The 43,726-nt window shown below is 75.9% G+C and carries 2 protein-coding genes and 1 pseudogene; all 3 read right to left on the reverse strand.

Annotated features, from left to right (window positions below):
- Nucleotides 1–13,662, reverse strand: a 13,662-nt coding sequence (locus Voc01_RS53855; protein ID WP_275423841.1) for a type I polyketide synthase, incomplete at its 3' end; no start/stop codon positions are given.
- Nucleotides 13,663–13,666: 4 nt separating this feature from the next.
- Nucleotides 13,667–36,364 carry a type I polyketide synthase gene (locus tag Voc01_RS53860; protein WP_445009840.1) on the reverse strand — a complete coding sequence of 7,566 codons (22,698 nt, stop codon included), beginning with the start codon at nt 36,362–36,364 and terminating at the stop codon, nt 13,667–13,669.
- A pseudogene (locus tag Voc01_RS55085) lies at nt 36,358–43,635 on the reverse strand (type I polyketide synthase); the annotation flags it as partial. The gene Voc01_RS53860 and the pseudogene Voc01_RS55085, both read right to left, overlap by 7 nt.
- Between the last annotated feature and the right edge of the window lie 91 nt (nt 43,636–43,726).

Below are 43,726 nucleotides of genomic sequence, written 5' to 3' on the forward strand. Positions count from 1 at the left end.
CGGGGAGATCCCGAAGAACGCGGGGTCGAACTGGGCGGCGTCGTACAGGAATCCGCCCTGCCGGGCGTAGCCGTCGACCGCGTTGCCGATGTGCTCCCAGCCCCGGTCGGTCGGGAACCCGGCGACCGCGTCGACGCCCTCGGAGACCAGCTGCCACAGGTCCTCGGGCGACTGGACGCCGCCCGGGTAGCGGCAGGCCATGCCGACGATCGCCACCGGCTCGTCGGAGGCGGCCACCGTCCTCGGCGCCGAGGTGACCACCGACGCGCCGAGCAGCTCGTCGCGCAGGTGCGCGGCCAGCACGGTGGCGTTCGGGTAGTCGAAGACGAGCGTGGAGGGCAGCCGCAGCCCGGTCGCCGTCTGCAACCGGTTGCGCAGCTCGACCGCGGTCAGCGAGTCGAAGCCCAGCTCCCGGAACGCCCGGTCGGCGCCGACGTCGCGGGGCGAGTCGTGCTCGAGGACGGCCGCGGCCTCGGTGCGGACGAGGTCCAGCAGGATCCTGAGCGCCTCGTCGGTGGAGGCCTCGCGGAGCCGGCCGGTCAGCGGGCCGGTGTCGGCCGGCTGCGGCGCGGCGCCGCGCAGCGCCTCGACCACTCCCGGGACGCCGGACAGCAGCGGGCTCGGGCGGTGCAGACAGAACGCCGGCGCGAACCGGTCCCAGTCGACGTCGGCGACCACGACGCAGCCGTCACCGGACCCGACCGCGCGGGCGAGTGCCGGCACGGTGAGGCTCGACGGCATCGCCCGCAGCCCGCGGCGGGCCAGTTCCCGCCGCACGCCCTCGTCGGTGGCCATGCCGCTGTCGGCCCACGGCCCCCACGCGATCGCCGTTCCCGCGAGACCCCGCGCGCGGCGGGTCTCCACCAGCGCGTCCAGATAGGCGTTGCCGGCCGCGTACGCACCCTGCGAACCGCTGCCCCACACACCGGAGATCGACGAGAACACCACGAACGCGTCCAGCGTGCCGGTCAGCTCGTCCAGGTGCTTCGCGCCCTCGACCTTCGCCGCGGTCACCGCGGCCAGCTCCTCCACCGACAGGTCCGCCAGCGGTGTGTCCACCGCGACCCCCGCCGAATGCACCACCGCCGTCAGATCCGGCACCGACGCCACCAGCGCCGCCACCGCGTCACGGTCGGCGATGTCGCACGCCACCACCTCGGCGTCCAACTCGCCGGCGAGGTCGGCCGCACCGGGCGCGTCCAGCCCACGCCGCGACACCAGCACCAACCGCTCCGCACCGTTGGCCGCCAGCCACCGCGCCACCTCGGCACCCAGCCCACCGGTACCACCGGTCACCAGCACCGTCCCGCGCGGCCGCCACCCGGCCGACGTGCCGGCCGACGGGGCGGGCACGAGCCGCCGCACGAACACGCCGGTGTCGCGGACCGCCACCTGGTCCTCGCCGGTGACGCCGGACAGCACCGCCGCCAGCCGACCACCGGCCCGGGTGTCGAGCACCGGCGGCAGGTCGACCAGCCCGCCCCAGCGGTGCGGGGACTCCAGAGCCGCCGTGCGACCCAGGCCCCACACCTGCGCCGAGGCCGGGTCGGTGAGCGCGTCGGAGCGGCCGGTCGACACCGCGCCGCGGGTCAGGCACCACAGCGGCGCCTCGACGCCCGCGTCGCCGAGCGCCCGGTACACCGCGAGCGTGCCCGCGACGTCGTGCAGGGACACCACGCCCTCGGCGGGCGCGTCCGCGGTCCGGTCGGCCAGGTCGACGACGTGCGCGCCGGCGGCGACCAGCGCCGCCGCCACGTCGGCGCCCGCACCGGGCGGCGCGGCCAGCAGCCACGTGCCCGGGAGCGTCGCCGGCGGCAGCTGCCCGTGGGGCTGCCAGGCGACCCGGTACCGCCAGGAGTCCACAGTGGACCGGTCGCGGCGGCCGCGCCGCCAGGTGGCGAGCGCCGGCAGCACGTCGCGCAGCATGTCGCCGTCGAGGTTCAGGGTGCCGGCGAGGGCCGTGAGGTCCCCGCGCTCGACGGCGGTCCAGAAGTCGCTGTCGGCGTCCCCGGCGTCGGGCCGCGCGAACAGCGGTCCGGTGATCTCCGGCCAGTAGCGCCGGTACTGGAACGCGTAGGTGGGCAGGTCGACCCGGCGGGCGCCGGCGAGCACGGCGGCCCAGTCGACGGCGACGCCGCGCAGGTACGCGCCGGCGAGCGCGGCCATCACCGCGGTCGGCTCGTCGCGGCCCCCGCGCAGTGCCGGCAGGAACTCGCCGGCCCCGACGCACGCCTGTCCCATCGCCGAGAGCACCCCGTCGGGGCCGAGCTCGACGTACGTGGTGACCCCGGCGGCTTCGAGCGCCGTCATGCCGTCGTGGAACCGCACCGCCTCGCGGACGTGGCGCACCCAGTACTCCGGCGTGGTCGGGTCGCCCTCCAGCGTCGACACGACCGGGATGGCCGGGTCCTCGTAGGACAGCCCGGAGGCGACCCGGAAGAACCCGTCGAGCATGTCGGCCATCAGCGGCGAGTGGAACGCGTGGCTCACCGTCAGCCGCTTCGCCTTGAACCCCCGGGTGACGGATAGGACGGTCTCCTCGTCACCGGACACGACCACCGACCGCGGCCCGTTCACCGCCGCGATGCTCACCTTCGCCTCCAGCCCGGAAAGCAGCGGCAGCACCTCCTCCTCGGACGCCTGCACGGAGACCATCGCCCCACCCGCCGGTAGGGCCTGCATCAGCCGCCCCCGGGCGGCGACCAGCGTCGCCGCGTCGGCCAGCGACAGGATCCCGGCCACGTGCGCGGCCGCCAGCTCACCGATGGAGTGACCCGCCAGGTAGTCCGGCCGCACGCCCCACGACTCCAGCAGGCGGAACAGCGCCACCTCCACCGCGAACAGGCCGGTCTGCGTGTACACCGTCTGCGAGAGAAGTTCGGCAGCGTTGTCGGAGGAGTCGCCGAACACGACGTCGCGGACCGGCCGGTCCAGGTGCGCGTCCAGGTGCGCGCAGACCCCGTCGAACGCCTCGGCGAACACCGGGTAGGCCTCGTACAGGCCGCGGCCCATGCCCGGCCGCTGCGACCCCTGGCCGGTGAACAGGAACGCGACCCGGCCGTCCTGGCGGTTGCCCCGCACGACGCCCGGCGCGCTACCGCCGGCCGCGAGCGCGGCCAGCCCGTCGAGCAGGTCGTCGCGGTCGGCGGCGAGGACGGCGGCGCGGCGCGGCAGCGGCGACCGGCCCGTCGCCGCGGCGAACGCGACGTCGGCGGCGGTCCACCCCGGCACCCGCGCGAGGTGTTCCCGCAGCCGCGCGGCCTGCTCGCGCAGCGCCTCGTCGGAGCCCGCGGAGACCACGACCGGCACCACACCGACGGGACCGGATGCCGGCGCCTCCGTCGACGCGGGCGGCTCCTCGATGATGGTGTGCGCGTTGGTGCCGCTCATGCCGAACGACGAGACGCCCGCCCGGCGCGGACGCCCGGTCTCCGGCCACGACCGCGCCTCGGTCAGCAGCTCGACCGCGCCGTACGACCAGTCGACGTGCGGCGACGGCTCCTCGGCGTGCAGCGTCTTCGGCAGCATGCCGTGGCGGATCGCCATGACCATCTTGATGATCCCGCCGACGCCGGCCGCCGACTGGGTGTGGCCGATGTTCGACTTCAACGACCCGAGCCACAACGGCTCGGTACGGTCCCGGCCGTACGTGGCCAGCAACGCCTGCGCCTCGATCGGGTCACCCAGCACGGTGCCGGTACCGTGCGCCTCCACGACATCGACGTCCACAGTGGACAGACCGGCGCCCGCCAGCGCCTGCCGGATGACCCGCTGCTGCGCCGGACCGTTCGGAGCGGTCAGACCGTTCGACGCGCCGTCCTGGTTCACCGCGCTGCCCCGCACGATCGCCAGGACGGGGTGCCCGTTGCGGCGCGCGTCGGACAGCTTCTCCACCAGGAGGACGCCGACCCCCTCGCCCCACCCGGTGCCGTCGGCACCGGCGCCGAACGCCTTGCACCGGCCGTCCGCGGCGAGCCCACCCTGCCGGTGGAACTCCACGAACGTGCCGGGCGTCGACATCACCGTCACGCCACCGGCCAGCGCCAGCTCGCACTCGCCCTGCCGCAGCGCCTGTACCGCCAGGTGCAGCGCGACAAGCGACGACGAACACGCCGTATCCACCGTGACCGCGGGACCTTCCAGACCGAACGTGTACGACACCCGTCCGGAGAACACGCTCGCCGCATTACCCGTCCCCACATGCCCCTGCAGCCGGCTGTCGCCGGAGCCCCACAGGAGGCCGCCGTAGTCCTGACTGTTCGTTCCGACGAACACACCCGTCTGCGAGCCGCGCACCGACGACGGCGCGATGCCCGCCCGTTCGAAGGCCTCCCACGACGTCTCCAGCAGCAGCCGCTGCTGCGGGTCCATCGCCAACGCCTCCCGCGGCGAGATCCCGAAGAACCCGGGGTCGAACGCCGCCGCGTCGTAGAGGAAGCCGCCCTGCCGGGCGTAGCCCTCCGTCTCGTTGTCGAGGAACTCCCAGCCGCGGTCGGACGGGAAGCCCGCCACCGCGTCCGTGCCCTCGGACACCAGGCGCCACAGGTCCTCCGGCGACCGCACGCCGCCCGGGTACCGGCACGCCATCCCCACGATCGCCACCGGCTCGTCCGACGCCGCCACCACGGTCGGCGCCGACGTCACCACCGACGCGCCGAGCAGCTCATCGCGCAGGTACGCGGCCAGCGCCGAGGCGTTCGGGTAGTCGAAGACGAGCGTCGAGGGCAGCCGCAGCCCGGTGACCGCCTGCAGCCGGTTGCGCAACTCCACCGCGGTCAGCGAGTCGAAACCCATGTCGCGGAACGCCCGGTCGGCCTCGACCTCGCCCGCCGACGCGTGCCCCAGCACCGAGGCGGCCTCCGCGCGCACCGTCTCCAGCAGCGAGCGCAACGCCTCCTCGGGGGATCCGAAACTCATGAGGCCGGCGCCGTCCGGGGCCGGCTCGGCGGCCAGCGCCCGCCGCACCTCGGGCAGGTCGCCGATCAGCGGGCGGGCCCGCTCCAGGCAGAACGCCGGCGCGAACCGCTCCCAGTCGACGTCGGCGACGGTCACGCACGTCTCGTCGCCGTCGAGGGCCCGCTGCAGGGCCGCGACGGCGAGGGCCGGCGCCATCGGGTTCAGCCCCCGGCGGCGCAGGTTCCGGGTGACGTCGGCGTCGGCGGCCATGCCGGCACCGGCCCACGGCCCCCACGAGACGGCCGTGGCCGCCAGCCCGCGGGCCCGGCGCGCCCCGGCGAGGGCGTCGAGGTAGGCGTTCGCGGCCGAGTAGGCGGCCTGCCCACCGCCGCCCCACACGCCGGAGATCGAGGAGAACACCACGAACGCGTCGAGGTCGCCGGTCAGCTCGTCCAGGTGCCGGGCGCCGTCGACCTTCGCCGACAGCACGGCGGCGAACTCCGCCGGCGTGGTCTCCGCGAGCGACCGTCCACTGTCGACACCGGCGGCGTGCACCACCGCGGTGACCGGGTCGGCTGCGAGCAGGCCCGCCACGGCGTCGCGGTCGGCGACGTCGCACGCGGCGACGGTCACCCGGACGCCGAGCGCGGTCAGGTCGGCGGTCAGGTCCGCGGCGCCGGGTGCGTCGGCACCGCGGCGGCTGGTCAGCACCAGGTGCTCGGCGCCGGCGCCGGCGAGCCACCGGGCCACCTCGGCGCCGAGCGCGCCGGTGCCACCGGTCACCAGGACCGTGCCGCGCGGCCGCCACGCGCCGGCGGCGGCCACCGACGGCGCGCGCTCCAGGCGGCGCACGAACACACCGGACGGCCGGACGGCGACCTGATCCTCGGACCCGGCCCCGCCCAGCACCGCGGCCAGGCGGGCGGCGGCGCGGCCGTCGAGGGACTCCGGAAGGTCGACGAGTCCTCCCCACCGGCCGGCATGCTCCAGCCCGACGACCCGCCCGAGGCCCCACACCGCGCCGCCGGCGGCGTCGGCGAGCGGGTCGGCGCGGCCGATCGACACGGCGCCGCGGGTGGCGATCCACAGCGGCGCGGCGACGTCCGCGTCACCGAGCGCCTGGACGAGGGTCACCGTCGCGGCCAGCGCCGCGCCGGGGTCGGTCACCGCGCCCAGGCTCAGCACCCCGTCGGCGGCGCCGCCGGCAAGCGCGGCCCGCAGCCGCTCGGCCACCGCGGTCCGGTCACCGCCGTCCGTGTGCAGCGGGACCACGTGGGCGCCGCCGGCGACGAGGGCCCCGACGACGTCGTCGACCGGGTCGACCGCGAGCCAGGTGGAGCCGGCCAGGGTTGCGGCGGGCAGGTCGCTGGCCGGCTTCCAGGTGACCCGGTACCGCCAGGTGTCCACAGTGGACTTCTCGCGCCGGTCACGGCGCCAGGTCGACAGCGCGGGCAGCACGTCGCCGAGCGCGTCCGGCTCGACCCGCAGCGTGCCGGCGACCGCGTCGGTGTCGCCGCGCTCCACCGCGGCCCAGAACTCGGCGGCGACCGGGTCGGCGGCGACCGGGCCGGCTCCGGCCGGCGCCGCGCCGACCGTGGCCGTCGCGGCGGCGGGCCAGAACCGCTGACGCTGGAACGGATAGGTCGGAATCTCGATCCGCCGGGCGCCGCGGAGGTCCCAGCCGACCGGAACACCGTGCGCGTACAGGGTCGCCACGGCGGTCGTCAGCGTGAGCGGGCCGGGGCGGCCGGACCGCATCGCCGCGGCGAACACCGCGGGACGCGTCACGCAGTCCTGCCCCATCGCCGACAGCACCCCGTCGGGCCCGAGCTCCAGGTACGTGGTGACCCCGGCCGCTTCGAGGGCCCGCATGCCGTCGTGGAACCGCACCGCGTCGCGGACGTGCCGCACCCAGTACCCCGGTTCGGTCACGTCACCGGAGGCCGCGATCGGAATCGTCGGCGCCCGGAACGCGAGCCCTTCCACGATCTCGCGGAACTCCCCCAGCATCGGCTCCATCAACGGCGAGTGGAACGCGTGGCTCACCGTGAGCCGCTTCGCCCTGAACCCGGCCGTCACGGCGAGGACGGCCTCCTCCTCACCGGAGACCACCACCGACCGCGGCCCGTTCACCGCGGCGATGCTCACGTTCCCCGTGAGCAGCGGCAGCACCTCCTCCTCGGTGGCGCGGACCGCGACCATCGCGCCGCCGGCGGGCAGCGCGGCCATCAGCCGGCCGCGCGCGGCGACCAGCGCGGCGGCGTCGGCCAGCGACAGCACCCCGGCGACGTGGGCGGCGGCGAGCTCCCCGACCGAGTGCCCGATGAGGTGGTCGGGTCGCACACCCCACCGCTCGACGAGCCGGAACGCGGCCACCTCGACCGCGAACAGCGCGGCCTGCGTGTAACCCGTGTCGTTCAAAGCCTCGGCAGCGTCATCGGAGGAGTCGGAGAACACCAGCTCGCGCAGCGGCCGGTCGAGGTGCACGTCGAGGTGGGCACATGCCTCGTCGAAGGCCTCCGCGTACGCGGGGTACGCCTCGTACAGGTCGCGGCCCATGCCGGGGCGCTGCGACCCCTGGCCGGTGAACAGGAACGCGAGCCGCCCCGTGCCCCGGACTCCGCGCACCACGTTCGGTGCCGGGGCGTCCGCGGCCACCGCGGCGAGACCCGCGCGCAGGTCGTCGACGCCGGCGGCGACGACGACCGCCCGGTGCTCCAGGTTCGACCGGGTGGCGGCCAACGTGTGGGCCAGGTCGAGCGGGTCGGTGTCGACGGCGCTCACGTGGGTCCCCAGCAGGGCCGCCTGCGCCCGCAGCGCGTCCGCACCGCGTCCCGACAGGACGAACGGCAGAGCCGGCGGCCCGACCACGGACTCGCGCTCGACGGCGGCCCCGGCGGCGACCTCGAGCGGCGCCTCTTCGATGATGGTGTGCGCGTTGGTGCCGCTCATGCCGAACGCGGAGACGCCGGCGCGGCGCGGCCGGCCGCCGGTCTCCCACGGGCGGGCCCCGGTGAGCAGCGAGACGGCGCCGGCGGTCCAGTCGATGTGCGGCGACGCCTCCTCGGCGTGCAGCGTCCTCGGCATGGTCCCGTGGTGGATGGCCATGACCATCTTGATGATCCCGGCCACGCCCGCGGCCGACTGGGTGTGGCCGATGTTCGACTTGAGCGACCCGAGCCACAGCGGCGTGTCCGCGGAGCGGTCCCGGCCGTAGGTGGCCAGCAGCGCCTGCGCCTCGATCGGGTCGCCCAGCACGGTTCCCGTGCCGTGCGCCTCCACCACGTCGACGTCCACAGTGGACAGCCCGGCGTTCGCCAGCGCCTGGCGGATGACACGCTGCTGCGCGGGTCCGTTCGGAGCGGTCAGACCGTTGGACGCGCCGTCCTGGTTCACCGCGGAGCCACGCACCACGGCGAGCACGGGGTGGCCGTTGCGGCGCGCGTCGGACAGCCGCTCGACGAGCAGCATGCCCACGCCCTCGCCCCAGCCGGTGCCGTCGGCGCCCGCGCCGAACGCCTTGCAGCGCCCGTCGGACGCGAGCCCGCGCTGCCGGCTGAACTCCACGAACGCGGCCGGCGTCGACATCACCGTGACGCCGGCCGCCAGCGCCAGGTCGCACTCGCCCTGCCGCAGCGCCTGCACGGCCAGGTGCAGCGCCACCAGCGACGACGAGCACGCCGTGTCGACGGTGACCGCCGGGCCCTCCAGCCCGAACGTGTACGACAGCCGGCCCGAGACCACGCTCGCCGAGTTGCCGGTGGCGAGGTGACCCTCGGCGTCGGTGCCCGACGCGACGAGCAGCGCGGCGTAGTCCTGGTTGTTCATGCCGACGAAGACGCCGGAACGGCTGCCCCGCACCGACTCGGCGGGAATGCCGGCCCGCTCGAACGCCTCCCACGCGGTCTCCAGAAGCAGCCGCTGCTGCGGGTCCATCGCGAGCGCCTCGCGCGGGGAGATGCCGAAGAAGCCGGGGTCGAAGTCGCCGGCGTCGGCGAGAAAGCCGCCCGCGCCGACGTAGCTGGTGCCGGTGGTCCCGCCGGTGTCCACAATGGACTCCAGGTCCCAGCCGCGGTCGGTGGGGAAGCCGCTGATCGCGTCGACGCCGCCGTCCACCAGCCGCCACAGGTCCTCGGGGCTGCTGACCCCGCCCGGGTAGCGGCAGCTCATCGCGACGATCGCGATCGGGTCGTCGTCATGGGAGACGGCGTTCCTCACCGCGACCGTCTGTTCGACCGTGCGCGCCGCCGCACCGCCGAGCTCCGGGCCGAGGTGCGCCGCCAGCGCCCGCGGCGTCGGGTGGTCGAAGACGAGCGTGGCCGGCAGCCGCAGGCCGGTGGCCGCGGTCAGGCTGTTGCGCAGCTCCACCGCGGTCAGCGAGTCGAAGCCGAGGTCGCGGAACGCGACGTCGGGCTCGACCCGGTCGGCGGTGGCGTGGCCGAGCACGGCGGCCGACCGCTCGCGGACCAGCTCCACGAGCGCGTGGTCGCGGTCGGCGCCGGACAGCCCGGCGAACCGGTCCGCCGCGGCGGCACCCGCCGCCGGTGCGGCCTCGCCATCGAGGACCCGGCGCACCTCGGGCAGGTCGGCGATCAGCGGACGCGGCCGTTCCAGGCAGAACGCCGGCGCGAACCGCTCCCAGTCGACGTCGGCGACGGTCAGCTGGGTCTCGTCGGCGTCCAGGGCGTCCTGCAGCGCGGCGACGGCCAGCTCCGGCGTCATCGGCATGAGGCCGCGGCGGCGCAGCTGCTCGGCGGCGCCGTCGGCGGCCGCCATGCCGCCGCCGTCCCACGGGCCCCAGGAGACCGCCGTCGCGGTGCGGCCGGTGTGGCGACGGTGCTGGGCGAGCGCGTCGAGGAACGCGTTGCCGGCCGAGTACGCGGCCTGGCCGCCGCTGCCCCAGATCCCGGAGATCGAGGAGAAGAGCACGAACGCGTCGAGGTCGCCGGTCAGCTCGTCGAGGTTGATGGCGCCGCGCACCTTGGCGTCGACGACGTCGTGGACGGTCCGGGCGTCGGTCGCGTCGAGGACGGTCGACCGGTCGGTGCCGGCGGTGTGCACCACGACGTTCACCGCCGGCAGCTCCGCGAGCAGCGCGGCGAGCGCGGCGCGGTCGGCGACGTCGCAGGCGGCGATCGTCACCCTGGCCCCGAGCGCGGTGAGCTCGGCGCGCAGGTCGTCGGCGCCGGGCGCGGCGGGGCCCTGCCGGCTGGTGAGGACGAGGTGCTCGGCGCCGGTGCGGGCGAGCCACCGGGCGACGTGCGCGCCGAGGGCACCGGTGCCGCCGGTCACCAGGGCGGTGCCGCGGGGACGCCAGCCGGTGCCGGTGCCGGTGCTGAGGGTGCGGCGCGGCGCCCGCACGAGGCGGCGGCGGAAGACGCCGGCGTCGCGCAGCGCCACCTGGTCCTCCCCGCCGTCGGCGAGCGCGGCGGCGAGCTGGGCGGCGGTGCGGTCGGACGCGACGGCGGGCAGGTCGACCAGGCCGCCCCAGCGCTGCGGGTGCTCCAGCGCGACGACCCGGCCGAGGCCCCAGACCAGCGCCTGCGCCGGGTCGGTGAGGCGGTCGCTGCCGGTGGTGGCGACGCCGCCGCGGGTGGCGAGCCACAGCGGCGCGTCGACCTCCGCGTCGCCGAGGGCCTGCACGAGCGCGAGCGTGCCGGCGGCGCCGGTGGTGAGCGCCGGCAGGCCGGGCGCCGGCTCGCTGTCGAGGCCGAGCAGCGACAGCACGCCGGTCACCTCGCCGACCGCGCGGAGGGCGGCCGTCAACGCGGCGCGTTCGGGGACGGCAGGCACCGGCAGGGTGACCACCGTCGCGCCGTACTCCTCCAGCGCCCGCGCCGCCGTGGGCGCCCATCCGTCGGCTCCGGGGGTGACGACCACCCAGGTGCCGTGCAGCGACGGGGGCGCGCCACCCGTGACCGGCTGCCAGCCGACCCGGTACCGCCACCGGTCGACGGTCGAGCGGGTCTGCTGGCGGCGCCGCCACCGCGACAGCACCGGCAGGGCGGGCGAGAGCATGCTCAGCGACAGCTCGCCGTCGACCTCGAGGGTGCTGGCCAGCGCCGCCAGGTCGCCGTGCTCGACCGCCTCCCAGAAGCGGCTCTCCACGGAGCTGACCGCGTACGCCCGCTGGCCCGGCTTCGGCCAGTACCGCTCCCGCTGGAACGCGTACGTGGGCAGGTCGACGGCCTCGCCACCGGCCAGCACCGACGACCAGTCGACGGCGGTGCCGCGTACGTGCAGCCCGGCCAGCGCGGTCATCGCGGTCAGCGGCTCGTCGCGCCCGCGACGCAGGACCGGCAGGAACACGCCGTCCTCGACGCACGCGCGTCCCATCGCCGAGAGCACCCCGTCCGGACCGACCTCGACGAACGTGGTGACCCCGGCGGCGGCCAGGGTCCGCATCCCGTCGGCGAAGCGCACGGCGTCGCGGACGTGCCGCACCCAGTACTCCGGGGTGCTCACGTCGCCGGACGCGACCACGGGGACGGCCGGCCTCGCGTACGACAGCCCCGACGCGACGCGGCGGAACTCGTCGAGCATCGGCTCCATCAGCGGCGAGTGGAACGCGTGGCTCACGGTCAGGCGCCTGGCCTTGAACCCCTCGGTGACAGCCAGGACCTCGTCCTCGGCGCCCGAGACGACCACGGACGACGGCCCGTTGACCGCCGCGATGGAGACGTTGGCGGTCAGCAGCGGCAGGATCTCCGCCTCGGAGGCCTGCACCGACACCATCGCGCCACCGGCGGGCAGCGCCTGCATCAGCCGGCCACGGGCATTGACCAGCGTCGCGGCGTCGGCGAGCGACAGCACCCCGGCCACGTGCGCGGCGGCCAGCTCACCGATCGAGTGGCCGGCCACGTAGTCGGGCCGCACGCCCCACGACTCCAGCAGCCGGAACAGCGCCACCTCCAGGGCGAACAGCCCCTGCTGCGTGTTCACGGTCCGCGCGAGAAGCTCCGGGTCGTCGCCGAGGACCACGTCCCTCAGGCCGGCGTCGAGGTGCGCGCACACCTCGTCGAACGCCGCCGCGTAGACGGGGAACGTGTCGTACAGGTCGCGGCCCATGCCGGGGCGCTGCGAGCCCTGGCCCGTGAACAGGAACGCGAGTGGACCCGTCGACGCGACACCGCGCACGACGTTCGGCGCGTCGTCGGCGCCCTCGGCGAGCGCGGCCAGGCCGGCCGCCAACGTGTCGGGGTCCGACGCGACGACGGCCGCGCGGTGCTCCAGACCGCCGCGCGTGGTGGCCAACGAGTAGGCCAGGTCGACGGGGCGGGCGTCCGTGCGGTGACCGGCCAGGGCGCGGGCCTGTGCCCGCAGGGCGTCGGCGGTGCGGGCCGACAGCACGTACGGCAGCGTGGCCGGGGCCGGCGCCGCCGGGGTCTCCGGCTCGTCGACCTCGACCTCGGGGGCCTCCTCCAGGACGGCGTGGGCGTTGGTGCCGCTCATCCCGAACGACGACACCCCGGCCCGGCGGGGGCGGCCGGTCTCCGGCCAGGTCCGCTGCTCCGTCAGCAGTTCCACGTCGCCGGCCGACCAGTCCACCTGCGGCGTCGGCTCGTCCACGTGCAACGTCTTCGGCAGCACGCCGTGGCGCATCGCCATGACCATCTTGATGATCCCGCCGACCCCCGACGCCGCCTGGGTGTGGCCGATGTTCGACTTCAGCGAGCCGAGCAGCAGCGGCCGGTCGCGCTCCTGGCCGTACGTCGCCAGGATCGCCTGGGCCTCGATCGGGTCGCCGAGCTTCGTGCCGGTGCCGTGGGCCTCGACGGCGTCGATGTCGGCGGCGGTCAGCCCGGCGCGCGACAGCGCGGTCCGGATGACGCGCTGCTGCGCGGGTCCGTTCGGCGCGGTCAGCCCGCTCGACGCGCCGTCCTGGTTCACCGCGCTGCCGCGGATGACGGCGAGCACCGGGTGGCCGTTGCGGTGCGCGTCGGACAGCCGCTCCAGGAGCAGCAGGCCGGCGCCCTCGCCCCAGCCGGTGCCGTCGGCCGCGCCGGCGAACGCCTTGCAGCGGCCGTCGGAGGCCAGGCCGCCCTGGCGGGTGAACTCGACGAACCCGGCCGGCGACGACATCACCGTCACCCCGCCGGCCAGCGCGAGCGACGACTCGCGCAGCCGCAGCGCCACCGACGCCAGGTGGATCGCGACCAGCGACGACGAGCAGGCGGTGTCGATCGTGACCGCCGGACCCTCCAGCCCGAACGTGTACGCCAGCCGCCCCGACGCCACGCTGACCGAGTTGCCGGTGGCGATGTGACCGCTGACGTCCTCGTCGGAGTTCAGGAACAGGCCGGCGTAGTCGGGGCTGTTCGTGCCGACGAACACGCCGGTCTGGCTGCCGCGCAGCGTCGCCGGGTCGATGCCGGCCCGCTCGAACGCCTCCCACGCGGTCTCCAGGAGCAGCCGCTGCTGCGGGTCCATCGCGAGGGCCTCGCGCGGGCTGATCCCGAAGAACCCGGCGTCGAAGCGGCCGGCGTCGAACAGGAACCCGCCCTGCGCGGTGCTCGACGAGGTGTCGAGGCCGGCGAGGTCCCAGCCGCGGTCGGCGGGGAACGGGGCGATGGCGTCGGTTCCGGTGGAGACCAGGTCCCACAGCTGCTCGGGTGAACCGGCGCCACCGGGGTAGCGGCAGCTCATCGCCACGATGGCGATCGGCTCCTGGTCGCGCTCCTCGACCTCGCGCAGCTTGCGGTGCGCCTGCCGGAGCTCGCCGGTCATCCACTTGAGATGGTCGAGGAGTTTCTGCTCGTTGGCCACTGTTCTAGGACCTTCCAAACTCACGGTGGATGATGTCGAAGACCTCGTCGGCGGTGGCCGATTCCAGGGAGTCCTGCTCGTCGTCGTCGGTGCCGAGGAGCACCGGGCCGCCGCTGAAGCTCGCCAGGAGCGCCCGCAGCCGGTCGGTGATCCGGTCGCGTTCGTCGCCCTCGACCGTCAGCCCGGTGAGCCGGGCCTCGAGCCGGTCGACCTCGGCGAGCGCCGGTGCCACCCCGTCGGCGTCGGCCGGTGCCAGCACGGTGCGCAGCTGGCCGGCGAGCGCGTCGGGGGTCGGATAGTCGAAGATCAACGTGGTCGGCAGCCGGAGACCGGTCGCCGCGGTGAGCCGGTTGCGCAGCTCGACGGCCGTGAGCGAGTCGAAGCCGAGCGCGAGGAACCCGCGGCCGGGTTCGACGCCGGCCGGCCCGTCGTAGCCGAGCACGTCGGCGGCGGTCGTGCGCACCAGGTCGAGCACGGCCCGGTCGCGTTCGGCGGCGGTGAGCCCGCCGATCCGCTCCAGGAACGCCGGAACCTCGTCCGGCGACCCGGCGTCGACCGCGTCGGCCTCGGGGTGCAGCGCCCGCCGCACCTCCGGCAGGTCGCCGATGAACGGCCGGTGCCGGGCGGCGGTGAAGCTCGGCGCGAACCGCGACCAGTCCACGTCGGCCACCACCAGGCACGTCTCGTCGGCGCCGAGGGTGCGTTCCAGGGCGTCGATGGCCAGGGCCGGCGCCATCGCCGGCAGGCCGCGCCGCCGCAGGTGGTCACCGACGCCCTCGCCGGCGGCCATGCCGGCCTCGGCCCACGGGCCCCACGCGATCGCGGTCGCGACCCGGCCCTGCGACCGGCGGCGCTGCGCGAGCGCGTTGAGGTAGGCGTTGGCCGCCGCGTAGGCGCCTTCCCCGCCGCTGCCCCAGATCCCGGCGATCGAGGAGAAGAGCACGAACGCGTCCAGCGGCCGGTCGCCGAGCAGGTCGTCGAGGTGCGTCGCGCCGGCCGTCTTGGCTGCCAGCACGTCGGCGAGCCCGGCGAGCCCCGGCAGCTCCGACCCGGCCACGCCGGCGGTGTGCACGACGGCCCGGATCTGCTCGCCGTCCTCCTCGACCTGTTCGATCAGCCGGGCGAGCTGGGCGCGGTCGGCCACGTCGCAGGCCGCGAGGACGACCTTGGCGCCGAGGCCGGTCAGCTCGTCCTCCAGCTCGATCGCGCCCGGTGCGTAGGCACCGCGCCGGCTGGTCAGCACGACCTGGTCGGCGCCGTTGCGGGCCAGCCAGCGCGCGACCTCGGCGCCGAGGGCACCGGTGCCGCCGGTGACCAGCACCGTGCCGCGTGGCCGCCAGGCGGTGGCGTTGTCGTCGGCCGCCGCCCGCACCAGCCGCCGGCCGAGCACGCCCGAGGGCCGCAGCGCCGTCTGGTCCTCCGCGTCGGGGCTGGCGAGGATGCCGGCGAGCCGCGACTGGGCGAACTCGTCGAGCGTCGCCGGCAGGTCGACCAGGCCGCCCCAGCGGCGCGGCTGGTCGAGCCCGACGACCCGGCCGAGGCCCCAGACCATCGCCTGCTCCGGGAGCACGGTGCTGTCGTGGTGGGCGGTGCGCACCCCCTGGTGGGTGGTGAGCCACAGCGGCGCGTCCAGCTCGGCCGGCAGCGCGCGCTCCAGCAGGGCGGTCAGCGCCACCCCGACGGGCAGCCCGGCGTGCGCCGGGTGCGGGTCCATGTCCAGGGCCAGGAGGGAGAGCACGCCGGTCACGGTCCGCGCGTGGGTCACGGCCGTCCGCAGCGTCTCCGTGACCGCGGTGAGGTCGGTCGTCGCCGGGTCCAGCTCGACGGGGGACGCGGTGGCGCCGGCCCGCCGCAGCGCGCTGGTGACCGCCGTGACGGTCGGATGGTCGGCCTGCCCGGTGGGCAGCACGAGCAGCCACGTGCCGTCGAGCGTGGCGCCGGCCGGGATCGTGAGCGGCTTCCAGGTGACGCGGTAGCGCCACTGGTCGACCGTCGAGCGCCGGCGCCGGCCCTGCCGCCACGCGGAGAGCACCGGGAGCACCTCGCTGAACGGGGCGTCGCCGGGCACGTCCAGGGTGCCGGCGAGGGAGTCGAGGTCCTCGCGCTCCACGGCCTCCCAGAACCGGGCGTCGACCGGGTCGACCAGCACGGCGTCGGCGACCGGCGGCTGCGCGATCGGCCAGTACCGCTTGCGCTGGAAGGCGTAGGTGGGCAGGTCGACCCGGGTCGCGCCGGTGCCGGCGAAGAACGCGGCCCAGTTCACGGCGACCCCGCGCAGGTGCAGCGCGGCCATCGCGGTCACCGCCGTGGTCGGTTCGGGGCGGCCGGCCCGCAGCACCGGCAGGAACTCGCCCCGCTCGACGCACGCCTGGCCCATCGCCGACAGCACGCCGTCGGGGCCGAGCTCGACGAACGTCGTGACCCCGGCCGCTTCGAGCGCCCTCATGCCGTCGGAGAAGCGCACCGCGTCGCGGACGTGCCGCACCCAGTACCCCGGCGTGGTGAGGTCGCCGTCCGAGTTCGACATGATCGGGATGACCGGCGGGTGGAACGTCAGGTCCGCGGCGACCCGGTGGAACTCGTCGAGCATGCCGGCCATCGCCGGGGAGTGGAAGGCGTGGCTGACGTTGAGCCGCCGCGCCTTGAGCCCGGAGGTGACCGCCAGCACCGTGTCCTCCTCGCCGGAGACGACCACGGAGCGGGGACCGTTGACAGCGGCGATGCTGACCCGGTCCTCGACGCCGGCGAGCAGCGGCAGCACGTCCTCCTCGGAGGCCTGCACCGCGACCATCGCCCCGCCGGCGGGCAGCGCCTGCATCAGCCGGGACCGCGCGGAGACCAGCCGGGCCGCGTCCTCCAGCGAGAGGACCCCGGCCACGTGCGCGGCGGCGAGCTCGCCGATCGAGTGGCCGATCAGGTAGTCCGCGCGCACGCCCCACGACTCCATCAGCCGGAACAGCGCCACCTCCAGCGCGAACAGGCCCTGCTGCGTGTGGACCGTCTGCGCGAGGACATCCGCGTCCGCACCGAAGACGATCTCCTTGATCCCGGCGTCGAGGTGGGCGCAGACGGCGTCGAACGCGTCGGCGAACACCGGGTAGGCGTCGTACAGCTCGCGGCCCATGCCGGGACGCTGCGCGCCCTGTCCGGTGAACAGGAACGCCGTACGGCCCTCCTGCGGACCGCCGCGCACCACGCCCGGCGCGGCCTCGCCGCGGGCCAGCGCGGCCAGCCCGTGCAGCACCTCCTCCTGGCTATAGCCGACCACCGCGGCCCGGTGCTCCAGCGCCGCCCGGGTGGTGGCGAGGGAGAACGCGACGTCCCGCGAGGCCAGCGCCCCGCCCGAGGTCAGGTGCGCGCGCAGCCGCTCGGCCTGTGCCCGCAGCCCGTCCTCGCCGGTGCCCGACAGCACCCAGGGCAGGTCGGTGACCGGTTCGGCGACCCGCGTGGCCGCCGGTGCCGGCTCCTCCGGTGCCTGCTCGATGATCGCGTGGGCGTTGGTGCCGCTGATCCCGAACGCCGACACACCGGCCCGGCGCGGCCGTCCCGTCTCCGGCCAGTCGACGGCGTCGGCGAGCAGTTCGACCGCGCCGGCCGACCAGTCGACGTGCGGCGACGGCACCGCGGAGTGCAGCGTCCGCGGCAGCACGCCGTGGCGCATCGCCATGACCATCTTGATGATCCCGGCGACGCCGGCGGCGGCCTGCGTGTGCCCGATGTTCGACTTCAGCGAACCGAGCCACAGCGGCCGGTCGGCGGGCCGGTCCTGGCCGTACGTGGCGATGATCGCCTGCGCCTCGATCGGGTCGCCCAGCTTCGTGCCCGTGCCGTGCGCCTCCAGGGCGTCGACGTCCACAGTGGACAGACCGGCGGACGCGAGCGCCTGCCGGATGACCCGCTGCTGCGACGGCCCGTTCGGGGCGGTGAGCCCGTTGGACGCGCCGTCCTGGTTCACCGCCGTGCCGCGGACCACCGCGAGCACCGGGTGGCCGTTGCGCCGCGCGTCCGACAGCCGCTCGACGAGCAGCATGCCGGCGCCCTCGCCCCAGCCGGTGCCGTCGGCGGCGGCGCCGAAGGACTTGCACCGGCCGTTGGCCGACAGGCCGCCCTGCCGGGCGAACTCGGCGAAGCCGCCGGGCGTCGACAGCACGGTGACGCCGCCGGCCAGGGCCAGGTCGCACTCGCCCTGCCGCAGCGCCTGCGCCGCCAGGTGCAGTGCGACCAGCGACGACGAGCACGCGGTGTCGACGGTCACCGCCGGGCCCTCCAGCCCGAAGGTGTAGGCGATGCGGCCCGACACGACGGCCGCGGCGTTGCCGGTGCCGGCGTGCCCGCGCACGTCCTCGGTGGCGTGCTGCAGCAGGATCGCGTAGTCCTGGCCGCTGGTGCCGGCGAAGACGCCGGTGCGGCTGCCGCGCAGCGTCGCCGGGTCGAGGCCGGCCCGCTCGAACGCCTCCCAGCTGGTCTCCAGCAGCAGGCGCTGCTGCGGGTCCATCGCCAGGGCCTCGCGCGGGGAGATGCCGAAGAAGCCGGGGTCGAACAGCGCGGCGTCGTAGAGGAAGCCGCCCTGGCGGGCGTAGTTCTCCACGCCGTCGTCGATGACGTCCCAGCCGCGGTCGGTGGGGAATCCGCCGATCGCGTCGACGCCACCGGCGACCAGCTCCCACAGGTCCTCGGGGCCGCGGACGCCGCCGGGGTAGCGGCAGCTCATCGCGACGATCGCGATCGCGTCGTCATCGTCGGTGGCCGAGCCGGTGACGACCTGCGTGGCCGCCTCCCCGCCCAGCAGCTCGCCGCGCAGGTGGTCGGCCAGCACCTGGGCGTTCGGGTAGTCGAACACCAGGGTCGCCGGCAGGCTCAGCCCGGTGTCGGCGGCGAGCCGGTTGCGCAGCTCGACCGCGGTCAGCGAGTCGAACCCGAGGTCCTTGAACGCCCGACCGGGCTCGATCCGCCGGTCGGCGGAGTAGCCGAGCACGGCGGCCGCCGCGTCGGTCACGGTGCGCAGCAGCACCCGGGCGGCCTCGTCGGCCGGAAGCCCGGACAGCGCCTCGGCCAGCGCGTTCCCGGCCGGACCGGTCGCGCCCGCCGGCCCGGTCGCCAGCGCCGCCCGCACCTCCGGGAGGTCGCCGATCAGCGGGCGGGCCCGCTCCAGGCAGAACGACGGCGCGAAGCGGTCCCAGTCGACGTCGACGACGGTCACGGCGGTCTCGCCCCGGCCGACCGCCTGCCACAGCGCGGCGAGGGCCGGCCCGGGTGCCATCGGGTTCAGGCCGCGGCGCACCAGGTGCTCGCGGACGCCGTCGACCGCGGCCATGCCGCCGCCGTCCCACGGTCCCCAGGCCACCGCGGTCGCGGCGAGCCCGCGGGCGCGACGCCGTTCGGCGAGCGCGTCGAGGGCGGCGTTGGCGGCCGCGTACCCGGCCTGCCCGCCGCTGCCCCAGACCCCGGCGATCGAGGAGAAGAGCACGAACGCGTCGAGCGGGGTGTCGCCGAGGACCCGGTCGAGGGTCTCGGCGCCGTCGACCTTGGCGGCGGACACCGCGGCGAGGTGCTCGGCGGTGGTGCCGGCGACCGGCACGTTCACGTCGACGCCGGCGGCGTGCACGACCGCGGTGACGGTCTCGCCGGCCAGCAGGCCGGCGACGGCGTCGGGGTCGGCGACGTCGCATGCGACCACGCTCACGTCGACGCCGGTCGCGGTGAGCTCGGCGACGAGTTCGGCCGCGCCGGGTGCGTCGGGGCCACGCCGGCTGGTCAGCACCAGGCGGTCCACGCCGCCGCCGGCCAGCTTGCGGGCCACGTGCGCGCCGATGCCGCCCGTGCCGCCGGTCACCAGCACGGTTCCCCGTGGCAGCCAGGCGGTGGTGTCCGGCGCCGGCACCGCGCGCACCAGGCGGCGGACGAAGGCTCCGGTGGAGCGCAGCGCCACCTGGTCCTCGTCGCCTGAAACGCCGCCCGCCGCGCCGGCCAGGATCCCGGCGAGGCGGGTCGCGGCCCGCTCGTCGAAGGTGACGGGCAGGTCGACCAGGCCGCCCCAGCGGGCGGGGTGCTCCAGGCCGACGACGCGGCCCAGTCCCCACACCTGCGCCTGTGCCGGGTCGGCGGGCGCGTCGGCGGGTCCGGTCGACACGGCGCCGCGGGTCAGGCACCACAGGGGCGCGCCGACGCCGGCGTCACCGAGCGCCTGCACGAGGGCGAGCGTGCCGGCGAGGTCGAGCAGGGAAACGACCCCGTCGGCCGCCCGGCCACCCAGCCGCGTGGCGAGCGTGGCCCGGTCACCCGCGTCGAGCTGGTGAACCTCGGCGCCGTTCTCGGCCAGGCCGATCGCGACGTCGCCGCCGGCGCCGGCCGGTGCGACCAGCAGCCAGGTGCCGGTGAGGGTGGCGCCGGTCGGTACGGGCAGCGGCTTCCAGCTGATCCGGTACCGCCAGGAGTCCACGGTGGACTGTTCGCGGCGGCCGCGCCGCCAGCCGGCGAGGGCGGGCAGCAGCCCGCCGACGGCGTCCGCGTCGGCGTCCAGCGTGCCGGCGAGCGAGGCGACGTCGCCGCTCTCGACGGCCGCCCAGAACCGGGCGTCGGCCGGGTCCGCGGCGGTGTCGACGGTGACGGCCGGCTCGGGCCAGTAACGGCGGCCCTGGAACGCGTAGGTGGGCAGGTCGACGCGGGTCGCGCCGGAGCCGGCGAAGAACGCCGCCCAGTCGACGGTGACGCCGCGCACGTGCAGCCCGGCGAGCGCGGTCACCGCGGTCAGCGGCTCCGCGCGCCCGCGGCGCAGCACCGGCAGGAACTCGCCGTCGCGCACGCACGCCGGTCCCATCGCCGAGAGCACACCGTCGGGCCCGACCTCGACGAACGTGCGGACGCCGGCGGCTTCGAGGGCCTTCATGCCGTCGTGGAAGCGCACGGCCTCGCGGACGTGCCGCACCCAGTACTCCGGGGTGCAGAGGTCGCCCTCGAGGTTCGCCATCACGGGGATCTCCCGCGGGTGGAAGGTCAGCCCGGAGGCGATCTCGAAGAACTCGTCGAGCATGTCGGCCATCAGCGGCGAGTGGAACGCGTGGCTCACGGTGAGCCGCTTCGCCTTGAATCCGGCGGTCACGGCGAGAACCTCGTCCTCGTCGCCGGAGACGACCACCGACCGCGGCCCGTTGACGGCGGCGATGCTGACGCTCGCCTCCAGCCCGTCGAGCAGCGGCAGCACCTCCTCCTCGGAGGCCTGCACCGACACCATCGCCCCACCGGCCGGCAACGCCTGCATCAACCGGCCCCGCGCGGCGACCAGCGTCGCCGCGTCGGACAGCGACAGGACCCCGGCCACGTGCGCGGCGGCCAGCTCGCCGATCGAGTGGCCCACCAGGTAGTCCGGCCTGATGCCCCACGACTCCAGGAGCCGGAACAGCGCCACCTCGACCGCGAACAGCCCGGTCTGCGTGTACACGGTCCGCGCGAGAAGCTCGGGGTCGTCGCCGAAGACGACGTCGCGGATCGGCCGGTCGAGGTGCAGGTCCAGCTGCGCGCACACGGCGTCGAACGCCCCGGCGAACACCGGGTACGCGTCGTACAGCTCGCGGCCCATGCCGGGACGCTGCGAACCCTGGCCGGTGAACAGGAACGCCACCGGACCGGCCTCGCCGCTGCCACGCAGCGTCGCGCCGCCGACGACCGCGGCCCGGTGCTCCAGCACCGTGCGGCTCGTGGCGAGGGAGTACGTGACGTCGAGGTCGGTGAGGTCGATCCGGTCGACCCGGTGCCGGTCCAGCCGCGCCATCTGCGCCGTCAGCGCCACGTCGCCGCGTGCGGAGAACAGCCACGGCAGCACCGGCGGTTCGGTGCGGTCGGCCTCGACCGCCGGCGGGAGCGCCGGCGCCTGCTCGATGATGGTGTGGGCGTTGGTGCCGCTCATGCCGAACGCCGACACGCCGGCCCGGCGCGGGCGGCCGGTCTCCGGCCAGGGCCGCGCCTCGGTGAGCAGTTCGACCGCGCCGGCCGACCAGTCCACGTGCGGCGACGGCTCGTCGGCGTGCAGGGTCCGCGGCAGGGTGCCGTGCCGCACCGCGAGCACCATCTTGATGACCCCGGCGACGCCGGCGGCGGCCTGCGTGTGCCCGAGGTTGGACTTCACCGCGCCGAGCCACAGCGGCTCGTCCCGGTTCTGGCCGTAGGTGGCGAGCAGGGCCTGTGCCTCGATGGGGTCGCCGAGCCTCGTGCCGGTGCCGTGCGCCTCGACCGCGTCGATGTCCACTGTGGACAGCCCGGCGTTCGCCAGCGCCTGGCGGATGACCCGCTGCTGCGCGGGTCCGTTCGGAGCGGTCAGACCGTTGGACGCGCCGTCCTGGTTGACCGCGCTGCCGCGGACCACGGCGAGCACCGGGTGGCCGTTGCGCTGGGCGTCCGACAGCCGCTCGACGAGCAGCATGCCCACGCCCTCACCCCAGCTCGTGCCGTCGGCGCCCGCGCCGAACGCCTTGCAGCGCCCGTCGGCGGCCAGGCCGCCCTGCCGCGCGAACTCGGCGAACGTGCCGGGCGAGGACATCACGGTGACGCCGCCGGCCAGGGCCAGGTCGCACTCGCCCTGCCGCAGCGCCTGCACGGCGAGGTGCAGGGCCACCAGCGACGACGAGCACGCCGTGTCGACGGTGACCGCGGGACCCTCCAGGCCCAGCGTGTAGGCGAGACGTCCGGACACCACGGCGGCGGCGTTGCCGGTGCCGAGGTGGCCGCTGACGTCGTCGGCGGCGCGTTGCAGGAGCACCGGGTAGTCCTGGCCGTTGGTGCCGGCGAACACGCCGGTCCGGCTGCCGCGCAGGGCCGGCACCGGGATGCCGGCCCGTTCGACGGTCTCCCAGGTGGTCTCCAGCAGCAGCCGCTGCTGCGGGTCCATCGCGAGGGCCTCGCGCGGCGAGATGCCGAAGAAGTCGGCGTCGAACGTGCCCGCGTCGTAGACGAAGCCGCCCTGCCAGCCGGCGCCGGTCACCGCGTCGTCGAGGGCGTCCCAGCCGCGGTCGGTGGGGATCGCGTCGATGCCGTCGACGCCGTCGACCAGCAGCCGCCACAGGTCCTCCGGCGACCGGACACCGCCGGGGAACCGGCAGCCCATCGCGACGATCGCGATCGGCTCGTCGTCGTGTCGCGCGGCGACCGTGCCCTCGATGACGCGGGCCGGTCCGCCGACCTCCGCGCTGAGGTGCGCCGCCAGCGCCAGCGGGGTCGGGTGGTCGAACACGACGGTGGCGGCCAGCCGGAGACCGGTCAGCGCGCCGAGCCGGTTGCGCAGCTCGACCGACGTCAACGAGTCGAAGCCGAGGTCCTGGAACGGCCGGTCGGCGCCGATGTGCTCCGGGCCGGCGTACCCGAGAACGGTCGCCACCTGCGTGCGGACGAGGTCGAGCAGGGCGCGGTCGCGTTCGGCGCCGGTGAGCCCGTCGAGCCGCTGGCGCAGCGGGGTCTCCGGTTCCGCCTGCGTCGCCGCGGGCCCTGCGGCCGGTCGGGCCTCGGGCAGGTCGGCGAGGAGCCGGGTGGGCCTTGCCAGCGTGAGGTCGGCGACGAGCCGGTCCCACGCGATGTCGGCGATGGTGACGCACGCGTCGGCGGTGCCGGCCGCGCGCGCCATCGCGGTGACCGCCAGCACCGGGTCCATCGGCGGCAGCGCGCCGCGCCGGACCCGCTGCTCCACCGCGTCGCCGCTGGCCATCCCGCCGCCGCCCCACGTCCCCCAGGCGATCGAGGTGGCGACGAGGCCGGCGTGCCGGCGCTGCTGCGCCAGCGCGTCGAGGTAGGCGTTCGCGGCGGCGTAGTTGCCCTGTCCGGGGCTGCCGAACGTGCCGGAGACCGACGAGAACAGGACGAACGCGGTCAGGTCGCGGTCGAGGGTGAGCTCGTGCAGGTGACGGGCCGCGTCGGCCTTCGGCCGCAGCACCGCGTCGATCCGCTCGGGGGTGAGCCCGTCGAGCAGCCCGTCGTCGAGCACGCCGGCGGTGTGGACGACGGCGTCCGGCGGGTACCGGTCCAGCAGCGCGGCCACGGCGTCGCAGTCGCCGACGTCGCAGGCCTCGATGGTCACCCGGTCGCCGAGCTCGGCGAGCAGGTCGCCGGCGCCGGGCGCGGCCGCGCCGCGCCGGCTGGTGAGCACGACCCGGTCGGCGCCCTCGCGGACCAGCCAGCGGGCCACTTCGGCGCCGAGGGCACCCGTGCCGCCGGTGACCAGCACCGTGCCGGCCGGCCGCCACGCGGTCGCCCCGGCCGCGAGGGGCGCCCGCACCAGGCGGCGGGCGAAGACGCCGGAGGGCCGGATCGCCAGCTCCGACTCGCCGTCGGTGCCGGTGAGGGCCGCGACGAGGCGTGCGGCGGCGCGCCGGTCGAGCACCGGCGGGAGGTCGACGAGGCCGCCCCAGCGGTGCGGCGTCTCCAGGGCGGCGACCCGTCCCAGACCCCAGACCATCGCCCGGATGGCGTCGGTGAGCGCGTCGGCCGGTCCGACCGAGACGCCGCCGCGGGTCAGCGACCACAGGGGCGCGTCCACGCCGGCGTCGCCGAGGGCCCGGTACAGGGCGACCGTTGCGGCGAGGTCCAGCAGCGAGACGACCCCGGCGACGTCGGTAGCGCGCAGTTCGCCGATGGTGCCGGCCTCCACCGGCACGACCCGGGCGCCGTGCGCCGACAGCGCGTCGGCGACCTCGGCCCCGTCGCCCGCGAGCAGCCAGGTGCCGCTGAGGGTCGCCGCGGCGACGTCGGTGAGCGGCGTCCACGTGACCCGGTACCGCCAGCTGTCCACAGTGGACTGCTGGCGCCGCCCGCGCCGCCACGACGACAGGGCGGGGAGCACGTCGGTCAGCGCCGTGCTGTCGAGGTCGAGCGTGTCGGCCAGGGAGTCCAGGTCGCCGTTCTCGACGGCCGACCAGAACCGCGTGTCGACCTCGTCGGCCGCGATCGTCTCCGCACCGTCGGCGGGCGTGGCCGCGACGGCGTCGGGCCAGAACCGCTGCCGCTGGAAGGCGTAGGTGGGCAGGTCGATCCGGCGCCCACCGGCGAGCACGGCCGCCCAGTCGACGGCGATCCCGCGCACGTGCAGCGCAGCCACGGCGCAGACACTTGTCGACGCGTCGTCGCGCTCACGCCGCAGCATCGGCAGGAACTCGCCGCCGTCGACGCAGTGCTGCCCCATCGCGGAGAGCACCCCATCGGGGCCGAGCTCCAGGTACGTGGTGACCCCGGCGGCTTCGAGGGTCGTCATGTTGTCGTGGAACCGCACCGCGTCGCGGACATGGCTCACCCAGTACTCCGGGTCCGTCACGTCACCGGAGGCCGCGATCGGAATGACCGGCGCCCGGAAGCCGAGCCTGTCGACGACGCGGCGGAACCCGTCGAGCATCGGCTCCATCAGAGGTGAGTGGAACGCGTGGCTCACCGTGAGCCGCCTGGCCTTGAACCCGGCGGTGACGGCCAGGACGGCCTCCTCCTCACCGGACACGACGACGGACCGGGGCCCGTTCACGGCCGCGATCCCGACGTTCCCGGCCAGCAGCGGCAGCACCTCTTCTTCCGAGGCCTGCACGGAGACCATCGCCCCACCGGAGGGGAGCGCCTGCATCAGCCGGCCACGGGCACTGACCAACGTCGCAGCGTCCTCCAGGGACAGGACCCCGGCCACATGCGCCGCCGCCACCTCGCCGATCGAGTGGCCGATCAGGTGGTTCGGCGTGACACCCCATGACTCCAGGAGGCGGAACAGGGCCACCTGCACCGCGAACAGGCCCATCTGCGTGTTCACCGTCTGGGCGAGAACGTCGGCGTCGGCGCCGAAGACGACCTCCCGCACCGGGCCGTCGAGGTGGGCGCAGGCGGCGTCGAACGCGTCGGCGAACACCGGGTACGCCTCGTAGAGGCCGCGGCCCATCCCGGGCCGCTGCGAGCCCTGGCCGGTGAACAGGAACGCCAGCCGGCCGCGGGTCGGCGCGCCGGTCAGCACGCCCGGCCCGGTGTCGCCGGCGGCGATCGCCGCGAGTCCGGCGAGCAGGTCCTCGGCGCCCGCGGCGACGACGGCGGCCCGCTCGGCGAGCGCGGCGCGGGTGGTGGCCAACGAGTACGCGACGTCCCACGGGTGCGGGGTCTCCCCCGCCGCCAGCCGGGCGTGCAGGCGGGCGGCCTGCTCGCGGACCGCCTCGACGGTCGACCCGGACAGCAGCCACGGAACCACCGCGGCCGGGTCCGCGGCCTGTGCCGGCGCCGGCTCCTCCGCCGGCGCCTCCTCGATGATGGTGTGCGCGTTGGTCCCGCTGATGCCGAACGCGGAGACGCCCGCGCGGCGCGGCCGGTCGGACCGCGGCCACTCCACCGCGTCGGTGAGCAGCTCGACGGCGCCGGCGGTCCAGTCGACGTGCGGGGACGGCTCGTCGACGTGCAGCGTCCGCGGCAGCAGGTCGTGGCGCAGCGCCAGCACCATCTTGATGACGCCGGCGACCCCGCCCGCGCCCTGGGTGTGACCGATGTTCGACTTGAGCGCGCCCAGCCGCACCGGCCGGTCGGCCGGCCGGTCCTGACCGTAGGTGGCGATGATCGCCTGCGCCTCGATCGGGTCGCCCAGCACCGTGCCGGTGCCGTGCGCCTCGACCGCGTCGACGTCCACAGTGGACAGACCCGCGCTGGCCAGCGCCTGGCGGATGACCCGCTGCTGCGCCGGTCCGTTCGGAGCCGTCAACCCGTTCGACGCACCGTCCTGGTTCACCGCGGAGCCACGCACGACCGCCAGCACCGGGTGGCCGTTGCGGCGCGCCTCGGACAGCCGCTCCAGGAGCAGCATGCCGACGCCCTCGCCCCAGCCCGTGCCGTCGGCGCCGGCCGCGAACGACTTGCAGCGGCCGTCGGAGGCGAGGCCGCGCTGGCGGCTGAACTCGACGAACCCGGCCGGCGTCGACAGCACCGTGACCCCGCCCGCGAGCGCCATCGTGCACTCACCCTGCCGCAGCGCCTGGACGGCGAGGTGCAGCGCCACCAGCGACGAGGAGCACGCGGTGTCGACGGTGACCGCCGGGCCCTCCAGCCCGAGCAGGTACGCGATGCGCCCGGACAGCGCGCTGGACGTGTTGCCGGTGAGGACGTACCCCTCGACCTCCTCGCCGACGCCGGCGAGCAGGCTCGTGTAGGCCTGTCCGGTGTTGCCGACGTAGACACCGGCCCGCTGGCCGCCCAGCGACGTGGGGTCGATCCCCGCGCGTTCGAACGCCTCCCACGCGGTCTCCAGCAGCAGCCGCTGCTGCGGGTCCATCGCGAGGGCCTCGCGCGGGCTGATCCGGAAGAAGCCCGGGTCGAACCGGCTGGCGTTGTAGAGGAACGCGCCCTCCTGCGAGGTGGTGGTGCCGGGGTGGTCCGGGTCGGGGTGGAACAGGCCGTCGAGGTCCCAGCCGCGGTCGGTCGGGAAGCCGCCGATGGCGTCGCGGCCCGCGGCGACCAGGTCCCACAGGTCCTCGGGGGTCTCGACGCCGCCGGGGAACCGGCACGCCATGCCCACGATGACGATCGGGTCGTCGGTCACCGCCGCGACCGGCACCGGCGCGCCCGCGTCGGTCGCGATCGTCGCGCCCGGCAGCTGGGAGAGCAGGAACCGGCTGAGCGCGGTCGGGGTCGGGTGGTCGAAGACGAGCGTGGCCGGCAGCCGCTGCCCGGTGACGGCGGCGAGCCGGTTGCGCAGCTCCACCGCGGTCAGCGAGTCGAAGCCCAGCTCCCGGAACGCCCGGCCGGGCTCGACGGCGTCGGACGAGGCGAAGCCGAGCACGGCGGCGGCCTCCGCGCGCACCAGGTCGAGCATCGCGGCGGCGCGCTCGGCCTCCGGCAGCCCGGCGATGCCCTGTGCCGGGGCGGCGGGCGCACCGGTGGTGGATGCGGTGACCGGTCCGGCGAGGATCCGCTGGACCTCGGGGATGTCGAGGATCAGCGGGCTCGGGCGGGCGGCGGTGATCCGCGGGTACGTCAGCTCCCAGTCGATGTCGGCGATCGCGATGTACGCGTCGTCGTGGTCCAGGGCCTGCTGCAGGCCGGAGATCGCGAGGTCCGGGTCCATGCCGGGCACGCCGCGGCGGCGCAGCCGGTCGCCGGTCTCGCCGTCGGCGCTGCCGCCGCCGGCCCACGCGCCCCACGCGACCGACGTGGCCGGCAGGCCGTCCTGCCGGCGCCGCAGCGCGAGCGCGTCGAGGTAGGCGTTGGCGGCCGCGTAGTTGGCCTGCCCGGGGTTGCCGAACATGCCCGACGCCGACGAGAACAGCACGAACGCCGACAGGTCGAGCCCGGCGGTGAGCTCGTGCAGGTGGTCCGCGGCGTCGGCCTTGGCCCGCAGCACCGGCGCGAACCGGTCGGGGGTCAACGCGTCGAGGATGCCGTCGTCGAGCACCACGGCGGCGTGCAGCACCGCGGTCGGCGGGTGCTGCGCGAGCAGCGCGGCGACGGCGTCGCGGTCGGCCATGTCGCAGGCGACCACCGACGCGCGGGCGCCGAGCGCCGCGAGGTCCGCGACGAGGTCGGCGGCGCCGGGCGCGGCCATGCCGCGGCGGCTGGTGAGCACGACGTGGTCGGCGCCGTTCGCGGCGAGCCAGCGGCCCAGCCGGGCGCCGATCGCGCCGGTTCCGCCGGTGACCAGCACCGTCCCCGACGGCCGCCACTGCCGTTGCGGCTCGCGTCCGTCGAGCGGGGCGCGCACGAACCGGCGGGCGAACACGCCGTTGGCGCGCAGCGCCACCTGGTCCTCGGTCCCGTTGAGAGCGGAGACGAGCCGCCGGCCGGCGCGCTCGTCGAGCACGTCCGGCAGGTCGAGCAGGCCGCCCCAGCGGTCGGGGTGCTCCAGGGCCGCGACCCGGCCGAGGCCCCACACCATCGCCTGGCGCAGCCCGGTCAGCGGGTCGAACCGGCCCACCGACACGGCGCCGCGGGTCAGGCACCACAGCGGCGCCTCGATACCGGCGTCGCCGAGGGCCTGCACGAGTGCCGTCGTCGCGGCGAGGCCGTCGGCACCGTCGAGGGACAGCAGCGACACCACGCCCGCCACGTCGGCGCAGTGCGCGGCCACCGCGGCGGCCAGGTCGCCGCGGTCGCGGGCCGCCGTGGTGACCGGGACGACGTCGGCGCCGTGGGCGGCGAGCACGTCGTGCACCTCCGAGGGTCCCGACGACACCACCAGCCACCGCCCGGACAGCCGGGCCGGCGCGAGGTCGGTGACCGGCTTCCACGACTCCCGGTACCGCCAACCGTCCAGTGTGGACTCCTGCCGGCGGCCGTGCCGCCACGAAGCCAGCGCCGGCAGCACGCCCTCCAGGGCCGCGCTCTCCACGCGCAGCGACTCGGCGAGCGAGCTGAGGTCGCCGTGCTCGACGGCCGCCCAGAACTCCGCGTCGACCGGGTCGGCGCCGGCTTGTCCGGTGCGGGCCGGTGCGGTGCGCGCCGGTGCCTCCAGCCAGTACCGGTCCCGCTGGAACGCGTAGGTCGGCAGGTCGACGCGGGACGCGCCGGCGAACAGCACCGGCCAGTCGACGGCCACGCCGCCGGTCCACGCCTGTGCCATCGAGGCGACGAACCGCTCCGGCCCGCCGTGCCCGCGGCGCAGCGTGCCGGTCGACAGGACATCGAGGTCCCGGTCCTCGGCGATCGCCTGCACCGCCGCGGTCAGCACCGGGTGCGCGCTGGTCTCCACGAACGCGTCGAACCCGTCGTCGAGCATGGCCCGCACGGCCCCGTCGAGCCGCACCGGCTCGCGCAGGTTGCGGTACCAGTAGCCGGCGTCGAGGCCGGCGGTGTCGAGCAGGCCGCCGGTGAGCGTCGAGTAGAACGGCACCGCGGCGGTGGTCGGTGCGAGCCCGGCCAGGTCCTCGATCAGCCGGTCGCGGACCGGCTCCACGAGCGGCGAGTGCGACGCGTAGTCCACCGCGATCCTCCGCGCGCGCACGTCCCGGCGCACGCACTCCTCCAGCAGCCCGGCGACGGCCTCCGCGTCGCCCGCGACGACGACCTGGGTCGGGCCGTTGACGGCGGCGATCGTCAGCCGACCGTCCCAGCCGCCGATCAGCTCGCCCGCCTCGCCGGCCGGCAGGGGCACCGACACCATGCCGCCGGTGCCGGCCAGCTCCTCGGCCAGCAGCCGCGAGCGCAGCGCGACCACGCGGGCGCCGTCCTCCAGCGACAGCCCACCCGCGACGACCGCGGCGGCGATCTCGCCCTGCGAGTGGCCCACGACGGCGCCGGGCTCCACGCCGGCCGCCCGCCACAACGCGGCCAGCGAGACCATCACCGCGAACAGCACCGGCTGCACGACGTCGACGCGCTCCAGCGCATCGGCGTCGGACAGCACCTCGTCGAGCGACCAGTCCACGTACGGGGCGAGCGCGTGCCCGCACGCCTCCAGCTCCCGCCGGAACACCGGCGACACCGCGGCCAGCTCGACCGCCATGCCGACCCACTGCGACCCCTGGCCGGGGAACACGAACGCCACGTCCCGGTCGGCGCCGGGCGCGGTGCCGCTGACGACGAACGACGACCGCTCGCCGGCGGCGAGCGCCGCGAGGCCGGACTCCTCCAGCACGACGGCCCGGCTCTCCAACGCCGCCCGCCCGGCCAGCGACAGCCCGAGGTCCGCCGCGTCGGCGTCCACAGTGGACAGGTTCGCGGCCTGGTCGCGCAGCGCGGCCTCGCCCCGGCCGGACAGCGGCCACGCCACCGGCGCCGCACCCTCGAACAGCGCGGGCGCAGCTTGGTCGACGGGGGCAGACTCCGGCGCCTCCTCCAGGATCAGGTGCGCGTTCGTGCCGCTGCCGCCGAACGAGGAGACCCCGGCCCGGCGCACCCGGCCGTTGCGCGGCCACGGCCGCGCCTCGGAGAGCAGCTCCACGGCGCCGGCGGTCCAGTCGATGTGCGGCGACGGCTCCTCGGCGTGCAGCGTGCGCGGCATGAGGTCGTTGCGCAGCGCCAGCACCATTTTTATGACGCCGGCGACGCCCGACGCGGCCTGCGCATGGCCGATGTTCGACTTGAGCGAGCCCAGCCGCACAGGTTCGGGCCGGTTCTGCCCGTAGGTGGCGAGCACCGCCTGCGCCTCGATCGGGTCGCCCAGCGTGGTGCCGGTGCCGTGCGCCTCGACCACGTCGACGTCGGCGGTGGACAGTCCGGCGTTGGCGAGCGCCGCGCGGATCACCCGCTGCTGCGCCGCGCCGTTGGGCGCGGTGAGCCCGTTGGACGCGCCGTCCTGGTTGATCGCGGTGCCCCGGATCACGGCCAGCACCGGGTGCCCGGCCGCGACCGCGTCCGACAGCCGCTCGATCAGCACCACGCCGACACCCTCGGCCCAGCCGGTGCCTTCGGCGCCGGCGCCGAAGGCGCGGCAGCGCCCGTCGGGCGACAGCGCCCGAAGCCGGCTGAACTCGATGAGCGCGCCGGGCGAGGACATGATGAGGGCGCCGCCGGCGAGGGCCGCGTCGCACTCGCCCTGCCGCAGCGCCTGCACGGCGAGGTGCAGCGCGACCAGCGACGAGGAGCAGGCCGTGTCGACCGACACCGCCGGACCCTCCAGGCCCATCGTGTAGGCGACCCGGCCGGACATGACGCTCGGCGAGTTGCCGGTGAACAGGTAGCCGTCGGCGCCTTCCGGCGCCTCGTCGAGGTCGCCGCCGTACGCGGAGTACGGCGCGCCGACGAACACGCCGGTGCGCGAGCCGCGCGCCGACCGCGGGTCGATGCCGGCCCGCTCGAACGCCTCCCAGCTCGACTCCAGTAGCAGCCGCTGCTGCGGGTCCATCGCCACGGCCTCGCGCGGGGAGATGCCGAAGAACGCCGGGTCGAACTCGCTGGCGTTGTAGACGAAGCCGCCCTCGCGCGAGTGGGTGGTGCCGGGGTTGTCGGGGTCCGGGTCGTAGAGGTTGGCGACGTCCCAGCCGCGGTCGGTGGGGAACTCGCCGATCGCGTCGACGCCGTCGCGCAGCACCCGCCACAGGTCGTCGGGCGTGTCGACGCCGCCGGGCAGCCGGCAGCTCATGCCGACGATCGCGATCGGCTCGTCGGCGTGGGCCGCCGTCGTCAACTCGGTGTCCGTCGTCAGGCTGTCGGTGGACCCGAACAGCTCGCCGCGGAGGTGACGCGCGAGCGCCGTCGGGGTGGGGTGGTCGAACACGATCGTGGCGGGCAGCCGCAGCCCGGTGGCGGCCACCAGCCGGTTGCGGAACTCCACGCCGGTCAGCGAGTCGAAGCCCAGCTCCCGGAACGCCTGCTGCGGCGCCACCGCGTCGGTGCCGGTGTGGCCGAGGACGGCCGCGGCGTGGGTCCGCACGAGGTCGAGCACGGCCCGGGTCTGCTCGGCCTCCGAGCGGCCGGCGAGGCGCTGCACCAGCGCCGAGTCACCGGAGTCCGGTCCGCTTTCCGCGGCGGCGTCGAGGATGCGCCGCACCTCGGGGATGTCCTCGATCAGCGGACGCGGGCGGGCCAGCGTGAACGTGGGGACGAACCGCTCCCAGTCCATGTCGGCGACGGCGAGGAACGTCTCGTCGGCGTCGAGGGCCTGCTGCAGCGCGGCGATCGCCAGCTCGGGCCGCATGGCACGCACGCCGCGGCGGCGCAGCTGGTCGGCCGAGTCGCCGACGGTCGCCATGCCGCCGCCGCCCCAGGCGCCCCACGCCACCGCGGTGGCGGCGAGGCCGCGGGCGCGCCGGCGCTCGGCGAGCCCGTCGAGGTAGGTGTTGGCGACCGCGTACGCGGACTGCCCGCCGCCGCCCCACACGCCGGCGTTGGAGGAGAACAGCACGAACGCGTCGAGGGCGCGGCCGCCGAGCAGCTCGTCGGTCAGCTCGTCGAGGTGCCGGGCGCCGGCCGCCTTGGCGGCGGCGAGCCGGGCGAACTCGGCGAGGTCGGTGTCGCCCAGCGGCGCCGAGCTCACCACGCCGGCGGTGTGCACCACGGTGCGCAGCGGGGTGTCGGCGTCGTCGATGCGGGCCAGCAGCGCGGTGACCGCGTCGCGGTCGGCCATGTCGCAGGCCTCGACGGAGACCCGGCGCGCGCCGAGGTCGGCCAGCTCGGCGACCAGGTCGGCGACGCCGGGTGCGTCGGACCCGCTGCGGCTGGTGAGCACGAGGTGTTCGGCACCCGCGCCGGCGAGCCAGCGGGCGACGTGCGCACCCAGTGCACCCGTGCCGCCGGTCACGAGGGCGGTGCCGCTGGTGCGCCAGGTCGGCCCCGACCGCAACGTCGCGCGGACCATGCGCCGGCCGAACGTCCCGGACGCGCGGATCGCGACCTGGTCCTCGGTGCCGCGCTCGGCGAGGAGGGTGAGCAGCCGACCCAGGGCCCGCTCGTCGATAACCGGCGGCAGGTCGACCAGGCCGCCCCAGCTGTCGGGACGCTCCAGCCCGACGACCCGGCCCAGCCCCCAGACCTGGCCCTGCTCCGGGCTGGTCAGCGGGTCGCCGGGGCCGGTGCCGACGGCACCGCGGGTGAGCAGCCACAGCGGCGCGTCCACGCCGGCGTCCTCGAGCGCCTGCGCGAGCACGACGGTCAGCGCGACCGCCGACGGCACGGACGGGTGCTCCGGGTACGGCCGCTCGTCGAACGCGAGCAGCGACAGCACACCCGCCACCGGCGGCATCCCGCGCAGCAGGTCGGCGAGGGCGGCCCGCCCGCCGGTCTCCGCGTCGACGTCGACGACGGTGACCTCCGCGCCGCCGGCGGACAGCGCCGCGGCGAGCGTGTCACCCTCGGCGAGGCCGGTCGGCCGCACCAGCAGCCAGGACCCGTCGGGGGTCGCGGCCGCGCCGGCACGCAGCGGGCGCCAGGTGATGCGGTACCGCCAGGTGTCGACGGCCGACCGGTCGCGCTGCTGGCGCCGCCACGACGCGAGCGCCGGGAGCACGCTCTCCAGCGCGGAGGCGTCGCTCAGGTCGAGGGTGCCGGCGAGCCCGGCGGCGTCGGCGCGCTCCACGGCGTCCCAGAACGGAGCGTCCACTGTGGAGGGTGCGGCGTCGGTCGCGGCCGGCGCCGCGGGCCAGTACAGGTCGCGCTGGAACGCGTAGGTGGGCAGGTCGGCGCGGCCGGTGCCGGTCGCGTGCGTCCAGTCGACCGGCACACCGTGCACGTGCGCCTCGGCGAGCGCGGTGAGGAAGCGGTCGCGGCCGCCCTCGGTGCGGCGAAGCGTCCCGACGGCGACCGCCGGGGCCTGCGTGTCGTCGATGCTCTCCTGCACGCTGACGGTGAGCACCGGGTGCGGGCTGGCCTCGACGAAGAAGCGGTGGCCGTGGGCGAGCAGCGCCCGCACGGCCGGCTCGAACAGCACGGTGCCGCGCAGGTTGCGGTACCAGTAGGCGCCGTCGAGCCGGGCGGTGTCGATCGGCTCGCCGGTGACCGTCGAGTAGAACGGCACGGTGCCGGTGCGCGGGGTCACCGGGGCGAGGAGGTCGCGCAGCCGGTCTTCGATCGCCTCGACGTGCGCGGAGTGCGACGCGTAGTCCACCGGGATGCGCCGGGCCCGGATGCCGTCGGCCTCGCAGCCGGCGAGCAGCTCGTCCAGCGCCCCTGGGTCGCCGGACACGACGATCGAGCGGGGACCGTTGAGCGCGGCGACGGACAGCCTCCCGTCGAGCCGCGGGGTCAGCTCCTCGACCGTCAGGGGCACCGACACCATGCCGCCCCGGCCGGCGATCGCCAGCAGCGCCCGGCTGCGCAGGGCGACCACGCGCGCACCGTCCTCGAGGGACAGTCCACCCGCGACGACGGCCGCGGCGATCTCGCCCTGCGAGTGCCCGACGACCGCCGTCGGCTCGACGCCGTGGGAACGCCACAGCGCGGCGAGCGAGACCATCACCGCCCACAGCGCGGGCTGCACGACGTCGACGCGCTCCAGCGGCTCCCCGCCGCGCAGCACCTCCACGAGCGACCAGTCCGTGAACGGCGCGAGCGCCCGCTCGCAGTCGGCCATGCTGGCGGCGAACTCCGGCGACGAGTCGAGCAGGTCCACGGCCATGCCGGCCCACTGCGAGCCCTGGCCCGGGAAGACGAACGCGACCCCGCCCTCGTCGGAGACGACCGACCCTTCGGTGACGGCCGCGCCGGGAACGCCGCCGGCGAGGTCGTCCAGGGCGGCGAGGAACCCGTCGCGGTCGCCGGCGCGCAGCACCGCGCGGTGGGCGAAGCGCGCCCGCCCGGCGGCGAGCGTGTGGCCGGTCGCGGCGAGGTCGACGTCGGTGCCGCGCACGTGCTCGGCCAGCTTCGCGGCCTGTGCCCTCAGTGCGGCACCGCTCTTCGCCGACAGTACCCACGGCAGCGGCCCGTCGACCGGCGACGGCGCAGGCCCCGCCGGAAGCGCCGGCGCCTGCTCGATGATCGCGTGCGCGTTGGTCCCGCTGACCCCGAACGACGAGACACCGGCGCGCCGCGGCCGGTCGTACTCCGGCCACTCGGCGGCCTCGGTCACCAGCGAGACCGCGCCGCCCGACCAGTCGACGTGCGACGACGGCTCGTCGACGTGCAGGGTGGCCGGGAACATGCCGTGCCGCATCGACAGGACCATCTTGATGACCCCGGCGACGCCGGCGGCGGCCTGGGTGTGGCCGATGTTCGACTTGATCGAGCCGAGCCGCAGCGGCCGGTCGGCGGGACGGTTGCGCCCGTACGCGGCGAGCAGCGCCTCGGCCTCGATCGGGTCGCCGAGCCGGGTCCCGGTGCCGTGCGCCTCGACCGCGTCGATGTCGGCGGGGGTGAGCTGCGCGTTGGCGAGCGCCTGCGCGATGACGCGGCGCTGCGACGGTCCGTTCGGGGCGGTGAGACCGTTGGACGCGCCGTCCTGGTTGATCGCGGTGCCGCGCACGACGGCGAGCACCGGGTGGCCGGCCGCGAGAGCGTCGGACAGGCGCTCCAGCAGCAGCACCCCGACGCCCTCGCCCCAGCCGGTGCCGTCGGCCGCCGACGCGAACGACTTGCACTTCCCGTCGGAGGCCAGCCCGCCCTGCCGGGTCATCTCGACGAACGTGGCGGGCGTGGCCATCACGGTCGTGCCGCTGGCGAGCGCGAGCGAGCACTCGCCCTGGCGCAGCGCCTGCACGGCCAGGTGCAGCGCGACCAGCGACGACGAGCACGCCGTGTCGACCGACACCGCGGGGCCCTCGAACCCGAACACGTACGACACCCGGCCGGACAGCACGCTCGTGGCGATGCCGGTCATGAAGTAGCCCTCGGAGCCCTCGGGCACGTCCTGGATCAGCGTGGCGTAGTCCTGGCCGTTGGTGCCGGCGAAGACGCCGGTGCGGCTGCCGCGCAGGGTCGCCGGGTCGATCCCGGCCCGCTCGAACGCCTCCCAGCTCGTCTCCAGCAGGAGCCGGTGCTGCGGGTCCATCGACAGGGCCTCGCGCGGGCTGATCCCGAAGAACGCGGGGTCGAAGTACCCGGCGTCGTAGAGGAACGCGCCGGCCGCGGTGGCGCTCTCGCCGTCGGCGAGATCCCAGCCGCGGTCGGCGGGGAAGCCGCCGACGGCGTCCTGTCCGCTGGCGAGCAGCCGCCACAGCTCCTCGGGGCTGCGGACGCCGCCGGGGAACCGGCAGCTCATCGACACGATGGCGATCGGCTCGTGTGCCGCCGAGGTGAGCTGCTGGTTGTGGCGCTTGAGGCGCTCGACCTCCTTGAGCGACGCCCGCAGGGCATCCACGACCTTCTTGTCTGGCGAGGCAGTCATCGTCGTCTTCTCCGCAGTCAGGATTCGTTGCCGTCGAGAGCCATCTGCACGAGGCTGTCGAGGTCCATGTCGTCGATGGAGTCGTCGATGGAGTCGGCCGGGCCGGCCGGTTCCGGCTCGCCGCCGTCGGACCGGGCGAGCCGGACCAGGGTGTCGAGCAGGCCCTCCGCACGCAGGCGGGCCATCGGGATGGTGGCGATGGCACGGCGCAGCTCCGCGTCGTCCACCACCTGGTCGTCGGGTCCGCCATCGGTTGCGCCGTCGGGGAACAGCTCCTCGCCCAGGTGCGCGGCGAGCGCGGCCGGTGTCGGGTAGTCGAAGACGAGCACCGAGCGCAGCCGCAGCCCGGTGGCCGCGTTGAGCCGGTTGCGCAGCTCGACCGCGGTCAGCGAGTCGAACCCGAGGTCCTGGAAGGCCTTGCCCGACCCGATCGTCTCCGGTCCGGCGTGGCCGAGCACGGTCGCGGTGTGGGTGCGCACGAGGTCGAGCAGCGCGCGGTCGCGGTCGGCGGCCGGCATGCCGGCGAAGCGGTCGGCGAAGGTCTCCGTCGTCGCTTCGGCGCTCGCGCGGGTCGGGCGCACCGGCGTGCGGATCAGGGACCGCAGCAGGTGCGGCACCTCGCCCTGTGCCCGCAGCGCGCCGAGGTCCAGCCGTGCCGGTACGAGGAACGCCTCGGCGCGCGGCAGCGCGGCGTCGAGCAGCGCGCACGCCTCCGCCTCGGTCATCGCGACGATGCCGCCGCGGGAGGCCCGGCTGAGGCCGGTGCCACCGGCGCGGCCGGCCATGCCGCCCTCGGCGTCCCACAGGCCCCACGCCAGCGACGTGGCCGGGAGGCCGGCGGCGCGCCGGTGCTGTGCGAACGCGTCGAGGTAGACGTTGGTCGCGGTGTAGCTGCCCTGTCCGGGTCCGCCGAACACGCCGGCGACCGAGGAGAACAGCACGAACGCCGCCAGGTCGTGGTCGCGGGTCGCCTCGTGCAGCGCCACGACCGCGTCGATCTTCGGCCGGCCGGCGCGGTCGAGCTGGTCGGCCCGCATCGACTCGATGACGCCGTCGTCGAGCACGGCCGCGGTGTGCACGACCGCGGTCAGCGCGACCCCGTCGATCACCGCGGCGAGCGCGTCGCGGTCGGCCACGTCGCACGCGGCGACCGTCAGGTCGGTGCCGAGGGCGGCGAGGTCGGCGGCGAGTTCCGTGGCGCCGGTCGCGGCCGCGCCGCTGCGGCTCAGGAAGATCATCCTGGTGACCGCGTGAGCGCGGGCCAGGTGCCGCGCGACGATCCCGCCGAGCCCGGCCGCCGACCCGGTGATCAGTACGGTGCCGTCCGGGGCGAACACCGGCCCCTCGTCGGTGGCCGCGTTTCCGGCCCTGACCAGGCGGGGCGCGAGAACCGTACCCTCGCGTACGGCGGTTTCCGGCTCCCCGGTGGCGACCGCCGCCGCGACCGTGGCGGGGTCGGCCGGCTGGTCGAGGTCGACCAGCGCGAACCGGCCCGGGTACTCCTTCTGCGCCGAGCGGACGAGCCCGCGCACGGCCGCGCCGGGCAGGTCCGGCACCGTGTCGCCGGGCCGCGCCGCGACCGAGCCGTGGGTCACCAGCACCAGCCGCGACCCGTCGAGCCGGTCGTCGGCGAGCCAGATCTGCAGCAGTGCCAGCGCGTTGCGGGCGGCGCCCCGGGCCGCTTCGGCGGCTCCGCCGGTGCCGGTGACGCTCGAGTAGACGACGGGGGGCGCGGGTTCCCCGGCGGAGAGGCCGGCGCGCAGCGCGAGCAGCCCGGCGTACGGGTCGCGGCCGAGGTGCACGGCGTCGCCCTCGCCGGTGCCGGTGACCGGCACCCACTCCACGGCGAACAACGCGTCGTTGCCGGTGCCGCGCAGGTCGGCGTCGGTGAGCGTGCGCAGCTCCACGTCGTCGGCGGTGAGCACCGGCCGTCCGGTCCCGTCGGCGACGAGCAGCGCCGCGCTGTCGGACCCGGTGGGGCGCAGCCGCACCCGCACGGTCGTGGCGCCTTCCGCGTGCAGCCGCACGCCGGTCCACGAGTACGGGTACCGCGTCCCGCCGGCGCCGAGCGGCCTGAGCGCGGCCTCCAGCAGCGCCGGGTGCAGCCCGAACGCCCCGTCGATCCCCGCCCCGTCGACCCCCGCGCCCTCGATCTCGGCGTAGAGGTCGTCGCCGTCCTGCCACAGCGCGCGCACGCCCTCGGGCGCGGTCCGCTCCCCGGCACCGGTCGGCGGCCACTCCGCGAGCGTCCCGACCTCGGGGGCCGGTCCGGCGGTGGTGAGCCGGGCGACGGCGTGCCGGGTCCACGGCTCGTCGGGGGCGGCGTCGGGGGTGCGGGAGTAGATGGTCAGCTCCCGTCGACCGACCGCGACCTGCAGGTGCACGCCGCGTTCCGGGACCACCAGCGGCGCGCCCAGGGTCAGCTCCTCGACGAGGTCGCAGCCGACCTGGTCGCCGGCCCGGATCGCGAGCTCGACCATGGCCGCCGCCGGCAGCACGACCGAGCCGCCGATGAGGTGGTCGGCCAGCCACGGGTGCGTCCGCACGGACAGCACGCCGGTGAGCAGCAGCCCGTCTCCCCCGGCGAGCGGCACGACGGCACCGAGCAGCGGGTGGTCGGCGGTGCCGATCCCGACGGCGGAGACGTCTCCGGCGCGGCGCTTCGTCGACGCCCGCGGCCAGTACCGCTCGCGCTGGAAGGCGTACGTGGGCAGGTCGACGCGCCGCCCACCGCCGAGCACGGCCGCCCAGTCGACGCCGGTCCCCCGCACGTGCAGCCCGGCAACCGCCATGACGCTGGTCAATGCCTCATCCCGGTCCCGGCGCAGCAGCGGCAGGAACTCCCCACTGTCGACGCAGTGCTGCCCCATCCCCGAGAGCACCCCGTCCGGCCCGACCTCCACGAACGTGGTCACCCCGGCGGCTTCCAGGGCCTTCATCCCGTCGGCGAACCGCACCGCCTCCCGGACGTGCCGCACCCAGTACTCGGGGGTGGCGAGGTCCCCGTCGAGGTTCGACATGACCGGAATGGACGGAGCGTGGAACGTGAGCCCCGCCGCGACCCGGAAGAAGTCCTCGAGCATCCCGGCCATCAGCGGCGAGTGGAACGCGTGGCTCACGGTGAGCCGCTTCGCCTTGAACCCCTTGGTCACAGCCAGAACGGCGTCTTCTTCACCCGAGACCACCACCGACCGCGGCCCGTTGACCGCCGCGATGCTCACCTTCGCTTCGAGCCCGGAAAGCAGCGGCAGCACCTCCTCCTCGGAGGCCTGCACCGACACCATCGCCCCACCGGCCGGCAACGCCTGCATCAACCGGCCACGTGCACTGACCAACGTCGCAGCGTCCACAAGCGACAGCACCCCGGCCACATGCGCCGCCGCCAACTCACCGACCGAGTGGCCGATCAGGAAGTCCGGCCGCACACCCCACGACTCCAGGAGGCGGAACACCGCCACCTCCAGGGCGAACAACCCCTGCTGCGTATTGACCGTCTGCGCCAACAGCTCCGCAGCGTTGTCAGAGGAGTCACCGAACACCACCTCGCGGACCCCGTCGTCCAGGTGCGCGCACACCGCGTCGAACGCCTCCGCGAACACCGGGAACGCCTCGTACAGGCCACGGCCCATCCCCGGGCGCTGCGCACCCTGGCCGGTGAACAGGAACGCGGTCCCGCCCTCGCCCACGACCCCGCGGATGGCGGGGTCGGCCAGCCCGGCGACGAGCGCCTCCCGGTCGTGCGCCACCACCACGGCCCGGTGCTCGAACGCCGACCGGGTCGTGGCGAGCGAGTACGCCACGTCGGTCACCGGCACGTCCGGGTGGTCGGCCAGGTATGCGGTCAGCCGCCGGGCCTGGTCGCGCACGCCCTCCTCGGAGGCGGCCGACAGCACCCACGGCGTCACCGCCGCGGGCGCCGGGCCGCCCGTGTGCACCGGCTCGTCGGCCGGCGCCTGCTCGATGATCGCGTGCGCGTTGGTCCCGCTGATGCCGAAGGCGGAGACGCCGGCGCGCCGGACGCGGTCCGTCCGTGGCCACCCGACCGCCTCGGTGAGCAGCTCGACCGCTCCGGCGGTCCAGTCGACGTGCGGCGACGCCGCGTCGGCGTGCAGGGTGCGCGGCAGGACCTCGTGGCGCAGCGCCATGACCATCTTGATGACGCCGGCGACCCCGGCGGCCGACTGCGTGTGGCCGATGTTCGACTTCAGCGAGCCGAGCCGCACCGGACGGTCCCACGGCCGGTCCTGGCCGTAGGTGGCGAGCACCGCCTGTGCCTCGATCGGGTCGCCCAGCGTCGTGCCGGTGCCGTGCGCCTCCACCACGTCGACGTCCACTGTGGACAGCCCAGCGTTGGCGAGCGCCTGGCGGATGACCCGCTGCTGCGCCGGTCCATTAGGCGCCGTCAGACCGTTGGACGCGCCGTCCTGGTTCACCGCGCTCCCCCGCACCACGGCGAGCACCGGGTGCCCGTGGCGCCGCGCGTCCGACAGCCGCTCCAGCAGCACCACGCCCACGCCCTCGGCCCAGCCGGTGCCGTCGGCACCCGCGCCGAACGCCTTGCAGCGCCCGTCGGCCGACAGCCCGCGCTGCCGCGAGAACTCCACGATCGTGCCGGGGGTCGAGAGCACGGTGACGCCGCCGGCCAGCGCGAGCGTGCACTCCCCCGACCGCAGCGCCTGCGCCGCCAGGTGCATCGCCACCAGCGACGACGAGCACGCCGTGTCGACCGTCACCGCCGGACCCTCCAGGCCCAGGTGGTACGCCACCCGCCCGGACAGCACGCTCGTCGCGTTGCCGGTGCTGAGGTAGCCGTCGACCGGCTCGTCCGAGTTTGTGAGCAGCGCGGCGTAGTCCTGGTTGTAGGTGCCGACGAACACGCCGGCGCGGCTGCCCCGCACGGTCGAGGGGTCGATCCCGGCCCGCTCGAACGCCTCCCAGCTCGTCTCCAGCAGCAGCCGCTGCTGCGGGTCCATGGCCAGCGCCTCGCGCGGGCTGATCCGGAAGAAGCCGGCGTCGAACCGGCCGACGTCGTCGAGGAAGCCGCCGCCGCGGGTGTAGGTGGTGCCGGGGTGGTCGGGGTCGGGGTGGTAGAGGCCGTCGAGGTCCCAGCCGCGGTTGTCCGGGAACGGCGAGATCGCGTCGCGGCCCTCGGCGACGAGCCGCCACAGGTCCTCCGGTGACGCGACGCCGCCGGGGTACCGGCAGCCCATGCCGACGATGACGACCGGGTCGTCGGTGCCGGCCACCGCTGTCGCGGGCGCGTCCTGCGCCGGTGCGGTCCCGAGCAGCTCGTCGCGGATCAGGGCGGCGAGGGCGGTCGGGGTCGGGTGGTCGAAGACGGCGGTGGCGGGCAGCCGCAGCCCGGTCGCGGCGCCGAGCCGGTTGCGCAGCTCGACCGCGGTGAGCGAGTCGAACCCGAGCTCCCGGAACGGGCGGCCGGAGGCGACCTCGGCCGGGTCGGTGTGTCCGAGCACGGCGGCGGCCTCGGTGCGTACCAGGTCGAGCAGCGCTCCCGGACGGTCCAGCAGCCGCCGGTCGACGACGGGTGCGGTCTCCGCCGCGACGGGCTCGACGTCGGGCAGGTCCGCGAGGAACGGTCCGGTGCCGGCGGCGGGCACGAACCGGTCCCACGCGACGTCGGCGACCACCAGGGTCGTCTCGTCGTCGTCGAGGGCCCGGGCCAGTGCGGAGACAGCCAGGTCCGGATCCAGGGCGGGCAGGCCGGCCCGGTACAGGTGGTCGCGGCCGGCCTCGTCGGTGGCGCCGCCGGCGCCGGTCCACGGTCCCCACGCGATCGCGGTGGCCGGGTGGCCCGCGGCGCGCCGCCGCTCGGCGAGGGCGTCGAGGTAGGCGTTGGCGGCGGCGTAGTCGCCCTGGCCGCTGCTCCCGAACACGCCGGCGACCGAGGTGAACACGACGAACGCGTCCAGCGGCCGGTCGGCGAGCAGGTCGTCCAGGGCCTGCGCGCCGGTCACCTTGGTGGTGAAGGGGTCCGCTCCGGGGGTCACCTCGACGGCGTGCACGACGGCCGTGAGGTCGGGCAGCGTCGTGAGAAGGTCCGCGAGTTCGTCACGGTTGTCGGGACCCGTGTGGACCACGTGAGCGGCCCCATGGTCGGCCAGCCACCGACCGACCCGGGTGGCGAGCACCCCGTTGCCGACGACGAGCACCGTGCCCCGCGCCCGCCACGACCGTCGTGCCGGGCCCTGTTCGACGCGGACGAGCCGGCGGCCGTGGGCGCCGGTGTCGCGCAGGGCGACCTGGTTCTCCCCGTTCCAGCCGGACAGCACGGACGCGAGCAGGTCCGTCGCACCGGCACCGAGCGACGCGGGCAGGTCGACCAGCCCGCCCCAGCGTCCCGGAAGCTCCGCCGCCACGACGCGGCCGAGCCCCCACACGGCGGCCGCGGCCGGCACGGGCGCCGGATCGGACGCCGAGGTGCTGACGGCGCCGCGGGTCACCACCCACAACGGCGCGTCGACGTCGGCCAACGCCCGCACGGCGGCGGGAAGGGTGCGGTGGTCACCGGTCGGCAGGATCACGCCGTCGATCCGTCCACTGTGGATGGACCGGGAGACGCGCGCCCCCGCGGCCTCCAGCGCGCCGACGAGGTCGTCGTCGCCGTCGCCCAGCACGAGCCAGTCGCCGTGCAGCACGGTCGGCGGTGCCTGACCGAGTGTCTTCCACGTGACCCGGTACCGCCACCGGTCGATGGTGGAGCGGTCGAGGCGGCGCTGGCGCCAGGTGGTCAGCGCGGGCAGCGCTCCGGTGATGGCGTCGGTGTCGGAGCCGAGCGCGAGCGCGTCGACGTCGCCGTTCTCGACGGCGGTCCAGAACTCGGTGTCGAGCGGGTCGTTGGTGGACGGCCGCGGGTTCTCCAGCCAGAAGCGCTGGTGCTGGAAGGCGTAGGTGGGCAGGTCGATCCGCCGCCCGCCGCCGAGCACCGCGCTCCAGTCCACGGCAACCCCGAGCATGTGCAACCCCGCCACGGCGCGGACGCTGGTCGACGCGTCGTCCCGGCCCCGCCGCAGCAGCGGCAGGAACTCACCGGTCTCCACGCACTGCTGACCCATCGCCGACAGCACGGCATCGGGACCGACCTCCACGTACGTGGTGACCCCGGCCGCCTCCAGGGCGCGCATCCCGTCGGCGAACCGCACCGCCTCCCGCACGTGCCGCACCCAGTACCCGGGCGTCGTCAGATCCCCGTCCAGGTTCGACACGACCGGGATCACCGGCTGGTGGAACGTCAACCCCGCCGCTACCGCGTGGAACTCGTCGAGCATGCCGGCCATGAGCGGCGAGTGGAACGCGTGGCTCACCGTGAGCCGCCTGGCCTTGAACCCGGCCGTCACCGCCAGAACGGCCTCCTCCTCACCGGAGACC

Source organism: Virgisporangium ochraceum, from assembly GCF_016863655.1.
Classification (GTDB): domain Bacteria; phylum Actinomycetota; class Actinomycetes; order Mycobacteriales; family Micromonosporaceae; genus Virgisporangium; species Virgisporangium ochraceum.